The sequence below is a fragment of the Rhodococcus sp. LW-XY12 genome, assembly GCF_019317345.1.
Taxonomy (GTDB): Bacteria; Actinomycetota; Actinomycetes; order Mycobacteriales; family Mycobacteriaceae; genus Rhodococcus; species Rhodococcus pyridinivorans.
Window position 1 is genome coordinate 2,411,830 of the sequence record NZ_CP079225.1, and the last position, 57,671, is coordinate 2,469,500.

Consider the following 57,671-nt stretch of genomic DNA (forward strand, 5'->3'; position numbering starts at 1 on the left):
GAGCTCGACCGGCTCCCTGCCCGGCCTGCGCTCGACGCACACCTCGACCGTGCCGGACTCGGCCTCACCTGGGACGGCACCGCCTACCGCTACGAGCAGGCCGCACCGCCGAGCGAAACCTCCCTGCACACCCGCACCGCCACGCACACCGGCCCGCCCGCCGGACCCGTCGTGTCCACTGCGACCGGTGAGGGTGGCACGGCGCGGAACTCACTGGTGGCGCGCTCCGTGGCCGAGAACGGCTTCCTGGTGTTCGGAGTGCCCGTGCATCGGCCCGGCGACCACCGGGTCGTCGCCCGGGAACTCGTCGAGACGCACCAGGGTGAGGTCCTCGACGTCACCGGAGCGATCATCGACGCGATGCGGACCTTCTCGTCCGAGCGGGGTGTGCCGTGGGATCTCGTGCGCAGCGCGGATGCTGCGGCGGCGGGAAGCAAGGATGCGCGGGGTCTGCGCGCGGTGCTCGAGCAGGTGATGCCGGGCGTCTGCGCCGGCCTCGAGGAGCGAGTGTTCGGCGACGCCGCGCAGCCGAGGTCGCTGGTGCTCACCGAGGTGTCGCCGCTGGCCCGCTACGGCTACCTCGATGTCTTGGCCCGGCTGGCCGACCTGTCGGCACCACGTCGCCGCCCGGTATGGGTGGTGTTGCCGCAGATGCGCGGGCAGCGAGGCGCGTTGGTGGATGGTCAGCCGATCCAGTTGGGTTCACCCGGTGGACAGTTCGTTGTGTATCCGGTTTGGAAGACCGGGATCGTGGAGAGCGAGAAGGTGTGATGACGGACTTTTCCGCGACCGAATTGGTGAAGGCGCTGCGCAAGCAGGTCACCGTCCTCGAGGACGATCTGCGTGCGCGCGTCGACGGTGCGGATGTTGACACCCGCCAGCCCGGGGTGGAGCAGCGGTGGCGAGCCGAGTACACCGCCGCGCTGCAGGCCCAGCGGACGGCCGCGTCGTGGCAGGCGTGGCGCGACGAACGGGTGACGCAGGCTGCGGTTGCGTGGGTGCTGTTGACGGTGTTCGCGCGCTACTGCGAAGACCACGCACTGGTGTCGAAGGCGTGGATCGGCGGGCCGGACGCGGATGCGCGCCAGCAGGCCCTCGACGCGCGGCGCGCGTATTTCACCGAGTTCCCGGAGCACACCGACCGCGAGTGGCTCGAAACGATCGTCGCGCATTTCGCGAAGATGGAAGCCACCCGCGGGCTGGTCGACAGCTACTCGCCGATGCACCAGGTGGCCCCCTCGGGTGACGCGGCGCGCAGTCTTCTCGAATTCTGGTGGGACAAGGACGCATCCGGTGACCCGCTGTGGAGCTTCGCCGGTGTCGACACCCGCTTCCTGGGTGACGTCTATCAGGATCTGTCGGAGTTCGCGAAGAAGACCTATGCGCTGCTGCAGACCCCGGAGTTCGTGGAGGAGTTCATCCTCGATCAGACGATGACACCGGCGCTGAAGGAGCGCCCACTCGAAGGCTTTACGGTGATCGACCCGACCTGCGGGTCCGGCCACTTCCTGCTCGGTGCGTTCCATCGGTTGCTGGAACGGTGGGAGAACGAGGCGCCCGCACTCGGCCGTCGCGTGCTGGTACAGAAGGCGCTGGCGTCGGTGTTCGGCGTGGACATCAACCCGTTCGCGGTAGCGATTGCGCGGTTCCGGTTGATGGTCGCCGCATTAGGGGCGAGTGGGGACAAGTCGATCGAAAAGCTTATCGACATCGAACTCAACCTCGCGGCCGGTGACTCGTTGCTGTGGGGTGCGCGGCAGCAGGCCCTCACGGATGACCTGTGGTCGACCGGTGCTGAGCAGATGGCGTACGCGACGGAGAACGCGGTCGCGCTCAAAGCGATTCTCCAGCGAGAACACGATGTGGTGGTGGGTAATCCGCCGTACATCACGGTCAAGGACAAGGCGCTCAACCAGACGTACCGTGACCTCTACTCGACGTGTCATCGGAAGTACGCGTTGACGGTGCCATTCATGGAACTGTTCTTCGATCTCGCCAAGAGCGATTCGAACGGTAAACCGGGATGGGTCGGGCAGATCACCTCCAACTCCTTCATGAAGCGGGAGTTCGGTTCCAAACTGATCGAGGAATTCCTGAGCACCCGTGATCTTCGTAGGGTCATCGACACATCTGGTGCGTATATCCCCGGGCACGGCACGCCAACGGTGATCCTTGTAGGACGTAACCGGACACCGGTGGGGGAGACGGTGCGGGCAGTACTGGGGGTTCGCGGTGAGCCGGGGCGCCCGAACGATCCCGCCAAGGGAATCGTGTGGTCGGCGATTGTCCAGCACGTCGACGACCCCAGGTTCGATAATGGCTGGATCAGCGTCGCGGACCTTGATCGAGCCCTCCTGCGGGTACATCCGTGGAGTTTGTCCGGTGGCGGCGCTGTCGAACTTCTTGAAGCCGTTGCCAGCGCGACTTCACGTAGATTAGGCGACCTCGTGAAGCGCATTGGCTTTTTCGGTGTCATGGGTGCTGACGACGCGTTGACCCTCCCACGCGAGCTCGCTGCAAGCGATCGCTACGTCGACTCTGGCTACGCGCCACTAGTTCAGGGCGATGAGGTTCGCGACTTCGCCGTCGAACCAGGATTCGCCGCCTTCTTCCCGTACTCGAAGACACGTGAGTTGCAGCCACTTCTCGCGTACAGGCTGATGGGGCAGCGCCTGTGGCCGTACCGCACTGAAATGGGTAATCGTGCGACATTTGGTGGCGGCACCTATTTTAAGGACGGACGTCCCTGGTATGAGTGGCATCAGCTACCTGAGGACAAAGGCACGTCTGTTTCCTCCATCACCTTCGCAGAAGTCGCGACGCACAACCATTTCGTCCTGGACCGCGACGGGAAGGTGTTCAACAGGACCGCGCCGGTGATCAAGTTGCCGGAGGGGGCGAGCGAGGACGATCACCTGCGGTTACTCGGAGTGCTGAACAGCTCGGTGGCGTGCTTCTGGCTCAAACAGAACTGTTTCAATAAGGGCGGGGATCCTGTCGGCACTGAAGGGGCCCGAATCAGTACGACTGCGTGGTCGGACCGGTTCCAGTTCAACGGAACCACGCTGAAGGACTTCCCCCTCCCGAATTCTTACCCGTTGGAGCGCGCTCGGAGTCTTGACGCTTTGGCGCAGGAACTCGCCGCCCATACCCCGACCGCTGTCGCCGCGAACGGCGTACCTACCGCCGAAGTGTTAGAACGGGCGCGCACCGAGTCCGAGCGGATTCGCGCGCTGATGATCGCGCACCAGGAGGAACTCGATTGGGAGTGCTACCAGCTATATGGCCTCATCGACGAGGACCTCACCTACTCCGGTGAACTGCCCGGAATCGCGCTGGGGGAGCGCGGGTTCGAGATTGCTCTCGCGCGTGCCGTCGAATCCGGTGAGCACACCGCGTGGTTCGAACGGCACAGATCCACACCAATCACCGAAATCCCGTCGCACCTGCCCGCCGAATACCGCGACCTCGTGCAGCGACGCCTTGATGTGATCGCCTCGAATCCGAGCATCCGGCTATTGGAGAAGCCGGAGCACAAGCGACGATGGGCGATTGAGCCGTGGGACAAGCGCGTCACCGAAGCGCTGCGCGACTGGCTGCTGGATCGCGTCGAGAACCGCGACCTGTGGTTCGAAGGTGACCACCCAACACCGCGCAGCGTCGCACAACTCGCCGACCGACTCGACCGCGACGACGACTTCCGTCAGGTACTGCGGTTGTGGGCCGGCAGCAATGAGGTGTCCACCTCGTCGGCACTGGTCAAGCTCCTCGATGAAGAGGGTGTTCCCTATCTAGCGGCGCTGCGGTACAAGCCGTCCGGTCTCATCAAACGAGAAGCGTGGGAGCACACGTGGGACCTGCAGCGTCGTGAAGACGCAGGGGAGAAGCTCGACGGTCCGATCCCGGTGCCGCCGAAGTACAAGCCCGCCGATTTCCTGAAGACTTCGTACTGGTCGCGGCGCGGCAAACTCGATGTGCCCAAGGAACGGTTCATCTCCTACCCGAACGCGAACCGCGACACCGACCCGACGGTGCTGCTCGGCTGGGCGGGTTGGGATCATGCCGAGCAGGCCCTCGCACTCGCCGGCCTCGTAGATGAACGCATCGTTACCGACGGCTGGGACCAGGCGAGTCCCGAGAAGCTGACTCCGATGCTGGCCGGCATGGCCGAACTCCTGCCGTGGGTGCGGCAGTGGCACGGCGAGATCGACCCGGAGTACGGCGAGTCCGTCGCGGCCACTATTGAGGAGGCTTTGCGCGCTCACAGCGCCGACGTCGGTACCACTGCCGAGGATCTCGCTGTTTGGCGGCCCGCAGCACCAACCCGTGGTCGTCGCACCATTAAGACGGCGTAGTAGGTTTATCAGCAGGCGTGAACACCGGCACCCAGCTTCCTATGCGTCCTCACCAATGCCCAACAGCGGCAGATGATGCCTAAACCTGACTGTCCGGTTTCCAACTCGCGACTGCGTCATACACGTCATTATCGGACAGCTTGCGTACAAGGTACTTCACCCATGCGGGCGTATAAACGTGCTTCCCTACCAGCTCATTCATGTAGCAAAATTGCGACTTCGTCTTGTAAGGGTCTTCGCCGTTTGGAAGCCGAACCCCGAAGTATCGCCACGCCTGTGTGTGCATGTGCAGCGTGAAAGGTCTGTCAATCTGAGCGTCAACCTGCTCAACGACCTGTCCGGGTAGATACTCGTCCGCCCCACTGACAGGAACCTTTCTGTCTCGGATGACGGTCTGAACCCTTTCGACTACCGCGCGCTCGTCGTCGGTAAGCTCGTCGTACCGGACGAAGGTCATGGCAGCATCGGCTTCTGTCTTCGTTCCAGTATGGGGAATGAGGTAGACCTTGAAGTCGTACCGCTGGTCTTCGGCGATCCCCGCCTCAATGGCTGTATCGAAATCCTGAACCCACTCGACTACACCCCTCGGCACGCGCTCACGCACCTTCTTGATGGAGGCGACGGCGTCACCGGTGATCGACGAGAGAAACAGCGGAAACCGGAGCTCGTCGGCGAGACCTTCATCCTCACCGAATAATTCGACCACCGTCTGCTCGTAGTTCAGAAGGTACGCTTGTGTGCGGCCAGCGATGAGAGCTGCAATGTCGCGCTCGTATCGATGCTCGATTTGGTTTCGTAGCCCAGTAAAGAACTCCAGATTCGCCTTTCGCGGGTCGTTGGGGTCAAAGAACTCATTGCTAAGGTCACGCAGACTGCGATGTTTGAATCCGCCGTCATCATGCCGCACACGGTGCCCGCGATTGTTTCGGATGTAGATATCCTTGGCGGCTTGCTCGAAGTGTGCCTGGAGGAGCTTGAGCCATCCCATCGACATGTGCACGATGAACGCTTCTAGCTGTCGTTCTACGCCGGATCGGTTATAGAGGTCAACCGCCAAACGGACTTCATTCTTCGAGTCTTGGAGGACATGCCACCATCTCGGCTTTCGTGCCATGCGCGCGAGTATTTCACATGGTTCCGGCAATCAATCAAAACCTCTGCAGGAGGCACTCATCTCGGCGGCAGCGATAGGGTTCCGAGACGGGAGGAGTGATCCGGCGCGGTTATGGGGGGACCGCTAGTACGGCGGCGGATCAGTTCGCCAACAATGCCAAGCGGACGCACACCGCGAGATCGCAACGGCTTGTCGGGCCGGATACTGGCTTTACGACGGTGTGCAACGTGTGGGGCGTACGTGATCGATACAAGCTCGCTTTGGGTGGACGACCGGGTCGGGTCTTGCCTGCGGGCTCTCGTTGTTGTCGAGAGGTGAATGTATATGGACGCCCTGCAGGCGGCTGCGCCCAACCGATCGGAGACCCTACGGGTCCCTGTATTGCCTTCGGCCCCTTCCCCAACGCTGCCCGGTCACCATGCCCCGATAGACCATCTCGGCCAGCACTTCTGGCCCCACGTCGGAAGTGACGTGCGGCTTGTGCTGGACCCGGTCGTTCGTGTCGACCCTCACGATCGGGTGCTCCACCGCCAGAATGGAGACGAAGGATACTGGCGCCCAGTCGGTTTCACGCAGGGGAATGGCACCCCTGCGCGCAGCGTCGAAGCGCTGACGTCGGACCTCGGGAGATGAGCGACGAGTGCCCGACATGCCGCGGCTACCGGAACGGCCCGCGCACACGTCGCAGCGAAACACCTCGAGCCCCTCGACCGGAAAGGTCGAGAGGCTCGCTAGGTCAGGACGTCAGTGAGAACCCAGGCGGGGTGAGAATGAGGAGGTCGGCGTCGAATGCCGAACCATGAGAATTGCGCCCTGGGGGCGTGTGGATAGACTCCACCCTACGGTGCATGACAGTCCTATCTGTCGTGTGCCCAGACCCCGGTTCGGTGTTCCCGCACCAGCCGGGGTCGACCTGTATTTAGGCCGGTGCTGGGATGGTCCCACGTGTGGTGGGGAGCGTCAACCTCGAACGCATGTTCGTGTCGCGCGAACTGGGGAGCCGCCGGATCCGGGTCCGCCGCGCGCCCACTGTCGAGGATGTGGCGGCGTCACCGATCCGCCGCGCGCGTGGGTGGTGCCCGGTAACGTCGCCGTTCTTTGGCAGGATGAACTTCACAGCGATCTCCACCACGGCCGCTGTCTCGAGAATCATGAAGGAGGGGCGGAGTAAGCGTGAGCATTCTGCTGCGGGACGTCATCGACATTCCTGAACGGGTTGGCGCCGACGACTACGTGCTGCGCTTGACCGACAGCACCGACAACGACGCACACATCCGCGCCACCGTCGACTCCTACGTGCTCACCGACTCGCTCAAAGACAACTTCGCGGCCGCGATCTCTCTCATCTCCGACGCGATCACCAAGAACACCTCCCGCGGCGCCTACCTCGCCGGGGCGTTCGGCTCCGGTAAATCGCACTTCATGGCGCTGCTCTACGCCCTCCTCTGCAATCACCCAGCCCTGCGCACCGAACGATTCCGCGATCTCACCGACCGCTACGACGCCAACATCGCCGGCAAGAAGATCCTCAGCCTCACCTACCACTTCCTCGGCACCAAGTCGATGGAAGAAGCGATCTTCCGCGGCTACGTCGACCAGATCCGCCGCCTCCACCCCGAAGCGCCGCTGCCCGCTCTGCACGTGTCCGACACCCTCCTCGCCGACGCCGAGCACCTGCGCGAAAAGATGGGTGATGAGCGGTTCCTCTCCGGACTCGGCGGCGACAGCGCGGACGGCGACGACGCGTGGGGCGGACTGGTGTCCGACAGTTGGACCCTCGAGCGGTACCGGGCCGGACTCGTCGCCCCCGCGGAGAGCGAGGAGCGCAAGGAACTCGTCTCCGCACTGGTGCGCAACTACTTCACGTCGTTCCTCGAGCAAGCCGAATACGTCGACCTCGACCGCGGCCTGAGCGTCATCTCCGAGCACGCCAGAGAACTCGGCTACGACGCCGTGGTGCTATTCCTCGACGAACTGATCCTCTGGCTGATCTTCTACGTGCGCAACAACGAGATCTTCAGCCGCGAATCGCAGAAGATCACTAAACTCGTCGAAGGTTCCGGTAACCCACGCCCCATCCCGCTGGTCTCCTTCATCTCCCGGCAGATGGACCTGCGCAAGTGGCTGGCCGACGCGGGTGCCTCCGGCGCCGAGCAGGACGCCACCGACCGCGCCCTGCAATACCAGCAGGGCCGATTCCGCACCATCGAACTCGGCAACGACAACCTCGCCGAAGTCGCCAACATCCGTCTGCTGCAACCGAAGAACGCCGAGGCCAAGCAAACCCTCGACGATGCGTTCCGCTCCGTCACCCGCAGCCCCGACGTATGGGACGTGCTGCGCGATTCGATGAACACCACCGAGGAGCATCGCGGCGCCTCCGAACAGGAATTCCGGCTCACCTACCCGTTCTCCCCGGCGCTGGTGGCCACGCTGCGCGAACTCGCCTCGGTGATGCAACGCGACCGCACCGCGCTGAAGGTGATGCAGCGCATGCTCGTCGAACGCCGCGACACTCTCACCACCGCCGACCTCATCCCCGTCGGCGACGCCTTCGGTCCCATCGTCGACGGCGATGAACCCATCGACGGTGTCGCGTCCACCCTGTTCAAGGCGGCCGACTCCCTCTACCACGACAAGCTGCTGCCGCTGCTGCTCACCCGCCATCAGGTGACCCAGGAGCAGCTCGACACCGACCCCGATTCGGTGCCCGCCGGGTTCCGCGCCCACGACCGTATCGCCAAGACCCTGCTGCTGTCTGCGATCGCCCCGAAGGTCCCTGCGCTGCGCGACATCACCGCGTCCCGGCTCGCCGCGCTCAACCACGGCTCCATCAAGACCCGCATGAAGGGCGGCGAAGCCCGCGTCGTCCTCGGCGTGGTGCGCGAATGGTCCAAAGACGTCCCCGAGATCACCGTCTCCGAGGGCACCAACCCGATCATCCGGGTGCAGCTGTCCAACGTCGACTACAACTCCGTCCTCGAACGCATCCGCGGCGAAGACAACACCGGCAAGCGCAAGGTGCTCATCCGCACCCTCGTCCACCAGGCGCTCGGTGTCGACACCAAACAGGACGACCTCGCCGGCGGCGCCACCCGCACCGTCATCTGGCGCGGTTCCCGCCGCGAAGTGGATGTGGTGTTCGGCAACGTCCGCGACGCCTCGTCGGTGCCCGAACAGAACTTCGACAACCGGCCCGGCACGTGGCGGCTCGTCGTCGACTACCCCTTCGACGAGGGAGAGTTCTCCGCGGCCGACGACATCGCCCGCATCGACCGACTCCTCGCGGGCGGCGACCGGCACACCATCGTGTGGCTGCCGAAGTTCTTCTCCGACGAAGCCAGACAAGACCTCGCGCTGCTCGTCAAGCTCGACTGGCTGTTCGGCGGCACCGGAGACCGCTGGCAGGAGAACACCGATCACCTGTCGCCCGCCGACCGGGCGCAGGCCCGAGGCATCCTCGAAAACCTCTACCGGGGAACGCTCAACGCCTTCCAACGACTCCTCGAGCAGGCTTACGGTATCGAAGCGCCCGACCCGAAATACTTCGTCGACGACCCCGGCCACACCGAGATCCTCGTCTCGCTCAGCAAGGACTTCAGCCCGAAACTGCCCACTGCGCTGAACCTGCGGGACGCCTTCGACAAGGTCGTCGACCAGGCATTCGGGGCGCTATACCCGAATCATCCGCAGTACCCGAGCCCGGATGACGAGGTCACCACTCGCCACTACGAGATCGTGCGTGGTTTCGTCGAGGAGGCGGTCGCGGATCGTCAGGGTCGGGTACCTACCGCCGGCGCCGAACGCAAGGTTGCGCAGCGCATCGCCGCGCCGCTGAAGGTGGGCAAGGCCACCGAAGACCACTTCCTGTTCGGGGAAGACACCTTCGCCTACTGGGCCGGTGAACTCGACCGCGCGGCCGCCGAAGCGGACCGCGTCACCGTCGGCGCACTCCAACATCGCATCGACGCCGTCAGCCCCGCATGGGGTCTGCGTCCCGAAGCCCGCGACCTGATCGTCGCTGCATGGGCGTTGCTGCGGAAACGCGCCTGGTTCGAGGCGGGCGCGCCCGTTCCGGCACCGCCCCTCGGCCGGATGCGAGAAAGCATCGAACTGCGCGCCGAGGAACTACCCGAGCAGGCAGCATGGGACGCCGCCCGTACCACCGCCACTTACCTGCTCGGCTACACCATCCCGCGTACCTTCCTCACCGGCGCGAACGTCGCCGACTTCGCACAACAGGTGCGAGCCAGGGCGGGGGAGAAGACCTCAGACCTGCGGCAGCTCGTCGACCGGCTCGCCGACGCCCACCGCGCCCTGAAGCTGGACGTCACCGACACCGACCGCATCAGTGTCGCGCGGTCGCTCGTCGCTTACCTCGACGCACTCGCCGCTACCGGCGGCAACGTCGCGCTCATCGACCTGCTCGCCACCACGCCTGTGCCGGGCTCCGCGGAATCCGCCGGGCGGATGCGGACCGAAGCCGCGCATGACGCCGCAGCACTGCGGGGCTTCCAGTGGAGACTGATCGGAGCATTGCTTGCCGGTGCCGAAACCGGCGGTGAGCGCGGAGAATCTGCGCGGGTGATCGTGAAGAAGCTCGAGGAGCTGATCACCACCCCCGGCGTCTCCCTGGCCGACGAACTCAACCGCACCGAGACCCGCGTGGTCGAGTGGGTGGTGAGCGAACGCGTCGACGACGATCCCGTTGACGACGCTGGCGACGAAGTCGACGACGACACCTCTGATGACGAGGTCGTTACGGACCCCGACGAGGTGACCCTCGACGACATCGCCGACATCGAGTCCGTCACCAAACGACTGCGCGCCGCCCATAAGAAGCACGGCAGACGCCTGCATGTGAGCTGGTGGGTGGAGTGAACACCCTCGCCGTCACCCGCCCGATCATCACCGCCAAGCTCGCGAAGGCCGTCGAAAAGCGTTACAAGGGCGGTGTTCTCGGGATACGCGCCGCGCCCGCTTGGGACGGCGGCACCTTTCACCACGACGGAACACCGGTGACTGTCGTGCCGTGCCCGTCCACCCTGGCGGTGTGGGAAGCCCTCGAATCCCGCGCCGACGATCAGTGGCTCGTCATCCTCACCCCCGTGGACGACAAGGACCTCGGTGACGGGGTGCTGGCCCACCTCATCGACGGCCGGCTCCTCAGCCCCGACCCGTGGGACGCGCTGCGCTCGACATTCGCCGCCACCACCATCGAACCCGCCCTCTACCGCGTACCCAACGACCGGGCATTGGCGCTCGGATTGCTCGCGGCGATCCCCACCGCCGCGATCACCCCCGCGCCGGGTGGTGTGCTCACCCGCACGCACGTGATGTCCACCCTCGCGCGCGGTGTTCTCGCGATCACCGACGATCCCGCCACCGAGATCGACACCCTGGCGATCCTCGAATGGAGCCGTCGTTCCGACCTGACCGACAACCTCGCTCGCCTCCGCGTAGACGGTGGCCCGGAGGTGATGAAGGCCGTCGCGGAGTGGCTCGCCGAACGAGCGGGAAGACTCGGCAAGCCTGTGGCGGCGCTGCTGCAATCCCAGCGGATCACCGAGTTGGTGCCACTCGGACTTCTCGCCGGGCTGGTCGCCGACCCCGCCAGCACCCTCGAGCGGGGACTGTTCCTCGGCGAGTACGGGCTCCGTCGCCTCGACATCGAGGACCTCGAAGCCTGGCACGACGACACCGCCGGGCTCGTCGTCGGCACTCTCGTCGAACGGGAACGGCGGGCGGTCCTCGAATCCGCAGCCGTGCACGTGCGTGAGTTGAACATCGAACATCTCGCCGCGCGGTCCGAACTTCTTCCCCAGGGACTCACCGCTCGCCTCGACGAGCTGGCGACGGCCATCGAGGTATCCCTGCCCGCCGACGCTTCCCACGGACCGAAGCAGGGCGGCATCGACGGCGTTGAACTGGCATGGCAGCAGGTCCTGCAGCACATGTCGGCGCGCACCTCCACGTCCTGCCGAGCTGCCGAAGCGGCCGTGCGGTTACTACGGTGGCTCACCGTCGACACCCCCACCGCAGGTGGGCTCGACACGCTCACCCGCCGGTACATCGATGTCGACGGCTGGGTTGACGCCGCCCTCGTGACCGCGCACCGTGGTTCGGATCATCGGCCTCTCGCTGAAGCGATTACCCAGGTCATCGCTTTGGTTATCGCGCGCCGTCGCGACTGCGATCGTCGGTTTGCAGCCGCCCTCGCCGACACGCCGCACCCCACCGGCGTACTCGTCGAGCAGTTGCTGCCCACCGTGGTGCTGCCCCTGTCCAAGTCGACACCCACGCTGCTGATCGTGGTCGACGCGCTGTCGGTCGCGGCCGCAACGGAACTTGCCGCGGCCGCCGCAGAAACCGGCTGGATGGAGGCAGGTGTCCTCGGCTCCTCCCGGCGAACGGGCGCACTTGCCGTCCTGCCCACCCTCACGCAACGGAGCCGCTGTTCACTGTTGTCCGGCGACCTGCGGGAAGGAAACGACGCCGCCGAACGCACCGGATTCCTCGAGCTCCTGCGGGGCGCGAAGTTGGAAGCGGCACCGGGGCGCATCGACCCGATCTTCCACAAGAAGGCACTCGACACCGTGCCCGCCGGCGCGGATCTGGCCACCGACGTCGCCAATGCCATCGCCGACACCACCGGCCGCCCGCTGGTGGCTACGGTGCTGAACTTCGTCGACGACACCCTCCACCACACCGACCCCGGTGGAACCGACTGGGGCATCGACACCGTCACCCACCTGCGCCCACTGCTGCAGGCCGCCCAGCGAGCAGGTCGCGCGGTGATCATCACCTCCGACCACGGGCACATCATCGAGCGCCGCACCTCCGTCAAACGCAACCGCGTCACCGTGTACGGGCAGCGCGCACACGGTGACCTCGACCGAGTGGAGGACGGCGAAATCGTGGTGCGGGGGCCGCGGGTGCTCACCGACAGCGGCGCGGTCGTGCTCGCGGTCGACGACACCATCCGTTACGGACCCGTCAACGCCGGCTACCACGGCGGAGCCAGCCCTGCGGAGGTCGTGGTGCCGGTGCTCGCCCTGCACACCGGAGTGCGTCCCGACCCGCTCACCGCACTCGGCCCTGTCGAGCCACACTGGTGGCACAGCCCCGTCCAGGTCGATGCCCCCCAGGTGCGCCCCGCGCCGGCAGCGAAGCAGGCGGCACCCACCCTCTTCGACAGCGAAGAACCCCTCGTTGCCGACGCCGGTGGGGATGCGGCCGATCAGGTGCTCGCCACCACGGTCTTTGCCGATCAGATCCGGCTGGCGGGCCGGATCGTGGTGCGTCCCGACCAGATCCGCGCGCTGCTGGCGGCACTGCTTGCGGCACCCGCGCGGGAACTGACCACCGCCCATGCCGCGGCTCTCCTCGGACTGGCCCCGAGCCGAGTCGGAGGCGCGTTGCTGCAGATCAAGCGGGTTCTGGACGTCGAAGGCTACGAGGTATTGCTGCTCGACAGTGGTGTCGTCGGACTCGACGAAGCAGCGTTGCGCGAACAGTTCGGGATCGCATCGTGAGCGCGGCGGTGTCGCCGCGGCGGCGACGGGAAATCCTCGACGCGCTGCGCCGCGGCACCGTCCCCGCGAACGGTCTCGACCAGCTCGCCGTCGGACTCGGTCGGTTCGAATCCGAACTCGACGCCGAGCTCGAGGTGGTCGCCGGCGGGGGAGCGATGTTCAAGGCCGTGCGCGGCGACTACGGCTCCGGCAAGACGTTCTTCGCCCGCTGGCTCGCCGATCGCGCCACCAAACGCGGTTTCGCCGTCGCGGAAGTGCAGATCAACGAGATCGACACGCCACTGCACAAGCTCGAAACCGTGTACCGGCGCAGCATCGAATCCCTGCGCACTGCCTCGATTCCGCCGTCCGCGCTGCGTCCGATCCTCGATGCGTGGCTGTTCACCATCGAAGACGACGCCACCCAGCAGGGTGTGAGCGTCGACGATCTCCTCGAACGTCGCCTCGCGGACGTCGCCGCGCGAGCACCGGTGTTTCCCATGGCGATTCGGGCCTACCGCCGGATGGTGGCAGAAGGGGACAACGACGGCGCCGACGGGCTGGTCGCCTGGCTCGGCGGCCAACCGCATGTCGCAGCATCGGTCAAGCGCCGCGCCGGCATCAAAGGCGACCTCGACCATTTCCTCGCGCTCGGCTTCCTCCGCGGCCTGCTCGCAGTGTTGGCCGACGCCGGCAACGCCGGTCTGCTCCTAGTGCTCGACGAGGTGGAAACGCTGCAGCGGGTGCGCTCGGACGCCCGCGCGAAAGCGCTCAATGCGCTGCGTCAGTTGATCGACGAGATCCACGATGGACACTTTCCGGGTCTGTACCTGCTGATCACCGGCACACCGGCGTTCTTCGAAGGTCGGCAAGGCATCCAGCTGCTCCCGCCTCTGGCGGATCGGCTGCACACCGACTTCTCCCGGGATCCGCGCTTCGACAATCCGCGCGCCCCACAGTTGCGCCTGACAGGCTTCGACCTCGACCGACTCGTCGAGCTCGGTGGTCGTGTGCGCGAGTTATTCTGCTCCGGCATCGACGCGGGGGAGCGGGTGCGGTCGACCGCGGACGACGAGTTCCTTCGCCGGTTTGCTGGTGCGGTCGCGGGGAGTCTCGGTGGTCGTGTCGGGATTGCGCCCAGGCTGTTCCTGCGCAAACTCGTCGACGTGCTCGACGTGATCGAACTGCACCCGGAATTCGACCCGTACACCGATTACGAGATCAAGATCGGGGCATCCGAGTTGTCGGAGGCCGAACGTGAGGTCGTATCGGCGGACGATATCGACCTGCAGTTGTAGAGGGGGAATGATGGGGAATGTTGTGCAGCACCTGTCCGTCCGCGTGCCGTGGCACGATTCCGGATGGAACGGGGCCGTTTGTAGCGATCCGGCACGCAACACCAGTTGCGTCCTACTCAACAACATCGGCGAGAACCGCAACGACAAGCTCGAACAGTCCGCTGCCGGTCTGCCGTTCCACGAGGTCGTCGGAACCCTTCCGCCCTGTGTCGAAGAGCGCGTCACCTTCCTGAGTCCCCACACCGTGCACATCCCCAAGAAGCACCCCTACGGATGGACCACAGCGCTCGCGGGTGTCTCCGAAGCGGCGCTGACGTTGCCTGCCTGGTCGGTGCACGCGACTCCCTACTACTGGATGGCGCGGGTCAATACCGGCGGACTGCTTGCCGAGGAGCGCATCGACGGCTACAGCGACGAATCCGAACAACAGGCATTCGAAGCGATCGGGTTCAAGAACCCGGACAGGATGACCTGGGTTCTGCACGGCGACAACCAGAAGGCACTCATCGAGACATTCTTCCGTCATGTCACTCCGAATCAGTCGCTGGTCTTCTTCTATTTGCGGCACTCACCGTTCGAAGACACCGGGCGTCTCTTGGTCGGCGCTGCTCTCGTCGATGACGTGCGGTTACCCGACCGGTGGCCCACTACCGGGCCCACCGCATTCCCGAACCACATGTGGGAGACAACCCTTCGCCATACCCTGCGTCCTGACGGATCCGGTGGCATTCTCCTGCCGATGCAGGAACTCGCGCATCTGTCCGCGCAGGGCGTGGATGTTTCCGTTGCGCTGGCTCCGGCCCCGGAGACCGATCGCGAGTTCTCGTATGTCACCGAGCACGTCTCGCCGGACAGCGCCGTCGCGGCGCTGATGACGCTGCGCACGGCAGCGGAGGCTGCACGTGAACTCGGTTGTGCGGTACCCGCTACGTCGTTCGATTGGCTCGACGCCCAGATGAACGCAGCATGGCACCGCCGGGGAGTCGCACCCGGCCTGCCCGCAGTTCTCGGACGCCTCGGGTTCGAGCATCCCACCTACAGTGCGAGGCTGATCGCAGCGGCCACGCCGGACGGTGAGGACCCGTGGACGACGTTGTGTGCGGGTCTCGACGGCAAGCGCCTACAGGGGGCGGTGAACGCACTGTTCACCGACACCCGCCGCAAGATCTGGCGGAAGACTGAGCAACTCGATCGCGACGCGCTTCGGTTGCTGGTCCGCTTCGACCTGACGCACGACCAGGTCGCAGCGGTACTCGACAAGCAGACGTCCGTAGAGCTCACACGGGACGAGTTGCTCGAGAATCCCTACTATCTGGTCACATGCAGCCTGGACGACGATCAGCCCATCGATTTCGACACCGTCGACCGGGGCTGTTTCGGATCACCGGAACTTCTGTCCCGGCATCCTCTTCCTGTCACCGACGTGCTTGATGACCCTATCGACGGACGTCGCGTGGAGGCTTTGCTCGCGTCGGAACTTGCTACCGCCGCCGCGGAGGGGGACACCGTGGTGTCGCTGCCCGACATGCTCGATCGAATCGAGCGACGCGCGCTCGTTCGGCCCCTACCGCTGACCCGCCAGGTGCTCGAGGGCCACGATCTCGAACCCGAGAATTTCGATGACGATCCCAACGAAGTCTGGCCGGTGATCGCCGGAACGCGCCTTGCAGACGGCAGCGCCGCCTACAAGTTGCGCACCCTCGTGTTGGTGCGCGAGACGATCCGAGAAATGTCCGACATGCTGCGCGCCCAGCCACGCCACGTGGTGCCGAGCGGTCTCGACACGGCACTCGACGCCATGCTGGGCCCATTGGACAAGCACGACCCGGGCGATATCGAACTCGAACGACGTGCCCGAACCGAGAAGACGGCGGCCCTACGGGAGATGTACGCCGAGCGCTTTACCGTACTCAATGGGCCCGCCGGCACAGGCAAAACGACGCTCGTCAAGGCCCTGATCCATCATCCGACGGTTGCAAACCGAGGCGTGCTGCTCGTTGCACCCACCGGCAAAGCCCGCGTGCAACTAGCGAAGAAGGCCGACCACGATGCTGTCACCGTGGCTCAGTTCCTCGCCCGCACCGATAGGTATGACGGGAACACCGGACGGTACCGCGTGACGGGTGATCCGGGTAACCGCGCTAAGTACGGCCTGGTCGTGGTGGATGAGGCGTCGATGCTCACCGAGACGATGCTTGCGGCGCTGATGGATGCTCTCGTGCCGCCGGACCGTCTTATCCTGGTGGGCGATCCGCGTCAGCTTCCTCCGATCGGTGAAGGAAGACCATTCGTCGATCTCGAACGCGCGGCGCGTGGCGGACACGACGGACGCTGGCCGGCGGTCGCGCCTGGATGGGCGGAGTTGACTGTGCTGCGCCGCCAGCAGGGGCACGTTCGCGACGATCTGATGTTGGCCAAGTGGTTCGCCGGTGACGAAATTCCGGAGGGTTTCGACGACGTCTGGGAACGAATCCGCCGCGGTGACAAGATGCCATCTCTACGTGCGGTCGCGTGGGAGGGGCGGTCCCCGGAGCAGGTGATCGATGATGTCCTCGCCGACGAGCTCGGTGTGCGCACGGACGATGACGGCCGTTCGTTTGCAGCGTCGTACGGGGCTACTGTCGAGCCGTATGTGAACTACTTCGATGCTGCCGCCCACATCGAGAGTTGGCAGATTCTCTCGCCGTTCCGAAACTACACCTACGGCACTGTCCGGCTGAACCGGCATTTGAAGGAGACGCACCGCGGCTTCGAACTCCACAAGGCGCAAATGTGGGGAAAGAGTCGAAGCGTACCCGAGCCGCTTGGACCGGAACGAATCGTGTTGGGCGACAAGGTTGTCAACACTCGCAACAGGTCGCGGGCGTGGTTCTGGTCCAAGACCGAGGGCGAATCGAAGGGGTATCTCGCGAACGGCGAGATCGGCGTCGTCATCGGGCAGATCAAGACCAAAGCAATGAAGAATCCGCCGTGGAAGACACAGGTTGAGTACTCCAGTCAGCTCGGCCGGCGATTCACTACGACGATGGGCTCCTCCGAGACGGACGCACCGGTCGAACTTGCATGGGCGCTCACCGTTCACAAGGCGCAGGGCTCCGAGTTCGGTCTGGTTGTGGTAATGCTCCCCGCGGGGGCTCGTCGAGTATCCCGCGAGTTGCTGTATACGGCGTTGACCCGCCAGACCGACCGGGTGGTGCTCTGCCATGAGGGACCAATCGACGAACTTCTCGACTTGACCCGCGCAAGCGGTTCCGACACCGGCCGTCGGATGACGGACCTCACCCTTCCACCCGACCCGGTGAGCGTGCGCACCTCGAGCGGACCTGATCTGGGCCGATTGGACGCAGGTCTCGTGCACGTCAGTAAGACCGGTGTCCTGGTGCGCAGCAAGAACGAACTGATCATCGCCGGAATCCTCGAAGACATCGCGCCGGGATCATGGGTATATGAGCAACCCCTCGTAGGCGGCGACGGTCGCACTCGCGTCCCGGACTTCACCATCACGACCGCCGACGGCCGCACCGTGTACTGGGAGCACTTGGGCATGCTCGACAACCCCGCGTACGCGGCTGCTTGGGAAAAGAAGCGGGCGTGGTACGCAGCGCAGGGGATTTCCGAAGCGGGTGGTTCCAACGGTGTCCTGTTCACCACAGACGACCGTGATGGGGTGGACGAGCCCCGCTGGCGCGACCAAGCGGAGAGGGTCATCGGCAAGGCGCGGGTGGGCGCTCCGCGACGCGCGACCAAGCGTGTGGTGCCGAAGAAGAAGACCTGATGCCGACCGAGTCGTTCGAGCTCCTCCATCCAGGTGTCCAATACCACCTCGCGAACACCCTGCGTTGGAACGGCCTTCGCCCGACCCAGGCAGCAGCAGTCGAACCTATCCTTGCCGGTGACGACGCACTCGTACTCGCCCCCACCGCAGGTGGCAAGACCGAAGCCGCAGCTTTTCCGTTGCTCTCGGCGATGGCCGAACACGATTGGCAGGGCACCTCGGTGCTGTACGTGTGCCCGCTGCGGGCGCTGCTCAACAACCTCCAACCACGTCTTCACAGCTACGCCCAGTGGCTGGGGCGCACTGCCGCCGTGTGGCACGGGGACGTCGGTCAGTCCGCGCGCCAGAGGATCGTGCGCGAACGCCCCGACATTCTGCTCACCACACCGGAATCCCTCGAGGCGATGCTGGTGTCCACCAAGGTCGACCCGCGCGTGCTGTTCGCCGGATTACGGGCCGTCGTCGTCGACGAGGTGCACGCGTTCGCCGGCGACGACCGGGGCTGGCACCTCCTCGCCGTGCTCGAACGACTCGCACGTATCGCCGCCCGCCCGCTGCAGCGCATCGGCCTGTCCGCAACGGTCGGCAACCCCGACGAACTGCTGCAGTGGTTGCAGGGAGGGACACCCGGCCGTCCTCGCCGAGTCGTCGACCCCGCGGTGGGCGCTGCGGCTTCCTCACCCGAGATCACCGTCGACTACGTCGGGTCCATCGACAATGCCGCCAGAGTCATCGCCGCCCTGCATCAGGGTGAAAAGCGCTTGGTGTTCGTCGACTCGAGGCGCCGCGCCGAAGAACTCGGCGCGGCCCTGCGGGAACGGGGGACCACGACCTTCCTGTCGCACTCGTCGCTCTCAGCGGCCGAACGGCGTCGATCCGAAGCGGCCTTCGCCGATGCTCGGGACACGGTGATCGTCGCGACCTCCACCCTCGAATTAGGTATCGACGTCGGTGACCTCGACCGCGTCATCCAGATCGGTTCACCTCGTACCGTCGCGTCGTTCCTGCAACGTCTCGGCCGCACAGGACGCCGCCCGGGTACTGTCCGCAACTGTTTGTTCCTTGGCATCGACGACGGGCAGGTGCTGCTCACCTTGGGCATGCTCGAATGCTGGTCGCGCGGCTGGGTTGAGCCGATCGTTGCGCCACCGTCCCCTCGGCACATCGCCGCCCAGCAGATGTTGGCGCTGTGCCTGCAGGAACGCCGGCTCGGGGCGAAAAGTTGGCGGGACTGGTGGGGGTCCCTGCCCATCTTCGACGAGCACGCCGACGAGATCATGGCGTTTCTCTGCTCGGAGGGGTTCTTCGAGCGGGACGAGAGCTTCCTGCACATCGGTCCCGAGGCTGAGCGCCGGTTCGGACGTCGGTACTTTTCCGACCTGACCGCCGTCTTCAGCGCGCCGCCCGAGTTCACGGTGCTGGCCGGCCGCAATGAGGTCGGCACCGTGGGTACCGACCTGCTCGTCGAAAAGGTCGACGGACCCCGCGTGTTGTTGCTCGGTGGTCGCTCATGGCTGGTGACCCACGTCGATTGGCAACGACGACGGTGCTTCGTCGAACCTGTAGACGGCGGCGGCAAGGCGAAGTGGTCCGGCACCGGTAGCGGAGTGAGTTTCGACGTCACGCAGGGGATGCGTGCAGTGCTCCTCGGCGTCACGCCTACAGGCGTGACCCTCACCCGACGCGCAGACCAGGTGCTCGCGGAACTGCGTCAGGGTTACGCGGACACCATCGACGCGGAAGCGTCTGTGCTGATGATGCCGTCGGAAGGGTCCGGCCGCTGGTGGACCTGGGCAGGAACGGCCGCGAACCGCACGCTACAGGCGTCCCTTCCGACACTGGTGGATCCCCGCCAGCGAGTCGATGAGAAGTCGCTGCGATTGCTCCCGGGTATCACGCCGGCCGACGTGCGCGCGGCCCTGACCGATCCTGTGTGGACGGTCCCGCATGTCGCGCCGAATGCTGTGGCCGGATTGAAGTTCTCTGCAGCACTTCCACCCGGGCTGGCAGAGAAGACCCTCGCGGTGCGACTCGGGGACGAGCCGCATGCCCGAGACATCGTCGCGAGGCATCGGCGGATCCATCGAACGGATAGCGGCGAATAGATAAGCAGAAGCAGGGCTATGGCCACAGCCGAAGTAACGAGCCGCTGACCGATCTCGAGAGAAGTGTACGAAGTCAAGGTCACCCACCGGGTCCTGGCGAACCGGCGACTCGCATGCGAGGTCTACCCGGAGGTGTTCGTGGTCGACAATGGGGCAGTCATTTCCACTTACGCCGGACCTGCCAACGGCTACTGTCCGTGCGAGCCGGTGGAGCCGGAAATCGACGAAGTGTTCGAGATGAGCGAGCAGCAACTGAGGGACGCCATTCGATGGGCGACGTCGATCTACCGTCCGTGGAGATGATGTTGTACGGCACGCGTTTGCGCTGACTCCACCAGGCGTGCAGGGTGGATCAGCTCGGCGTCGCGAAGAATTCGAGCGCGATGTTGTCGGGATCGCGGAACGACAACCCGGAACCGTACGAGGCGTTCTTGATGTCTCCATGCGGAATTCCGAGGGTGTCGAGCCGATCGCGCCACTTCTCGAGATCGCTCGCCGTGCAACCGAATGCGATGTGGTCGAGCCCGGTGTTCCGTTCGTCGAAAGTCGCCTGCGCCGGCGTACCGGGGTGGGTGTGCAGGCCGAACAACGTGCCACCGTCGAGTGCGAAGACCGCGTGGTGGAAGGTGCCCGATTCGTCGTCCTCGTCGAGGACCGGTGTGGCGTCGAAGAGGTTCGAGTACCAGGCCGTGCTTGCAGCCAGATCCGAGACGGTGACGGCGACGTGGGTGAGTGCGGGAAAAACCATGACAGTCTCCTCCGTTCGAGGCCCCTCCTCATCGTAGACCTCGATGCGGTGCTGCCGACCCCTGTCGGCGTATCCCCAAATGTTTCCGAGTGTTCTTCCTACGTTCGGTAACGTAGTCCGTGCGAAGGAGATTCGGCCACTACCTTCCGTGGCCATGCCTTTGTCACGTAGATCGTTCCTTTCGGCCGGACTCGGAATCACTGTCGTCACCGCAGCCACCTCCGTCGGTGTCACCGGATACGCGCGCGCCGACGCGCCGGGAGTGAAGGGCGACCCCTTCCTGCTGGGTGTTGCCTCGGGCGACCCGGTGCCGGACGGATTCGTGATCTGGACCCGCCTCGCGCTCGACCCGCTCGCCGAGGACGGACTCGGCGGCATGCCGAACCGTCCCGTCACCGTGCAGTGGGAGGTCGCGGAGGACGAGAAGATGACCCGTGTCGTCGCACGCGGTGAGGAACGAGCCGTCCCCGACAGCGCCCACTCCGTGCACGTCGAACTGTTCGGGCCGCGTCCGGGCCGGGAGTACTTCTACCGGTTCCGTACCGGCGACCACATGAGTGCGGTGGGGCGGGCGCTGACGACACCGTCGGCCACCGAGACCGCGGCGGCTCTGACGATGGCGTTCGCGAGCTGCGCGCAGTACGAACACGGCTGGTTCACCGCCTACCGGCGCATGACGGAGGACAACCCTGATCTCGTTCTGCACCTAGGGGATTACCTGTACGAGTACACCAGCGGCGGTTACACCAGCGACACCGGTCTCGTCCGCTCGCTCGACGGACCCGAGACGGTCACCCTGGCGAACTACCGGCAACGTCACGCCCAGTACAAGGCCGACGCCGATCTGCAGGCCGCGCACGCGATCGCACCGTGGCTGGTGGTGTGGGACGACCACGAGGTCGACAACAACTGGGCCGGAACGATTCCGGAGAACACCGACGCCGCTCAGAGCAACGAGACCACCGAGAACTTCCTCGCCCGCCGCGCCGCCGCCTTCCAGGCCTACTACGAGAACATGCCGCTGCGACCCTCGTCGACACCGCGGGGGCACGACATGAAGATCTTCCGGCGGATCCAGTGGGGGAATCTCGCCAACTTCCACATGCTCGACACCCGTCAGTACCGCGACGACCAGGCCGCCGGCGACGGGTGGAAGAAGAACGTCGCCGAACGTCACGACGAGGCACGAACACTCACCGGAACCGAACAGGAACAGTGGCTGCTCGACGGTTTCCGCACCTCCACCGCGCAGTGGGACTTCCTCGGTCAGCAGGTGTTCTTCGCCGAACAGGACAAGGACCCGAGCCCTGAGGGCGACGAGGTGAGTATGGACGGCTGGGACGGGTACGCGGCGTCACGTCGTCGGATCACGCAGGGCTGGGTGGATTCGCCGGTACGCAACGCCGTCGTGCTCACCGGTGACGTGCACCGGCACTGGGCCAACGACATCAAGGTCGACTTCACCGATCCCGACGCGCCGGTAGTGGGTTCGGAACTGGTGTGCACGTCGATCACGTCGAACGGCAACGGAACCGGCGCGACGCAGGTCGACCACATGCCGGCGAACCCGCACCTGAAGTTCCACAACGACCGGCGCGGTTACGTGCGTACCACGATCACCCCGGACGCCGTGCACGCCGACTTCCGGGTGCTCGACACGGTCACCGAACCGGACGCGCCGGTGTCGACGGCGGCGTCGTTCACGATCCTGTCCGGGCAACCCGGCCTGCAGGCCTAGGAACCCGGCAGTCCTCAGCAGCGGGGCACGCGCGAGGTGGACCTCCGGTGCGTGCGGTGCAATGCGCGCCGCAGTTCGTCCCGGTCGTCGAACACCTGCACCGTGTCCCCGGAGACCAGGCGTGGCTCGCATCCGCGTCCGGCCACGACGACGACGTCTCCGGGACCGGTGTGGGCGACGGCGATGTCGAACGCGCGACGTCGGTCGGCCTCGACGACGACGCGGGCACTGCACGCCGCGAAGGCACCTTTGGCGACCGCATCCCTGAGCACACGCGGGTCCTCCGAGAGGGGACTGTCGTCGGTCACGACCACCACGTCGGCGTAAGTCGCGGCGGTGTGCCCGAGCGGAAATCGCTTGCCGGGGTCACGTTCTCCGGTCGCGCTGATCACGAGGACCAGTCGCCGCTCGGGGGCGAGCGACCGGAGGAAGGGCAACAGTTCGCGTTGCCCGGACGTGTTGTGCATGTAGTCCACGAGCGCGAGAACACCCTCACCGGCGTCGACGCGTTCGAGCCGGCCGGGCACACCCGCGAGGGTCTCCAGACCCGCCGCGGCCTGCAGGACGTCGCCGTCGACGGCGGCCACCGAGGTGAGCGCCGTCAGCGCATTGGCCACCTGGTGCGGCCCGAGCAGCGACAGTCGCACCGGCGCACTCCCGGCCGGCGTGTGCACGGTGAAGCAGGTGCCGTGGAGATCGCACCGGATCGAGTCCGCGTACACGTCGGCGCGGGCATCGCAGGTCGAGTGCGTCCACAGCGGCACGTCGACGGAGGCCGCCAGACGTCGCCCGTACTCGTCGTCGATGTTCACCACGGCCGTCTGCGTGCGGTCGGCGGTGAACAGTGCCGCCTTGGCGGCGAAGTACTGCTCCATCGTGTGGTGGAAGTCGAGGTGGTCGGGCCCGAGATTGGTGAAGGCGACGGTACGGAACCGCACGCCGTCGACGCGGCCCTGACTGATGCCGTGCGAGGACACCTCGAGCGTCACCGCCTGCACGCCCTGGTCACGGAACTCGGCAAGCGTGCGGTGCACGACCGCGGCCTCGGGGGTGGTGCGGGTCGCGGGTCGTGTGCCGGCCGGACCGCGCACGACGACCCCGCCGATCATGCCGGTCACCACGCCGGTGGCCGCGAGTGCGGTGTCGAGGAGATAGGTCGCGCTCGTCTTGCCGTTGGTGCCGGTGATGCCGTGGACCTGCAAGTCGTGAGAGGGGTGCCCGAGGATCCACGACGCCAACGGGCCGACCACGTCGCGCGGTCGATCGACCACGAAGGCGGGCAGCAGGCGCGACGGCCGGTCGCTGAGCACCGCGACCGCACCGTGGGTAGCGGCTTCGGCCTCGAAGTCCAGGCCGTGGGCGTGGTGTCCGGGTAGCGCTACGTACAGATCGCCGGGGCGCACCGTCCGGGAATCGTCGCTGATGCCGGTGATCACATGGTCGTGCCGGTCCGCTGGTCCGGATCGCAGGACATCGCGGAGGTGCTCGGCGACGTCGCGGACCTGGATCCGCCGGATGGGACGGCGAGGATCGTCCGGGTCGGTGTGCACGGGGGCGGATACCCGGTCCGGGACGGAATGATGCGCCGCCGGTGACCGGGCCCCACCGGCGTTTCCCTCGCCCGCAGCGTGCGTCGGTCTCACACGGTTACCCTCGAAGGATGACTGCGATTCCGGATTTCCCCGTCGGCACGAACACCACGATATCCGGTCTCGGCAGTTCCTTCGCCGACGAATTGAGCGGATTATCGGTGCCGTGGCAGGGCGCCGAGGCCCCCGACCCGGAACTGCTCGCGCTCAACGAGAACCTCGCGGTGTCGCTGGGACTGGACGTGGCGTCGCTGCGCAGCGCCGACGGCGTCGCCGTCCTGGCCGGCGCGGAGGTGCCGGCGGGTGCCAAGCCGGTCGCGATGGCCTATGCCGGACATCAATTCGGCGGATACGCTCCGCTGCTCGGCGACGGTCGGGCGTTGTTGCTCGGTGAACTCGTCGACGCGGACGGTGACCGCGTCGATCTCCATCTCAAGGGTTCGGGGCCCACTCCGTTCTCCCGGGGTGGGGACGGCTTCGCGGTCGTCGGGCCGATGCTGCGCGAGTATCTGGTGAGCGAGGCCATGCACGCCCTCGGCATTCCGACCACCCGTTCCTTGTCGGTCGTGGCGACCGGTCGGCCGGTCCACCGCGAGGGCGCCGAGCCCGGCGCGGTGCTGGCCCGTGTCGCGGCCAGCCACCTGCGGGTGGGGACCTTCGAGTTCGCGGCGCGGCAGGGCGAGGTCGTGCGCGCGCTCGCCGACCACGCGATCGCCAGGCACTATCCGGATCTGCTCGACCTGCCGGAGACCGGTGAGAACAACCGCTACCTCGGCCTGTTCACCGCCGTGGTCGAGGCACAGGCGTCGCTGGTGGCGCAGTGGATGCTCGTCGGTTTCGTCCACGGGGTGATGAACACCGATAACACCACCATCTCGGGGCAGACCATCGACTACGGTCCGTGCGCCTTCGTCGACGCCTTCGATCCGGCGGCGGTGTTCAGTTCCATCGACCACAGCGGGCGCTATGCGTTCGGCAACCAGCCCGCCGTCCTGAAATGGAATCTGGCGCGTTTCGCCGAAACCCTGCTCAGACTCGTCGATTCGACTCCGGATGCGGCGATCGCCGCGGTCACCGCTGTTCTGGACAGTTTCGACACCCGCTACGAGCGTCACTACCGGTCCGGTCTGGCCGCCAAACTCGGTCTCCCGGAGGACTCTCTCGATCAGGAACTGGTCGACGATCTGTTGACGCTGCTGGAAGAGCACCGCGCCGACTGGACGGTGACCTTCCGTGCCCTCGCCGACGAACTGCGCGGCAATCCGGCACCCCTCGACGGACTCGTGCCGCGTGAGCGCTCGGCGCCGTGGCTCGAACGCTGGCACGCCGCGGCCGAGCGGGACGACCGGGCAGCAGGGGAGAGGGCGGAGGCGATGGACCGCGTCAACCCGCTGTACATCCCGCGCAATCATCAGGTCGACGCCGCGCTGAAGGCAGCGACCGGCGGCGACCTCGAGCCGTTCGCGAGGCTGCTCGAGGTTGTCACACATCCCTTCGAGGCGCGTGCCGAGTGGAACGAATATGTCTCGCCCGCACCGCGTTCGTTCGCCGAGTCCTTCCGGACCTTCTGCGGCACCTGACCGCCCGATACTGACGAATCGAGACCGGTGTTGTTCGCGAGTTCCCAACGGATTTCGCGAACAACACCGGTCTCGGTCGATTCTGGACCAGTCGGGTGCGGGTCGGATCGCGCGGCCGGTTACGCACGGACTCGACTCCGGTCGGGTACTTGCAGGTGGCGAGTTCGCGTCGGAGGCGGCCGCGGGATCGGCGAGCTGGACGACCGCTTTCACCGCCTCGCGGCGAGACTTCCGGCATCTGCACCGCCCGGCCGCAGTGCTCGGCGGCGGTGTGCAGATGTACGGGATGGAGACGGTCAACGGGCGCGACGCCGTTTCTTGCGCTTCTTCTTGTTCTTCGCGCGCCGGCGAGCAGCCGGCGGCTGCCGCCGGCCCGTCGACGCGGCGGCCTCGAGCGAACGTTGCATCTCCCGGCGCAGGCTGTCCATTAGTTCGGGGGAGCGGAGCAGGAAGGTTGCTTCCTGCAGCGCCGCATAGCGGTCCTTGGAGATCAGGACGCCCGTGCCGCGTTTGCCGACGATCTCGACGGCGACGGTCTCGTCGTTGACCTCCCGGACCAGCTCACCGAGCCGCTTGCGTGCGGCTTTCACGGACACGGACGTTGATGGCACTCGCGGCGACTCCGATCTGTTCCTTCGACGCGGGCATCCTTTCATCACCGATGTCGGATTCGGGGGCGGACACGACGGAAAGCCCCTTCGATGTCACAACGGACAGCCCGTTCGATGTCACAGAAATGCGCGCACGGAGCGTGGCAACGCGGTCGAGGACCCGGTGATCGGTGACGGGATCGGATCGTCGGCGACGGTCCGCAACGGCACCACTCCCGCCCACACGGAGTGGTCTTCACCGTCCCCGGCGTCCTCTCCCGGTCCGGCCGCCCGGACCTTTACGCTCACCTCGGTGAGCGGCACTTCCAGGACCGTGGTGGCGGCCAGTTCCTTCGGTGTCGGCGACCGGACCTCGTCCCACCGACCGGGAATCAGATGCTCCGTCACCACCTTCAATGCGTGTTCCTTCTCGCCCGGCGCGACCGGTGTGGCCACACCGAACAACACCGCACTGCGGTAGTTCATGCTGTGGTCGAAGGCCGACCGGGCGAAGACGAGCCCGTCGAGATGCGTCACCGCGACCGACACCTCGATCCCGGACCGCGCGTCGAGAAACATGCCGGCGCCGGTCGAGCCGTGCAGCAGTAACCGGTCCCCGTCGCGGCCCATCGCCATCGGCAGCACCACAGGCGATCCTTCGCGGACGAAACCCACGTGCGCGATGCGGGCCTCGTCGAGAAGCCGGTGCAGCACCGCCGGATCGTCGGTGCCGCGTTCGGGTTTGCGGGTCAGGCGCGTGCGGTCGCTCATGGCACCGATCGAAGCAGTGCCGCCGCGGCCGGTCAACCGGATTCCGAATCGAGTAGTGCGCTACTCGCGACCCTCGGCGATCGCCACCACAGACTTCGTGTACAGGCACGGAGTGCGACAGTCGACCGGACGACGGAGATGACGAGATGGACAAGATCGGGGACCATGCAATCGTTCTGGGCGCGAGCGTCGGTGGTCTGCTCGCGGCCCGTGCGCCGGCAGAGTCTACGACGCGGTGACGGTCGTCGACCGCGACGTCCTCCCGTCCGGTGCAGAGAACCGTCGCTTCCGCGACCGTCGAGCCACCTACGTGCCGAGTCGGCCGCTGCTCGAACACCATGTCCGGCGACGCGTCCGCGCCATCCCGAACATCACCCTCCTCGACGGACACAACGTCGGCGACCTGACGACGACACCCGACCGCCGCCGGGGCACCGGGGTGCAGATGGGCAGCGGCGACGGTGTTCGGATCATGACGGCGGATCTGGTGGTCGACGCGATGGGACGGGGCGCCCGCACCCCGGCGGGTCTAGAGAAACTCGGCTACCGACGACCGGTCGAAGAGCACGTCGTCGTCCACGTCGTGTACCGCAGCCGGCTGCTACGACTCGCGCCGGGCACACCGATGGAGAAGATGGTGTTGATCGGTGTTGTGCCGGGACGTCCGGCGGGCATGGCGCTGTTCGGCTACAAGAACGATATGTGGCTGTTCACGGTCGCTGCGATGGCCGGTCGCGAACCGCCACCGAGCCTGGGCGGCATGATCTTCGCCGTGGAGGCGTACGCACCCGACCACGTGGTGGCCGCGCTCCGGACCGCCGAACCCCTCGACGAGGACGACCTGTCCCGCAGGTTCTTCCGGGCCGCGAAGAAACCGATCGGTGTTGCGTGGCAGCTCGCGATCGGCTCCGACCTCGCGCTACCCGAAGTCGAAGGACCCCGCAGCGTGCAGACGCGACTCGGCAACGCGTACGTGGCGCGGGTCCTGGCCGCGGCCGAGAACGATCCCGTGGTCGTCGACCGTTTCCTTCGGGTCAGCAGCCTGATGGATCCGCCCGGACATCTGATGCATCCCGCGCTCGTGGGCCGGGTGTGCGTGGGCAACCTGCGGCGACACCGGAGAATCGCCGGCATGCCTGCTGGGGCCGCCGATCGTCGGACGACATTCGTGCCCGCACACCGATGTCGCGGACGACGACCTCGACGATCACATGGCCGACGTCCTCGCCGGCATCGACGGCATGTTCTTCGGCCGTGTGGCCTACGAACTGCTCGCCCAGCACTGGCCCGCCGCGGAACACTCGATCAGAGCGGTCGAGGCACGGCAGGCACGGCTGATGAACGCATTGCCGAACTACGTGCGCTCCCGATCCGCGACGGCGACCGATTGGGGACCGGCGCGGCGGATCGGTGACGACCTGCCCCACGAGGTTGCACAGGGGTTCTCCGACGGGTAGAAGTGTCGGATGCCCAGCACGCTCATCGAGGTTCGCACCCGCCACGACCACGAGGTCGAGACCGGCATGATCGACGCCGTCCACGACGCGCTCGTCGCCGCCTTCCGGATTCCGGAGGCCGACAAGCACATCCGGCTCGTGGTTCACGAACCCGAACGCTTCGCGGTGCCGCCGACCCTGACATCGCCCGAGCTCTACACCCTCGTGATCGTCGACTGCTTCGCCGGGCGCAGCGTCGACGCCAAGCGGCGCCTCTACCGCGAGATCACCGAGCGGCTCGGCGCGTTCGCGATTCCTGCCGACCACGTGACCGTGATCGTGCGCGACATCCCGACCGAGAGCTGGGGGATCCGCGCCGGGCAGGCCGCGTGCGATGTGGATCTCGGATTCACCGTCGATGTGTGAGGACTGCTCTTACGGAGAGAACTGCGCGTTCGGGAGAGTGGAGGGTTCGACGGATCCGAGGTCCTCGACCACATCCCACAACGGGTCGTCGAATCCGATGTCGTAGGTACAGTCGGCTTCCCTCGGGTCGGGCACGAACGCCCACAGCAGTGCACCTGCGGTGCCGGCGGCGCGTTGGCCCTCGATCTTTGTGGTGATGTGGTCGGCGCGGTCACCGAGCGACCCGCAGGACCCGGCGAGCTCACCGATCTCCGCCACGAGCAACGGCTTTCCGACGGCTGCGGCTTGCGCGACCCGCCGGGCGAGACCGTTCCACTGATCGCCGGGCAACGGCAGGCCGTCGGCGCCGTAGTCGTGGTACTGCACGGCATCGACAAAGGGGGAGGCGCTGACGAACTGGTACTCGTCACCTTGGGTGCCGCACTGACCGCCCCCGGTGTAACCCGCGGTGATCAGGGTGCGTGGGTCGACGGCGCGCAGTTCGGCTCCGGCCGTGTCGAAGAAGTCGCGCAGCACCTGCGCGGCGCCGGGCTCGCACGACCGGGTCCACCAGTGGCACGCGGGGTCGGTGCATGAACTCGTCTCCGGTTCGCCGACCAGTTCCCATGCTGCGAGGGATGGTGAGTTCCGGTAGCGGGCGACGGCGGTGTGCATCCAGTCCCGGTAGCTCATCACCACCTGTTCGTGTCCCGGGGTGAATTCGGTCCACCCGTCGACGTACCATTGCCGTCCCTTGAAGACCTCGTCCTCGCATGCGCCGTCTTGTGGTGCCAGGACCGGCAGCAGCATCTGATCATGCGCTTCGGCCGCGGCGAAGACCGCGTCCATCGGTCCGAAGTCGAGTTGCCCGGTGAACCGGTTGACGGCGAGCGCCTGGAAGAGATTGAAGCGGGTGAGCGAATTCGGGGGCAGTGCGCCGAAATAGGCGTCGAGGTCGACCATCGCTCCGCATCCCCAGTTCACCGACCAGTCGGTGGCGAGCTGGTAGGCGTTGAACCCGGTGGGCCACCAGGCCCGACCGTCGAGCGCGAAACCGTCCGGCGACGCGGTCACCCGCGCGCCCGGTGCCGGTGCCGGTGCCGGTGCCGCTGCCGCGGGGCTCGTGCCCAGCAGCAGCCCGACCGCGGTCGCGGCGCCGACGATGAGTCTGGATACCCGAAGCCTCGTCATCTTCCGGATCGTAGGTCCGCGGCGCAGGTGAGAGCCTCGATCGAGGAGGAACACGCCGTAGTGACCGTCGTCATGATCATGCGAACTCGAGGGCTCCTTCCACCGGGCGTGTGATCCGTCGGGTGCGCGGGGATCCGAGCGCGCTCTCCAGATCCGACCCGTCGTGCTCGGCGAGCAGTTCGCCACCGGACCACACCAGCAGCGTGGTGGCGACGGTGTGCTCGGCCACCGAATGCGACAGGTCGTAGTGCGCACAGCCAGGCACACCGGCATAAGTGATCCACAGGTCGAAACCGGTCATGAACAGGTCGAGGTCGAATTGCACGGACAGGCCGAGCAATTCGCTGCGGCCGGTGTCATCCACACCGGCGAAGGCCTCGTCGAGGGCGAGCAGGCGCGGCGCATGCGGGTCGGCGGAATCGAGCATCACGTGCGCCGCGGCGAACAACGGCAGGTGCAGGGAGACGGACTGTTCGCCACCGGACAACGCCGAGTGCCGGGCCGGGGTGAGGCGGTCCTCGCTGCCGTCCGCGCCGACGAGGCTGAACGAGAACACCCGCCACCGGCGGTAATCCAGCGTCGCGGCGAGGATCTCCGGGTACGACCGTTCCGGATGCGCGGCCCGCTCCGCGCGGATCCGCGCGGCGAAATGCGCGCGGATCCCCGCCAGATCCTCCGGAGCCAGCATCGACGCGTCACGGTCGAGGAGCTTGCACACTGCCCGGGCCGGTTCGTCGAGATGGTCGGCGAGCACCCAGTGCACCCCGATGGTGTTGCCCGAGGACATGTGCCGTTGCCGCATCTCGGTGCCCATCCGGGCGATGAGGTCGCGGGCGTCGACGGTGCGTTCGTGGATCTGCTGCGCGAGACCGGTGAGCAGCGCGTCCTCGAGGATGCGCCGTTCGGAGTCGGTGAGCAGGGTTTCCTGTTCCTGCCGCGCCCGCGCGATGCGCTGCGCGAACGCCGCGACGGACGTGTACCCCTGTTCGTCCTGTACCTGCACGACGGTGATGCCGTCGGCAGCGTCCCAATGCAGGCGGTAGTCGCGACCCCGGGCGAGTTCGGCGTCGAACTCCTGCAGCGCGGAGGTCAGTGCAGAGGCGGTGGACTTGCGGGTCGACTCGGAGGCCGTGACCGAGTCGGTGGCGGCGTCGAGTGCCCGGAACAACGCGACAACCTCGGTGGGCAGCACGTCGACGGTGTCGTCGGGGGACTGCCGGATCCGATAGGTCAGCTGATCGGCGTCGAGCCACGCGGCGGCGCTGGACGGCCACATGTGCTCGCTCTCCACGCCTAGCAGGGTCAGCAGGTCGCGGCGGGCGAAGGGAGCCAGAGCATCGGCGTCGGCGCGGGCCTCGGTGAGCGCCGACCGCAGTGTCTGCTCGCCGCCCGTGTGGGCGGCCTCGGCCTTGCCGATCCGCTCGAGCGCCGACTCGTGGGCCTTACGTGCGGTCCGCTCGGCGGTCTTCGCCGCCTCGATTCGGCGCCGGGCCTCGTCGAGCTGGGCATCGATTCGGTCGGCGCTCGCCCCGATCGACTCGCGTAGCGTCTCGAGCTTCTGCTGCTCGTTGGCCAGCGTCTCGGCGTTCTCCGCCGCGAGTTCGGCCGCATTCTCGGCGGAGACCCGCGCCTCGTCGAGGCGAACGTCGTTGTCGCGGAGGCGATCACCGCAGGTGACCTGCTCGCGCAGCGCGCGCTGCAAGGCCTGGCCCTGCGAACGGAAGTGCCGCACGGCCGCATCGAGACTGTCGAGTTCCGTCGCGGTGAGCGGTGCCCGGTGCCGGCCGGCCGTCGACCGCAGGTGCTGTTCTTTGGTGGCGACCGCGGCGATCGCTTGGTCCAGATCGCGGTCGGCGGCGGATGCGGATTCGGATGCGGTCCGCAGCGCGCCGGCGCATTCGGTGACCTTACGTAGCGCGGCGAGCACGGATCCGGTGCGCGGCAACGACTTCACGGCCTCGTCGAGTGCGGTGAGCCGGTCGCCGATCTCGCGATCCTGCTCGCGCAGCGACGCCACGTCGGCTCGGCACTCGGCGATGGTGGTCTCGAGTTCGACGATGCGACGCTGCCGCCGCCGGGCGCGGGCGGTGGCTCCGATGAACTCGGCCTGCTCCTTGACGTGGCGACCGAGCTGCACTCCCTGCCGGAACCTACCGTGCGCATCGACCGACACCCGCGCGTCCGGGCCGGGATCGGTGGCCCATGCGATCGACGACAGCACCGCGGCGACCCGTTCCTCGGGGACGGCCGTGTCGGTTTCGGGAACGAGTACATCGGCGAGCGTGGGACCGCTCGGCCGGTGCCCGGGTGCCAGCGGCACCAACAATTGCTCCGACTCGATGTCCGGCAGGTCGCCGACGCCGTCGGTGATCCACCCGTCGAGCAGGTTCGCGCCCTGCAGGGCCGCTTCGATACCGGCGGCGTCCTGCGCCGAGGCGTCGTCGCGGAAGCGGACGAGCTGCCACAGCGGCGCGCCGACGAGATCGTCGCGGTTGCCGGTGCGGGCCGGGAAGGTCGGGGGAGCGTCGTCACTTTCGGCTGCGACGGCGGTGCGTTCGGCCTCGAGTTCGGCGATCCGGGTGCCGAGCGATTCGATCTCCGCGCCGCACACGCGACGCCGGAACCGCAGGTCGTCGAGCACGGGCCCGGTGTGCTCGGCGAACACCGCCGCCGGGGACGGGGCATCGTCCTGACCGACGGTGCCGAAGGCGGTGTCGAGCGCCTCGAAGACCGGGGTGGACAGGCCCACAGCCGCGAAGGTCTCGGCGCGATCGGACCACCACCGGCCCAGCTCGGCGGCGACCTCGCTGCGGGACAGCTCGACCATGGTCTCGCCGGCCTCCACCGCCGCCGACGCGGTGTCGCGTTGCGCGCGAGCACGCACCGCGGCAGCCTCGGCCCGCGACCGCGCAGCGGCGGCACCGTCGAGCTGGGACAGTGCGCTGCGCACCACGCGCACGTCGGCGTCGCGTTCCTCGGCGAGCGCGTCGATCGCCGCGCTGAGCTGCTCGGTCCGTTCGATGCCGTCGAGACCGGTCCATGTGATGCCGGCGTCCTCGGCCGCCGCACTCAGCCCGTCCTCGGCGCGACGACGTGCCGCCGTCGCCGTCTCGAGCGCGTCGCGGGCACTGTCGTGGTCGCGGAGCCGGTCGGCCACGACGGCCTGGGCGCGGTTCGCCTGCTCGGCCTGCGCGGCGGTGGTGCGCTCGAGGTTCTTCACCGCCGAGGCGAGGTCGTCGAGTTGCTGTTTGCCCTCGTAGGCGCTGGAGCGGTGCAGTGCCTCGAGGGTGGTGCGTGCCTGTTCGTGGTCACGTTCGGCCACCAGGAGCTGTTCCTCCGAGGCCGTGCGTGCGGTGGCGGCCTCGGTGCGGGCCTCGGCCGCCTCACGCAGCGACCGCACCGCGGTGTCCACCACCCCGAGACGGGTGGCGGCCTTGTCGACGGCGGTACGGGCCTGCTGTCGGATGTACTTCGAATACACCTTGACGAACTGCTGCGCCGCATCGTCGGCGGCCGCGAGGGATTCGAGGGTGCGTTCGACCTCCTCGATCGCGGAGAACGAGCGGGCGGCCTCGACGATGAGATCGTCGTCGAGGGGACGAAGACCGTCGGTCAGCGCCTGCGACAGGCCCTTCGGGTCGAGGTTCTTGGCGAGCTGGGGGCGGCGCAGCGTGAGGATCAGGTTGATCAGCTGGTCGTAGCGTTGTGCGCCCAGACCGAACATGCGCGCGTCGATCGCCGCCCGGTAGTCGACGGGACGATCGGCGATCGCGTCGGCCCCGATCTGATCGACCAGTTGTTTGCGGGTGAGCGGTCGGTCCTCGTCGTCGAGCAGCGAGAAGTCGACTCCCACACGGCCGTCGACGACGAAATGCCACCGGGTGACCTTGTCGTTGCCGCGGGTGGCGCGCATCCCGATGCCGACGGTGACGGCCTCCGGGTCGTCGGCGCGGCCACGGCAGAACTCCATCCACACGTACGAGTGGGCGCTGTCCTGCCCCCGGTACAGCAGGTTCGAGCGCATGGTGCGCTCCTCGCCGGCGAACGGGTTCAGACGTCGCGGTTCGATCCGGCCGTCGAGCACGAACGGGAACAGCACCTCGAGCGCCTTCGTCTTGCCCGACCCGTTCGGTCCGCGCAGCACCAGTCGTCCGTCGGCGAACGAGAACTCCTGGTCGCGGTAGTCCCACAGGTTGATGATCCCGGCACGCGTGGGGCGGAATCGGGCGCTGCTCATGAGATCTCCGTCGGGTTCGTATCGGGTGCGGGGACTGTCGGCGGGGTGGTCTCGGGGAACAGGTCGATCTCCGGATCACGTTCGCGCACACTGACCGTCACGCCGCGGAAGCGCGCGATCGCGGGCAGGACGAGCACCCCGCCGGGTGCCCGGGCCACCAGCCGCAGCCGATCGAGCATGTCCACCGCGGCCTCGGCCAGTCCCGCGGGGTCGGCCTGCCACTGCGCGGCGAAGGTCCGGCCGTAGATGTCGACGAGACGCCCGACCGTGCCCGCCAGCCACGAATCCTCGAGCAAGGGATGCTCGAGCGGGGCACGAGCGGCGTCGTCCTGCTCCAGCTCGTCGGGGATCGGGGTGTCGGACGCCGCGAGCGGGGTGAACACCGTCGACCTCGGGATCGCGGAATCGACGGCCGCGAGGAGAGCGTCCTGTGTCTGTGCAGGTACGGGTATCCGGGGTGGGGCAGGGGCGTCGGGATCGAGGACGCGATCGCACATCTCCCCGGCCAGCAACAGCGCGACCTGCGCGACCGTCCCCGTGTTCGGGAACCGTACATCTGACAGTCGTCCCGAGGTATCCACCAGCGCAACGCCTTCGGCGCGACGCTCACACACCAGGCCGGTGAGCAACTCTACTGCGTCGGTGGTGCGCGGCAACGCCAACTGCAGCGCTTCGTCGTCGTCGAGATCGTCGGCGTACACCACGGGACGCTGCACCAGTGCGCGTCGCACCCGCCTCCGTACCTCCGCCGTATCCGATTGCGGGGCACCGGCATTGCCGAGCAGACCGCGCACCGATTCGAGGTGCTGCAACGCCCGCGGTGGCCGGAACAGGGCATGCACGACCGCGCGGTCGACGTCGTAGAGCGCCTCACCACTGTCGGGATCGCTCGCCCACCTGCCCGCATCACCGTCGGCGAGGGTGATCGCCCCGCGCACGCCGAGCCAGGTCACGGCATCGACGAAGGCATCGCGATCGGCGGCTCGTTCGGTGTCGAGCTCGACACCGTCCACCCGGCTCGCCTCGGACGCGACGTGCTCGGCGAGTTCGGACAGCGTGATCTGCCCCGCGCCGCGACCGAGCGCTGCGATCGCCAACGCGAGATAGGCATAGCGGCGCCGGTCGAACGGCCGGCCGGTGTGCGTCGACGTGCCCGCCCCCGCGTCGAGGCGATCGGCGACGGTGAACAGCCGCGCGGTGGTCTCGGTGACCTCGAGCCGGTATCCGAAGGTGGCGAGCAGATCCTCCCGCAGCTCGGTGGCCCAGCGGCGCACCGTCGCCAGCGCCGACCGGTCGGGAAAGGTCGCGGTGACGAGGTGGTGGGTGAGCACCAGCCGCGCGGCGCGCTGATACGAATCCAGCTCGACGGACGGAATCGAACGCGCCCTCATCGCACCTCCACCGACAGACCGTCGAGATACAGGCGCCCGCGCGCGGTGTGCACCACCGTCGACTCGCCGCTCGGTCGGAGGGTGAGCTTGACGCCGTTCTGCGTACCAGAGGACGCATCGTCGCTGCGCACCCGCCCGCTCACGGGCACGCGGGCCGACAGTGCGGCGTCGAGCAGGCTCAACAGCACCTCTGCTTCCGGTTCGCTGAGCTTCCGTTCGTGCACCCTGCCGGCGGCGAGGGAACGCGCCGCTTCGGCCCGGCGACGCTGCTTCTCGAGTTGCGCCTCGCGCAGCCGCCGTACTCCGGCGTCGTTGCGCTGGATCCGCCCCGGCGCTCCCGCTGCGGGGCGCCGGCCGGTCTCGGCGAGGGTGCGGGCGATCTCCACGGGAGGCGCTTCCCACCACGACCGGGTGACCGGCACGATGTCGGCATCGGGATGGGCGACGGAGAAGTGTCGGGGCCGGCCCAGGTCGAACACCGCATCGAACAGTGCGTGCGCGGCCTCCTCGGACGGCGCGGCAGCGAACCAGCCCGCGAGATGCCGCAGCTGCGACTCGCGGCTGACACCCCCGCGACGCTGCTCGGTGAGCCGGCGCAGCAGCCCGAGCACCGCGGAGATCGCGTTGATGGTCGCGCCGCGCAGGCGTTCGGATTCGCTCGGTTCGGAGCCCACACCGACGAACCAGTGTTCGACGCCCCACCAGCGCTGCGCCCAGTCCGCTTCGCGTTCCTCGAACGAGAGCAGCACCCGCTCGTCGTGCCGGGCCGCGGCCGCGGTGAGCTTCTGAACCCCGGTGGCCTGTACCCGGTCGAGCGCCGTGGAAAGCTTCGGGGCGTAGCGGGCCAGGTCGGTGCTGAACTCGCGCATATGGGTGAGCAGCGCGTCCTTGTGCGCGAGGAAGGTCTCCGGGGTGACCTCGGTGGTGCGCACCAGCTCGCCGAGGACGAGATAGAAACGGGCGGCGCGCTCGGCCATGTCCGACAACGTCGCGTCGAGGCGGCTCAACTTCCGGTAGACCAGCTCGCCGTCGCCGGCCGCGTTCGCGTCGGCGAGATCGTTGAGATCGGCAAGCAGATCGGGAAGGGCCAGACGTGACAGCGAGACGTCCTCCCCGCGGGAGGACAACACGTCCTCCACGGCGCGGAACACCCGGTAGCCCGCCTGCCCGAACTGGTAGACGTAGTGCCGGTTGCGGTACTCGGCGAGCGTCGCTGCCCGGGATCCGTCGTAGCTGCGTTCGAGCACACCCCACGCGTGCAGCTGCTCGAGCAGCGCTGGGATCTCGGAGGAATCGGGCACGTCGTCGCCGCTCGCGCCGGGCAGCCGGGTGAGGACGTTCTCGACGTCGCCGGCGTGCAACAGCACCGAGTAGTTGCCGCGCGCGTGATCGAATGCGCGCAGAACCCACAGGTAGTGCCCCCTTTTCTCGGCCGTCGCGAACGAGAACAGGCGCAGGCGGTCGTCCCGCACCAAGGCGTCCTCCATCGCGCCGAACCGCGCTCGGCCTGATTCACTCACCGTGACAGGTTAGGCGGCGCAACCGACGGGTCCGGACAATACCCGGCGTGAGTGTCGGCATGATCGTTGCCCGAGGGACGCCCCGATCCGCGGTGGCGGCCCGTCCCGAGCCGTTACGGTCGAGGCGGTGCGCTCGGCAAGGCAGTGCACTCGGACAGACGCCGTAGCCTCCGGAATCGGACACGATGAATCCTCACGAGATCGGACAGGACACCCACAGCGTGGGCGATCCCGGACCTGCCACGCGTGCCTTGATCGAGGCGGTCGCCGACCTGTCGACGACGCGGCACGCCGAGATCACGCAGTACATGACCGAGCGGATCTCGGCCGAGATCGAGGCGATGTCCACCGACCGCCACACCCGCCGCTCCCTCGCCCAGGCCGCGGAGGAAGGCGTCGCAGCCATGACCCGGTTCCTGCGGGACGACCTCGAGGAGATCGAGATCCCGGCGGCGTCCTACTCGCTGGTGCGCATGCTGGCCCGACAGGGATTCCCCGTCTCGGTGGTCGACCGCAGCAACCGGCTCGCGCAGGACAGCATCATGCGCTGGTGCCTCGAGGTGCTGGCCGGACTCAGCGACGACGCCGCGGCAGTGATGCAGGCGGGCGTGGAGATCCTGATGAAACTCTCCGCCGGGATCGACGGGGTGTCGCAGAAGCTGCTCGGGGTCTACGAGACCGAGCGCGACACCTGGCTGCTCAACCGCAACGCTTCCCGGACCGCCCGCATCCAGGACATCCTGGCCGGACGACCGATCGAGGTGGGGGACGTCGAGCGCACCCTCGGCTACCGGCTCGGCCAGCGCCACCTCGGGGTGATCGTCTGGACGGACGATATCGAGGTGGTCGGTGGGGACCGGTCCGGCACCGAATGGAACGGTCTCGAGCAGGCGGTGACGACTCTGGCCGAACATCTCGGGCGGGGAGGTCGGGTGCTGTTCGAGCAGTTCGACGAGTACACCGCCTGGGCATGGATCCCGCTCGGCACGGTCGATCGCATCGACCCGAGGGGACTGTCCGGGATCGTCGCGGCATGGCAGCGACCTGTCGGTGTCGCCGTCGGCGCACCGCAGGAGGGGATCGACGGTTTCGTCCGCACCCATCGGCAGGCGGCGCAGGCGCGGGAGGTGGCTCTGACATCGGCGCTGCCGGGTCCGCGTCTCGTCTCGATCGACCAGGTCGGCGCGGTCGCGTTGATGTGCACGAATCTCGAGTGGGCCCGCGGCTGGGTGGGGGATGTGCTCGGTCGCCTCGCCGCCGACGATCCCGCTGCTGCGCAACTGCGGCACACGCTGCGGGAGTTCCTTTCCAGCGGAGGGAGTTTCGTCGCCACAGCGGAAAGGCTGCATCTGCACCGAAATTCGGTCGCCTACCGGATCAGCAAGGCGGAGGGGCAGATCGGGCACAGTGTCCGCGAGTGTCGGCTCGACCTCGAGAACGCGCTGGCGCTGTGCCACTGGCTCGGCCCCGCCGTGCTCGCACCCAATTCGGAGATTCCGCCCGCGTCCGGCTGACTGCGCGTCAGCGGGAGCCGGGCACGGTGCTGCGAACGAACCGTCCGATCTCGCCGATCTGCAGATCGCACGCCATACCGGCGTCGGCGAGACGGTCGGCCATCGACTCCGCGTCCACAAGAACAATTCGTGCGAGCCGACCTGGATGAGCGTGGGCGGCATGCCCGACATATCCGCGTCGGCGGGCCGATCGCCCCGACTCCTGGCGACGTCCTGCAAGGCCGGCCAGCGCTTCGAGTGCGTTGCCGGGCAACAGCGCGCAGTGTGCGGCGTTGGAGTGACCGAGCTTGCGGGCGAGTCGACCCGGCGAATCGGGTGCCGCTGTCTTCCACGTGAAGGACGAACGTCCCTCGGTTCACCGGTGCGGCTGCACACTGTTTCGGTAGTGGTTCGGGCTGCGCGCACAGTGTCCGCGCGTGGCACTGGGTGCCGGTGCGAGCTGGAACACGCCGAAGTAGGGAAGATCTGCAGGTAGGGAGGTTTTTTCGGCGCTTGTCCAAGTGACATCCGGTGGCCCGAACGACCCGAAAGCCCCTGTCGACCGACCCGGCATTGTGCGCTGCGACCAGCGAACCCCCACGATCTGTGTGCTCGCGTACCGATGGAAAAGGTCCCGAGTCGACCTACCTTCGAATAGGGGGCCGATGATCGGAGCTACGTCATCGGCCCGTCGGGGTCCCGCCCCCCTCTACGACGGACCGCTTCGTGGCTCGGACATTTTCCGTTGACGGAAGGACTGCGATGGCGCCCCACGCGACGCAGAACTGCATGACGATCCTGCGCTGCGGAAGCTGCACGACGCTTCACGCTCCGGAGACAGCGTGCTGCTCCTCCTGCGGCGGCGCGAACCTCGAGTCCGCCCGCTGCTCCGGCACCGGCTCGATCGTGTCCTGGAAGGTCGTCGAACCGCTCGACGACGGCGCGCAGGACGACAGCGTGGTCACCCTCGCGATCGTCGAACTCGACGACGGGCCATGGCTCTACTCGAAGATCGAAGGATCGTTCCCCGACTGCGCCGAGGCCCGGGTGCGGGTCGCGTTCCGGTCCACTGCGGGTGACGACGGATTCCCCGTCTTCGGGATCTGCGCGGCCTGATCTACGACGCTCATCCCTCGAGAACCGCGGTGGCTTCGATCTCCACGAGCACGACAGGTTCGTAGAGCGCCGCGACACCGATCAGCGATGCCGGCGGCATCGGATCGGGCAGATCGATCTCCTGCGCGACGGCCTGCACACCGGCCATGAACTGTCCGATCTTCTCGGGATGCCAGTCTGTGACGTAGAACGTCAGGCGCACGACATCGCGGAAGGTCGCGCCGGCTCCGTCCAGGCCTCGTGCGACGTTGCGCAGCGCTTGGGCCACCTGACCGGCCAGCTCGGTAGGAATCGGTGAGCCGTCCGGCATGTATGCGACCTGTCCGGCGAGATGGACCTGTCGCGTGCCGGTGGAGACTGCGACGTGGTGGTAAGGAGCGTTCGGCAGCGTGCCTTCGGGGCTGAACAGGGTGACGGACACGGAGTTCTCCTGGGGTCGGAACCAAATGGTATCTGATTTATACTTGGTATCCGGAAGTCACTTCAACGAAACCAGGTTTCATGTCGGATACCGCTGACCACGATCTGCTCGCCGTCGCCGCCCACCGGGAACTGTTGGGGCAGATCCTCGACAAGTGGTCCCTGAGCGTGCTCACCGAATTGTGCGAGGCTCCGCGCCGCTTCAACGAGCTGCGGCGCGCCGTTCCCGAGGTCACGCAGAAATCGCTGACGACCACGCTGCGCAGACTCGAACGCAACGGAATCGTCGAACGCCGGGTGGTGAACACCCGTCCCGTCGCGGTCGAATACCGCATCACGCCACTGGGGAAGACGGTGCGGGAACCGATCGACGCTCTGCTGATGTGGGCGTCGACGAATCTTCCTCGCATCGAGGAAGCGCGACGCAGATTCGACGAGGATCTCGGCGAATGAGGATGTCAGCGCTCGGGCCACGGTTCGACGACCAATCGAGGCCATTCCACCTGCCATCGTCGGGCTTTCGCTTCGTACACGTTGCGAGGTGCCAGCACCGGATTCGGGCGGAGTGGGCGGACCGGGAGTGTCCGATAAACGGTGGATCCGGCCTGGCATCGGTTAGTTGATGCGTCCTTCGAAAGTGATCGCGAAGGCATTGAGGGCAGGCTTCCACCTCATCGCCCATCGTGCCCTACCCCGACCGGTGGGGTCCAGAGCCCGCGTCGCGAGATAGAGACACTTCAGCGCGGCCTGCTCGGTCGGGAAATGCCCACGGGCGCGGATCGCCCGCCGGTAGCGGGCATTGATCGACTCGATCGCGTTCGTCGAGCAGATCACCCGCCGGATCTCGATGTCGTAGTCGAGGAACGGCACGAACTCGCTCCAAGCGTTCTCCCACAACCGCACGATCGCCGGATACTTCGGCCCCCATTTGGTGGCGAACTCGACGAACCGTTCCTTGGCCGCGGCCTCGGTCGGAGCGGTGTAAATCGGCTTGAGATCGCGGGAGATCTCGTCCCAATGCTGACGTGGTGCGAACCGAAAAGTGTTGCGGATCAGGTGAATGATGCAGGTCTGCACCACCGCCAACTCCCACACCGTATTGATCGCATCCGGCAGACCCTTGAGCCCGTCGCAGACCACGATGCACACATCGGCCACTCCACGGTTCTTGATCTCGGTGAGCACCGCCAGCCAGAACTTCGCACCCTCACCGCCGTCGCCGGCCCACAACCCCAAGATGTCGCGTTCGCCATTGACGGTCACCCCGATCGCGACGTAGATCGGCCGGTTGGTGACCTGACCGTCGCGGATCTTGACGTGGATGGCGTCGATGAACACCACCGGATACACCCGATCGAGGGGCCGGTTCTGCCATTCGGTCATTTCCTCGAGCACCTTGTCGGTGATCCGGAAGATGGTGTCCTTCGACACCGACGCTCCGTAGATATCCTGAAAGTGCGCCGAGATCTCGCCGGTGGTAAGCCCTTTCGCGCTGAGGGAAAGCACGATCTCGTCGATGCCGGTCAGCCGCCGTTGCCGTTTGCGCACGATCTTCGGTTCGAAGCTCGACTCGGTGTCCCTCGGGACGTCGATCTCGACCGGGCCGATCTCGGTCAGCACCGTCTTCGATCGGGTGCCGTTGCGGGAATTGCCGCTACCGCGTCCGGCCGGGTCGTTCTTCTCGTAACCGAGGTGCTCGGTCATCTCCGCGTCGAGTGCGGTTTCGAGCACGTTCTTCGTCAATTGCCCGAGCAGTCCGTTCGGGCCCATCAGTTCGACGCCTTGTTCCTTGGCCTGGGCCAGTAGCTGCTGCGCCAACTCCAGCTGGTTCACCTCGTCCGCCATGGGCTCCAGTGTTTCCGTCATAGTCGATCCTTCCCGCCAAGCTCGCTGCTCGGCGTGTCAGGCCAACCCGGATCCACCGTTATTCAGACAGTCCCGGCGGACCCCAAGAACTGATCCAGATTGGATGAGAGTTCATCGATGGGTGCAGGCAGCAGCGTAGACCGCTGGCGCCTGGTAGCCGAGGGAGCTGTGCCGTCGGCGATGGTTGTAGTCCTCCTTCCAATCGCTGATGACGACTCTGGCCTGGGCCAGGGACCAGAAGATGTTGATGTTGAGGCACTCGTCACGGATGCGGCTGTTGAAGGACTCGACGTAGCCGTTGCGCCACGGCTCGCCGGGTGGGATGAACGCCAGCCCGACGCGTTCCCGGGCCCACTCGGCCATCGCGTCGCAGGCCAGCTCGGGGCCGTTGTCGCAGCGTAGGACGCCGGGGTAGCCGCGAGTCAGGGCGATGCGGTCGAGCTCGTCGATCAGGTCGTCGCCGGTGATGCTGCGCTCCACGAGCCCACCCAGGCATTCACGGGTGTGTTCGTCGACGATGGTGGCGATCTTGACCGGCCGACCGTCGGTGGTGGAGTCGAACTGGAAGTCCACCGCCCACACGGCGTCGGGCTTGTCGGCGGGCGGGATGATCGGCACCGTCGAAGTCCCGGTCCGCTTGCGGCGTCGGCGTTGCGGGATGCGGAGGCCTTCCTCTCGCCACAGCCGCTGGAGCTTCTTGTGGTTCACTAGCCAGCCCTCGGCGCGGGCGTCGTGGTAGGCAGGCCGGAACCCGCGGCGGGGGTGGGTCTTGGCCCAGCCCCTCAGCCAGATCCTCAAGCCCGCGTCGGGATCGGCCGGCGTAGCCGCGGCGGGTGGGCGGCGCTGGGTGGTCCGGTTCTGCCCGGTGACCCGGCAGGCGAACCGCTCGGACACACCCATCACACGGATGAGGTGCTCCACGGCTGCCCGCCGGCGTTCCGGGCTCAGAAGTTTCCCCGGGCGATCTCCTTCAACGCGGCCTTCTCCAGCTCCGCGTCGGCAAGGAGCCGCTTCAGCGTGGCGTTCTCCTTCTCGAGGTCCTTGAGCCGTTTCGCGTCGTCGGCCTTGAGCCCTCCGAACTGGTTACGCCACCGGTAGTAGGACGCCTCGGTGACCTGGAGCTCGCGGCAGACGTCCGCGACGTCCTTACCCTCGGCCATGAGCCGGTCAGCAGTGGCCAGCTTCCTGACGATCTGCTCCGGCGTGTGCCGTTTCCTCGTTGCCATGGGTTGAGCCTTCCTGCCCACAAGCGTGGGCCACGAGACTCTCACTCAACCCGGAGCGCTCAGACGGGGTCAGCCCAGATGTACCAGGACACGTCCTACGGCTTCGTCGGCAACGGCCCCGACCAGACGCTGGGCAACTTCGACATGGACCGCATCGACAAGCTTATCGACGTCATGCGTCCAATCCTCGGCAAAAGGGGAACCAACCTCCCCGCAAACCTGAGCGCCGAGGATCTCGCCACCAACAAATTCATCGATCCCGCCATCGGGCTGCAGTAGCTCGGGGTAAGACCCCATACCCAGAAAGAGGTTATTCTAATGCCACGCAACGTACCCATCATCGACCTGAAGTCGTTCATCGACGGCACTGACAAGGAGTCCGTAGTCGCCGCCGTCGACGATGCGTGCCGCAACACGGGCTTCCTTGTGGTCACCGGACACGGCCTCGCCCCAGAAATCATGCAGGGTGCGCTCGACGCTATCCGATCGTTCTACGAGCAGCCAGAGTCGACGAAGGCCGCTCATGACAATTCGGTTCGTGGCACCGGTTGGAAACAGCTCGCATCGATGTCCCTCGGCGATCTCGAGGGCGATGGAACGGTGCCGCCGGATCTTCGTGAGGAGTTTCGCGTGCGGCGCCTCGACATCATCGACTGGGTCTCGCCGATCTGGGGAGACCCCCTCATCAACGAGGCGTTCCGCGACGCACTTGTGCGGTACTACACGACCCTCGACAGACTCGCCGACGTCATCGGCCAGATCTTTGCCCTCGCCGTCGGCAAGCAACAGAACTACTTTGAGCAGTTCACCGATCACCACGACAGCTATCTCTGATGGCGCTCATTGATCTTGCTCAGTCCCGCTCACCGAAAGTGCTCACCCGTGTGGCTCCGCCGATGAGGGCGGGTCTCCTTCGATGCTGGTGGTCTCTGACCACGCACCAGCACCCCGAAGGAGACCCGTTTTCTCATGTTGACATGGGAGGAAGACGTGGAGATCCACGCACTGCACAAACGAGGCTGGACGATCTCGGCGATCGCCCGGCACACCGGCCGAAACCGGCGCACGATCCGCAACTATCTGAACGGCACTACCACACCCGGAGTCCGCAAATCCGCTGGTGAAGACCCATTCGAGCCGTTCATCGACTACGTCTCGGCCCGTCTGACCGAGGATCCGCACCTGTGGTGGGCGAGGACCTTGTGCGACGAACTCGAGGACCTCGGCTACACCGCCTCGTATCAGACGCTGACCCGCCAGATCCGGCAACGAAAACTCCGGCCCGTCTGCCAGGCCTGCGCGTGCGCAACCGACCGTCCCAACGCGGTCATCGAACATCCACCCGGTGAGGAAACCCAATGGGACTGGGTCGAACTACCGAACCCACCCGAATCGTGGGGGTGGGGCAAGACCGCCTACCTGCTGGTCGGTTCGCTCGCGCATTCCGGCCGGTGGCGTGGGGTGCTCGCCCCGGCGATGACCCAGCCGCATCTGATCGACGGCCTCGACCGGATCTGCCGCAAACTCGGCGGCCTGACCCGCACCTGGCGGTTCGATCGGATGGCCACGGTCTGTCACCCGGACAGCGGGAAAGTCACCGCCTCCTTCGCCGGTGTCGCCAAGTACTACGGTGTCGTGCCGGCGATCTGCCCACCGCGAGCCGGGAACCGCAAAGGCGTTGTCGAGAAGGCCAATCACACTGCAGCACATAGATGGTGGCGGTCCGTGGCCGATGAGTTGACCGTCGAGCAGGCACAGGCGAGCGTGGACAAGTTCTGCACCCTGCGCGCCGATGCCCGGATGCGCGCCACCGCCGACGGCAAGGCTTCGGTGCTGACCGTCGCCGCCCGCGAACCCCTGACGCCGATGCCAGCCGATCCGTATCCGGTGCTCATCAGCGAACCGCGGACCGTCTCCCGGCAAGCATTGGTGGCCTACCGCGGCAACCGCTACTCGGTGCCCCCGGAACTGGCCGCGGCACAGGTGCAGGTCACCCGGCGGCTCGGCGACGAGGTGATCGACATCGTCACCGCCTCGCAGATCACCATCGCCCGGCACCGGCTCGCTCCGGACGGGGCCGGGGTCATCGTGCGCGATCACGGCCACGTCCACGCCCTCGAGCAGGCCGCGATGGCCGGGGCCGCGGCCGGAGGCCGGCCGCACCGCCGCAAGGAACGCATCCCACCCGGTGCGGACGCACGTGCTGCAGCAGAAGCACTGCGCACCAACACCACTGACCATCACTCGCCGTCGACGACACCGCGGTCGACGGTTGTCGACCTGGCCGCCTACGAGCGCGCTGCCCGCGGAAGGAACACCCTCGCATGACCATCACCCCCGACACCACCACCTCGACGAGTCTCTATCAGCGTCTGCGTGGGCACCTGGCCACCCTCAAGTTGCACGACGCCGCCGAAGCGCTGCCGTCGGTGCTCGACCGGGCCCAAAAGGACGGACTGTCGATGACCGCAGCCCTCGAACAGCTACTGTCGATCGAGGTCGACGCCACCGAAGCGAGGAGATTGGCCGGACGGTTACGGTTCGCGTGCCTGCCCACCCCGGCCTCACTCGACGACTTCGACTACGACGCCGCCCCCGGACTCGATCGGGCACTGATCACCGAACTGGGCACCTGCCGATTCCTCGAAACTGCGACGAACGTCCTGCTCATCGGCCCTCCGGGGGTCGGAAAGACCCACCTGTCGGTGGGTTTGGCGCGGGCGGCAGCGCATGCCGGCTATCGCACCTATTTCACCACCGCCGCCGATCTGGCGGCCCGCTGTCACCGCGCTGCGATCGAAGGCCGATGGGCGACAACGATGCGGTTCTACGCCGGGCCGACGCTGTTGGTGATCGACGAGCTCGGTTATCTTCCGTTACCGGGTGAGGCCGCATCCGCCTTGTTTCAGGTTGTCGCGCAACGCTATCTGAAGACTTCGATCATCATCACCACCAACCGCGGTGTCGGTGAGTGGGGTGAGGTCCTCGGCGATACGACCGTCGCCGCTGCGATGCTCGATCGACTTCTGCACCGATCGGTCGTGCTCAACCTCGATGGTAATTCCTACCGCCTGCGCGATCACCACGCCCGAGCCGAGAAGCTCCGTCGGGCCACCACCGGAACACGGCAACCGCTACAGTGAAACAGCCAGCGAGTGGGCACTTTCGTTGAGCACAAGCGAGCACATTCGCTGAGCCTCATCATCTCGGCCTCTATTACTACCCTGCCCTGGAGAAGGCCCCCGAACCGGGACAACTTCGCGGGGGCGCGCACACCGACTTCGGCAGCCTCACGATCCTCTACGGCTACCCCTCGGTCCAAGGCCTGCAGGTCTGGAACGACGAGGAATGGGAGGACGTCCCGCTGGTGCCAGACTCCTTCGTGATCAACATCGGTGATCTCATGCAGCGCTGGACCAACGACGTCTGGAGCTCGACCAGACACCGCGTCGTCAATCCGTCCGACGGGCAGTGGGATCAAGCCCGATTCAGCATGGCCTTCTTCCATCAGCCGAATTACGACGCTTTGATCGAGAGTCTCGACGACACGGAACCCGCGAAGGGGCCTTCGCCCCGGAGTGTGGACACGGGATTTGTGGTTAGGCGGCCAGCGTAGTGCTGGTCGTGGTGGATGGGGCGGTGGCGTGCTCGTAGGCGGTTGGTGAGAGGTAGCCGCAGGCAGAGTGCCGGCGTCGGTTGTTGTAGCGCAGGATCCACTTGAACGGGGATAGCCCCTGGGTGGTGGACACGCTGAGACTGGCCCATACTGGGCCGGAGAATGCAGGACATCATCATGACGAAGAAGAAGTACTCGGATGAGTTCAAAGCCGATGCTGTCCGGCTTTACGAGACTCGTCCGGATGCGTCGTACTCGACGTTGGCCGCGGATCTGGGAGTCGCTCGGGGGTCGTTGAAGACATGGGTGCACCAGGCGCGTAAGAAGGCCGCGTCGGCGCAGTCCGAGGCCACGCCAGAGCGCGGGGCCTCCGAGACGCCGCAGGATCAACTCGCGCGAATGCAAGCCGAGATTGAGCAGGTCCGGGCCCGCAACCAGGCTCTGGTCGCGGAAAACGACAGGCTCAGCGAGGAGCGAGACATCCTGCGCAAGGCCACGAAGTATTTCGCGGCAGAGACGAACTGGTGATCCGCTTCTGGTTCGTTGATGACCACCGAGACGCCCATGAGGTGAAGCGGATGTGCACGGTGCTCGGCATCCACCGGTCGAGCTACTACAAGTGGCGAGCCGGAAAGGCGGCACGCCAGGCCCGGCAGGAGGCCGATGCGGCGCTGGTGGACCGAATACGTGCCCATCACCAGGAATGGGACCACACGCTGGGCTACCGGCGGATGACCGCCGAACTGGCCGATGATGACCAGGTGCCGGGCACGGTGAACCACAAGCGGGTGGCGCGGTTGATGCGATGCAACAACATTGTCGGCGTGCACCTGCGTAAACCGAAGAACACGACGATCAAAGATCCTGGGGCGCAGGTCTTCGGAGACCTGGTCAAGCGCGATTTCACCGCTGCCGAGCCCGGGAGCGTTTTCGTCGGCGATATCACCTACCTTCCACACAGGGGCACCGGTAAGTTCCTCTACCTGGCGACCGTGATCGACGTGTGTTCCAGGCGCCTCGTCGGCTGGTCGATCGCAGATCACATGCGTACCGAACTCGTCGAGAACGCGCTCGACAACGCGGCCGCGGCACGAGGATCGCTGGAAGGAGCAATTTTCCACTCGGATCACGGACGTCAATTCACGTCCTCGGACTACCAGGCGACATGCCGCCGGCACGGCGTGCGGCAATCGATGGGCCGAATCGGGTCGAGCGCCGACAACGCGATGGCCGAGTCCTTCAACGCGTCCTTGAAACGGGAGACGCTTCAGGGGGCGAAACGCTGGCTCGACGAAGCACAATGCCGCACCGAGGTTTTCCGCTGGATCACCCGCTACAACACCCGTAGAAAGCACTCGGCATTGCAGAACCGATCACCAATTGACTACGAGACCGACCGCATGTCTACCCTGGATCAGGCCGCCTAACGAACACACCCAAGTGTCCACTCTTCAGGGGCCACGCCCAACACTTCGCGCCGGCAGGTGGTTGTGTCGGGCCACGTGTGCTCGCCTGCGAGGGTCTCGCGCTTCAGGGTGGCGTTGAACGACTCCGCGAGCGCGTTGTCGGCCGATGTGCCGACCCGGCCCATCGACCTGGACACGCCCAGCTCGGCGCACAGGCGGGCGTAGTCGGCCGAGCAGTAGACCGACCCGTGGTCGCTGTGAAACACCGAGCCCGCGAGTGAGCCTCGTTTGTGGGCGGCTGCGTTGAGGGCGTCTTCGACGAGGCTGGTGCGCATGTGGTCGGCGATGGACCAGCCCACCAGCCGTCGGGAGTAGAGGTCGATCACGGTGGCGAGGTAGAGGAACCTCGTGCCCCCGGCGCCGTCGCCGCAGGGCAGGTAGGTGATGTCCCCGACGTAGCGGGTGTTGATCTGCTTGGCGGTGAAGTCACGGTTGAGTTGGTCGGGCACGACGGCGTCGTCGGGTGCGGGGATCGTGGTGCGGACCTTCCTGCGTAGCCGGAGTCCGGCCAGGTGGTGTTCGCGCATCACCCGCGCCACGCGTTTGTGGTTGACCCGCTCTTCGGGTGGGACCCCGGCGTTGAGCTCGTGCGTGACCCGCGGCGCGCCGTAGGCCCGGTCGCCACCTGTCTTGGGGTCCTGGATCGTTCGGACCTTCGCCGCCAGTGCCGCATCGCTGGCGGCCCGCTTGGCGCGTGCCGGGGTGCCGGCCTTCCAGGCGTAGTAGGAGGACCGCTTGATCTCGACGGCCGTGCAGAGTCGCTTCACCTCGAAGATGGCGGAGTTGTCGGCGACGAACTGGAAGCGACTCACCAGCGCGTCTCCCCGGCGAAATACTTCGCGGCCCGACGGAGGATGTCACGCTCGGTGGACAGCAGGTCCTTGGCAGCCTTCAGGTCCGCGACCTCACGCCGCAGCCGGGCCAGTTCCTGCGCCGGCGACTCCGGCCCGCAGCTGCCCTCGGGAGGGTCCTTCGGGGTCCGGCCCCGGACCGCGACTCCCGCCGCCTTCAGCCAGGTCGAGAGGGTCGCGTCGGTGATGCCGAGGTCGGAGGCGATCTGCTTCACCGTCGCCCCGTCGGTGGTGGCGTAGAGGTCGACCGCGTCGCGGCAGAACTCCTCGCTGTAGGTCTTGCGTGCCATACGTGGATCGTCTCGCTTCCCCCGGCATCAAACCGGGATTGGCGTGTCCACACTCCGGGGTCAAGTCACCAGTACGAAGCGATCACCTCAGGTGCCTACTTCGACTATCAGCAGAAGTCGATGGTGGTTACGACCTAGTGGGCTCGGGTGTCGGGGTGGTTGAACCCGGTAAAGGCGGGATCCCGGCAGCGGCCTATCTGCCGTCGATGTCGGAGTACGCGATCTGGCGCAGGCCGTGCCAGGCCGATGTCGTAGTGCTTCATGTGGACGCCGGGATAAGCGTTGCAATCAGTGGCCAGAAGCCGTGGTCACCGGCGAGTAGGCGTTCTCCCGCAAGACCGCCAGCTCGCCAGCACGTGGCGTGTCTGAGCCGGCCGCCGCCGGCGGCGAAGAAGCCCGGGACGAGCGGATAACGTGCAGGGCTGCGCACGGTGGGCAACAGACGGGCTGCGAGCCTCGGTGCCGCCGGTTACTCCAGCGTCCGACCGGCGCCGTCCGTCAACCGAGCACCGACCCTAGGTCAGGCCTGGCGTGGCCGGGTCACGATGTGGAGGACGCGGACGGTCTCGTCGCCCACGGCTTCCCACTTGGAGCGGATGCGGGCGGGGTAGAAAATCGTGTCTCGCGGCTTCAGGCGATGGATGGTGTCGCCCTCGATGATGACGTTGAGCTGTCCCTCGATGAGGTAGGTGGCCGCTGGTGAGGGGTAGTCGAACCACTCATTGTTGTTCTGGTCCTTGGTGAACTCCATCTCGGAGATCTCGAAGGAGTGCTGTTCGGAGCCGCCGACCAATCGAACCGGGACACTGGACTGCTCAGTGCCGGCGACGATGCGGCCCTCCTCGGCTCGGATGACGGTCGCGCCAGGCTGCGGGGCGACGGCTGGGAGGAGGTCGCCGGGGGTGATGTTCAGGGCGGTGGCGATCCGGTAGAGGCTCAGCATGGAGGGTGAGGCGTTGCCGCTCTCGATCTTGCTGAGGAAGGGCTGCTTCATGCCGGCGGCGTCGGCGAGCTCGCGCATCAGGAGACCGCGCTCGGTTCGCCAGTACTTCACGCGCTCGCCGACGGCCTGAGCAACGGCGTCGGATACGGCTTCCTCGGATTCCATGAGAACGAACTCCCGGGCTCGGGCGGGGACGACGGGCGACGGTGCCTGCAACATCGACTTCTCTCTACGGACTGCGGTGCCCAGCGGGCGTCGGAAGTCTACCGACCTGTCTCACTGCCACGGTGCGCGCGAGGGCTCTGGCGTCGTTGACAGAGGCCTCGCCCGCACCGTGGGCTGACTCAGGCGGACTTGTTGATCCGGAAGACGTTCTTCTCGGGGTCGAGCAGCACCGCCTGCCAGGCGTCGTAGTAGGTCCGGAAAGGTTCCTTGCGGTAGGTCGCGCCCGCTGCGACGGCGGCTGCGGCGAGGGTGTCGACGGCCTCCTCGGAGTCGACCTCGAAGGTCCAGAACGACGGCGCGGAGGCCGACAGGTCGCTCTCGGGCAGGTTGAGCAGCTCGTAGGCGACGGGGGTGTTGAAGCCGAGGATGGTTCCTCCGAGCTGGAGGGCTCGGAAGTAGTCGCCCTCGAGGTAGGTGACGTGGTCCAGGCCGAAGAGCTCGGCGTAGAAGTTGGAGACCTCGTCGACGTCTTGGCAGACCAGGGTCACGAACGAGAGCGCGACACCGGCCTTGGTGTCGGGGTTGGCGTCGGGGACTGTCTCGGTGTTCACGTCGGTGCTCACTTCACGGTCGCCTGGATGGCGCGCTGACGCAGGTACTCCCCGGCCAGGACGGCGTCGTAAGTGGTGCCGCTGCCGATCGGGGCGGGCATCGTCTCAACGATGGCGTCGACGTTGGCGTCGCAGAACTGGATCAAGGAGATCAGCTCCTCGGCCGGCGCAGACTCCTGCGGTGGCAGGACGCGGTGGCGGGTGGAGCGCCACCGGCCGCCGGTCCAGCGGGCGAGGAGGTCGCCGATGTTGACCAGCAGGGTTCCCTCGACGAAGGGCGCGTCGAGCCACTCGCCGTCGTCGCTGAGCTGGACCTGGAAGCCGCCGTAGCCGGGCTGGCGGTCCAGGAGGGTGAAGATGCTCCAGTCGGTGTGCGCGCCGACGCGGAACTGGCCGGGCTTGGGGACGCCGGTCTCCTCCAGGGAGGGGTAGCGGTTGATGTTGAGGGTCCGGGTGCCGTTGGCGCAGCGCTCGATGAACCACTCGCGGCCGAGCCCGAGGGCCTCGCCGCACATGCGAAGCAGCTCGTCGTAGAGCCCGTACATGGCCTCCATGTAGGTGGTGGCGAGGAGCTCGAGCTCGGGCACCTCGTCGGGCCACACGTTCGGGGCGAAGGCGGTGCTGTCGAGAGTGGGGTTGCCCGTGGCGTACGGGCGGCCCATCGTCAGGCTCTCCTTCATGTCGGGGGTGGCCTTGTCAGCCTCCTCGCCGGCGAAGGAGTTCGCCTCCTTCCCGCTGGGCAGCCAGCCGCGGCCACCGACGGTGGTCTCATAGCGAGCCTTGGTCTCTCGCGGCAGGGAGAAGAAGGCCTTGGCGGCGCTGCGGAGGTCGGCCGCGAGCTGCGGGTCGACGTCGTGGTTGGCGAGCATGAGGAAGCCGGAGTCACGCAGGGCCTGGTCGACCTTCGCGGCGGCGGCGGCCTGGACGCCGGCGTCGCCGGTGCGCCAGTCGGCGAGGTCGATCAGGGGGATGACGTCGGTCAGTGTGTTCGACATGGGCTGGGTCTCTTTCCGGGTGGGCGTGGGCTGGGTTCAGGCGTTCTGGGCGGCGAGGACGCGGGAGGCCTCGCGGACGGCGGCGGTGTTGGCCTTGCCGTACTGGGAGCCGTTGAGCTTGGCGGCGATGTGGTCCTTGACCAGGATGGGCTCGTAGGCCAGTCCGCCGTCGGCGTCGAGACGGCTGGGCAGGGTGGAGATGGTGGCGTCGATGTTGCCGTCGTGGAAGAAGGCCACCGACCGGCGGCGCTGGATGGTGCCGTCGATGACCGGGGGCTTCACGCGGTGCAGGGTGGAGAGCCACTGGTCGTTGGTGAGGCGGGCGGTGAGGTCGCCGAGGTTGACCAGGAGCGCTCCCTCGATGGGCTGGACGTCGTGCCAGGTGCCGTCCTTGGCGAGGACCTGGAGGCCGGCGACCTGGTCGGCCCACAGCACAGTGACGATTCCGAAGTCGGTGTGCTCGCCCATCCCGGTCAGGTCGCCGTCCAGGGAGACGTCGGTGCCCTCGGGGAGGGCGTAGTTGTTCATCCGGAGCACGTCGACGGAGTGGTCGGTGAGGTAGTCGAAGAAGCCGGAGTCCTCGCCCAGGGCGTCGGCGAAGATGGTGGTGAGCGTGCGCGCGACGCGTGCGGCGTGGTCGTAGTAGGCCTCGACCTTGGTGCGGAACCCGTCGACGTTGGGCCAGGTGTTGACGCCGTAGTCGTCGTCGGAAAGGTCGAGGCGGTCGAACCAGCCGGCCTCGGCGCCGACGTTGAAGGCCTCGAAGAAGTCGTTCATGCGGGTCGCGGACTCGACTCCCAGGCTGAGGCTGAGCGACTCGCTCTTGGGCGGGCTGTAGCCACGGTTGCCCGGCACGACGTAGTCCTTCTTCTCCTCCAGGGGGAGGACGAAGAAGTCGTCGACCGCCTCCTTGAGGCCGGTGACGACGGAGTCGGGGACCTGGTGGCCGAGGATCTGGATGAATCCCACGGCGGCGCAGGCCTTGTCCATGGCGCGGGCGACGGCGGCACGCTCTTCGGCGGTGCCGGCGCTGGTGTAGGCCGAGATGTCCACGACGGGGACCTCGAAGGCGGGGGTGTTCATGTGCTCCTCCATTTCAGTTCGGTAGTCGCAAGTCTTGTCGGAATGTGTATTCATCAAAGGAATGTAGAGTGACGTTTCTGTTACACCGGACGTCGTCTCTTCGGCGCGTGTCTGGCTCAACTGGCTGCGTAGGTGCGACGCAGCATTTCGGCGAGGTGGTCGCCGGTCGTGATGCCCGGGCCGGGCTGCTCGTTCTCGTCGAGGACCGTAGGGACTGCGGTGACGACGTAGTCGTAGTCGAGGTCGAAGAACGTCGGCACCGAGTACCGGCGGACACCGGTGGTGTTGAGCACGCGGTGGGTGTTGGACAGGTAGAGCCCGTTGGTGAGCTTCGGGACGAGGTCACCGAGGTTGACCACGAAGGTGCCGGGGATGTGTGGGGCCCGGACCCACTCGCCATCGGCGTTGAGGACCTCCGGTCCGCCGACCTCGTCCTGGTACAACATGGTGATCAGGCCCCAGTCGGTGTGAGCGCCGGCGCCGAGCTCGTTCCCCTCGCCGACGCCGTCCTGCGGGGGGTAGTGCAGCAGGCGGGTGGTGATGACGTGGTCCTGGAAGCCTTCGTCGAAGTAGTCCTCGTCGAGCTCGAGGGACAGCGCAACCAAACGGACCAGGTGCTGCCCGAGGACCGCCATGCGGTCGCGGTAGGGGAGTCGAACTGGAAGTCCACCGCCCACACGGCGTCGGGCTTGTCGGCGGGCGGGATGATCGGCACCGTCGAAGTCCCGGTCCGCTTGCGGCGTCGGCGTTGCGGGATGCGGAGGCCTTCCTCTCGCCACAGCCGCTGGAGCTTCTTGTGGTTCACTAGCCAGCCCTCGGCGCGGGCGTCGTGGTAGGCAGGCCGGAACCCGCGGCGGGGGTGGGTCTTGGCCCAGCCCCTCAGCCAGATCCTCAAGCCCGCGTCGGGATCGGCCGGCGTAGCCGCGGCGGGTGGGCGGCGCTGGGTGGTCCGGTTCTGCCCGGTGACCCGGCAGGCGAACCGCTCGGACACACCCATCACACGGATGAGGTGCTCCACGGCTGCCCGCCGGCGTTCCGGGCTCAGAAGTTTCCCCGGGCGATCTCCTTCAACGCGGCCTTCTCCAGCTCCGCGTCGGCAAGGAGCCGCTTCAGCGTGGCGTTCTCCTTCTCGAGGTCCTTGAGCCGTTTCGCGTCGTCGGCCTTGAGCCCTCCGAACTGGTTACGCCACCGGTAGTAGGACGCCTCGGTGACCTGGAGCTCGCGGCAGACGTCCGCGACGTCCTTACCCTCGGCCATGAGCCGGTCAGCAGTGGCCAGCTTCCTGACGATCTGCTCCGGCGTGTGCCGTTTCCTCGTTGCCATGGGTTCAGCCTTCCTGCCCACAAGCGTGGGCCACGAGACTCTCACTCAACCCGGAGCGCTCAGACGGGGTCAGCCCAGGAGCACCATCCCGAACAGGTCGTCGAAACCGTGCGGAGCGTAGACCCGTAGTCCCGGATGCCGGCCTGCCGGTCGCGGCCGTCGAGAAAGTTCCAGACCGACTGGAAGACTCCGCCCGCGGTGAGATACCAGTCTCCGATGCCGAGTTCACCCGCCCGGTCCAGGACGACCCGGCACACCGGATTTCCGGGAACGATGTCGAGCAGTCGCTGCTCGGTTGCGGGGCGTGAGGTCACTCGGGCATCGTCTCTCGTCGCGGGATACCGATAACGCTAGGCCTGACGCGACCGGGACTTCCATGCCGACCAGGCAGCGGTCACGATGATCGCGCCGGCGAGGGGGCCGATGATCCCGCTGGGGCGTAATTCGAGTCCGTCACCTGCGAGAAGGCTGATGAGCAGACCGCCGATGAACGAACCCCCGACGCCCGCGACCAACGCGAGAGTCCAGTCGATCCCGGTCCCGGACCTGCCCACGACGAGCTGTGCCACCGCGCCGACGAGCAGCCCGAACAGAATAATCCCGATGATCAACATTGCGCGAGTACAAGTGGACATCCTCACGCGGACAACGCTTTACGTCTCGAGAGTGCAATTCGAGATCCGGTCTTCCCACGGGTCGAACTGTTGTTACATGCGAGCCTGCCCTTCGAGTTCAGCAAGGTTGCGGTTGCGCAATGACTCGGTAGTGGGTCTGGTGTGACCGTCCGAGGCGGACCACACTCGGAGAATGGCCAGGACAAGCGCACAGGCCCAGGATTTTCCGATTGCGCCCGACGTGCCGATGCATTTGATCGACCGCATCCGGGCACTCCGACATCTCGATACCGGTCCCGAGAAATTCCGTGATGCAGGCGGGCCGGTCACCCTCGTACATATCGGTCCTGCCCGGTGGGCGCCGACCTTCGCTATCGTCACCTCACCGCAGGGCGCCCACGATGTTCTCGGCGGTTCCGACGGTTCCTTCGACAAGGAAATGACCGTCCACGTCGAGGGACGGGTGTGGGTCGGCGACAATCTCTTCAATCTTCCTCACGATTCGTGGGTGCCGCACCGTCGTGCGTTGCAGCCTTTGTTCACCAAGAAACACGTAGCGGTCTACGCCGACCGGATCGCCGAGGTCGCCGACACGATGGCGGCAGAGTGGAGCGAGGGCGGGTCGATCGATCTCGACACCGAAACCCGGCGACTCACCCTGCGTGTCCTTGGCCGGTCACTCTTCGGAACGGATCTCAGCGAGAGATCCGAAGCTGTCGGAGTTCCACTCGGACAGGTGGTGCAATTCGTGGGACGACGTGCCCTGCAACCGATACGAACCCCGACATGGCTGCCGACACGTGCCCGTCATCGTTTCCGTGTTTCGTTGGCTGTTGTCACCGAAACGCTCGACGAGGCGATGGACGCCGCGCGGAGCGGTGCTGGCAATGGCGCCGAATTGATCAAGCTGTTCTTCGAGCTCACCGATCCGGTCACTGGCAGAGCGTTCAGCGACGAGAAGATCCGTGACGAGTTGCTCGCGTTTCTCTTCGCGGGTCACGACACCACCGCGACCACTCTCGCCTACAGCTTGTGGCAGCTCGGCCGCAATCGCGAGATGCAGGAGCGGGTGGCGCGGGAGGCTGCAGCCATCGGAGACCGCCTGTTGCGCGCGAGCGATATCGGGGATCTGCCCTACACCGTCCAGATAGTCCATGAGTCACTGAGGATGTGTCCGCCCGCAGCGACGGCCGCGCGAATGGCAATGCGCGACGTGGAGGTCGACGGTTACCGTATCCCTGCCGGGACGAATACGATCGTCGGCACCTACGCGCTCCACCATGATCCGTCGCTCTGGGACGAGCCCGAGAAATTCGACCCGGATCGGTTCGCCCCCGGGCAATCGGTAGCGAGGTCGCGGTGGCAGTATCTGCCGTTCGGTGGTGGCCCACGCACCTGCATCGGAGATCATTTCGCCATGCTCGAAGCAATCCTGGGCCTCGCCAGTGTGGTGCGAAAACTCGAGGTGGAATCCCTTCACGACGATTTTCCGGTAAAGACGCCGTTCACCTTGGTCGCGGCCGGACCCGTGCCCGCGCGTGTGGGGACCAGAGCCGTCACTGCGTAGTCGTCGGCAAGGGCAGGCGGGCAGGCAGGTGCGTCGCGCCGCACTGATCGGGACAGGGCAGGATGGTGGCCATGCAGACCACACCCCTGACCTTCGAGTCCTCCGTCGTCGTTTCCGCCACCCCCGACGAGGTGTACGCCCTCGTCTCCGACGTCACCCGCACGGGTGAATGGTCGCCCGTCTGCGCGGAGTGCTGGTGGGACGAAGGGCAGGGCCCCGAGGTCGGTTCCTTCTTCACCGGCCGGAACGTCACCCCCGAACGCACCTGGGAGGCCCGGTCGAAGGTCGTCGTCGCCTCCCCGGGCCGCGAATTCGCATGGTCGGTCGGCCCGGGCCTCGTGCGCTGGAGCTACGTCATCAAGCCCGCGGACGCCGGCACGGAACTCACGGAGACCTGGGAGTTCACCGAAGCCGGGCAGAAATTCTTCCACGAGAAGTTGGGGGCGGAGGCACCTGCCCGGATCGCCGCGCGGGAGCAGGCCGCCCGCAGCGGAATTCCGGCGACCCTGGACGCGATCAAGCGCATCATCGAGGGCTGACCCGGGACGCTCGTCGATCATCGAGGGATCGCCGGGCGCTTCCTTGCCGAGGGGCGAACGGTGAACACCGCGACCTTCGGGTGCACCAGGCTCGGTACGTGGTGGGCGCAGTGTCGTGCGCTGTCGTGCG

Annotated in this window: 43 protein-coding genes and 3 pseudogenes (2 of these 46 only partly in view); 24 read left to right on the forward strand and 22 right to left on the reverse strand. The window is 66.7% G+C overall.

The window, feature by feature from the left end; all coding sequences use genetic code 11:
* Positions 1 to 771, forward strand: partial view of a BREX system serine/threonine kinase PglW gene (gene pglW, locus KXC42_RS11365; protein WP_219130347.1) — the 3' portion only. Its footprint begins 3,462 nt before the window's first position; only the last 771 of its 4,233 coding nucleotides appear in the window; its start codon lies beyond the left edge, outside the window; its stop codon occupies positions 769 to 771.
* Complete coding sequence (pglX, locus tag KXC42_RS11370; protein WP_219130348.1) at positions 771 to 4,355, forward strand: BREX-2 system adenine-specific DNA-methyltransferase PglX; 3,585 nt, start codon at positions 771 to 773, stop codon at positions 4,353 to 4,355. The genes pglW and pglX overlap by 1 nt, the downstream gene beginning before the upstream one ends.
* Before the next feature lie 79 nt (positions 4,356 to 4,434).
* Here pglX and KXC42_RS11375 read toward each other — a convergent pair whose 3' ends face one another.
* Positions 4,435 to 5,469: a DUF3644 domain-containing protein gene (locus KXC42_RS11375; protein ID WP_081005261.1), complete on the reverse strand. Its 1,035-nt coding sequence runs from the start codon at positions 5,467 to 5,469 to the stop codon at positions 4,435 to 4,437.
* A 1,173-nt stretch (positions 5,470 to 6,642) separates the two neighbouring features.
* Here KXC42_RS11375 and KXC42_RS11380 point away from each other — a divergent pair.
* The 6 genes from KXC42_RS11380 (at position 6,643) to KXC42_RS11405 (ending at position 20,464) form a co-directional block, all read left to right on the forward strand.
* Positions 6,643 to 10,350 (forward strand): DUF6079 family protein, encoded by a 3,708-nt coding sequence (locus KXC42_RS11380; RefSeq protein ID WP_219130349.1) that lies wholly within the window; start codon positions 6,643 to 6,645, stop codon positions 10,348 to 10,350.
* A complete protein-coding gene (gene pglZ, locus KXC42_RS11385) occupies positions 10,347 to 13,004 on the forward strand; it encodes a BREX-2 system phosphatase PglZ (RefSeq protein ID WP_219130350.1) in 2,658 nt (885 codons plus the stop codon). The genes KXC42_RS11380 and pglZ overlap by 4 nt, the downstream gene beginning before the upstream one ends.
* The gene (brxD, locus tag KXC42_RS11390; protein ID WP_197483208.1) at positions 13,001 to 14,281 is read left to right on the forward strand and encodes a BREX system ATP-binding protein BrxD; all 1,281 of its coding nucleotides are present in this window, start codon (positions 13,001 to 13,003) and stop codon (positions 14,279 to 14,281) included. Before pglZ ends, brxD begins: the two co-directional genes overlap by 4 nt.
* Positions 14,282 to 14,303: 22 nt before the next feature.
* Positions 14,304 to 18,056 (forward strand): AAA family ATPase, encoded by a 3,753-nt coding sequence (locus KXC42_RS11395; RefSeq protein WP_219130351.1) that lies wholly within the window; start codon positions 14,304 to 14,306, stop codon positions 18,054 to 18,056.
* Complete coding sequence (locus KXC42_RS11400) at positions 18,056 to 20,161, forward strand: DEAD/DEAH box helicase (RefSeq protein WP_219130352.1); 2,106 nt, start codon at positions 18,056 to 18,058, stop codon at positions 20,159 to 20,161. Before KXC42_RS11395 ends, KXC42_RS11400 begins: the two co-directional genes overlap by 1 nt.
* Before the next feature lie 63 nt (positions 20,162 to 20,224).
* On the forward strand, positions 20,225 to 20,464 hold the full coding sequence (locus KXC42_RS11405) for a hypothetical protein (protein WP_219130353.1): 240 nt from the start codon (positions 20,225 to 20,227) through the stop codon (positions 20,462 to 20,464).
* A 49-nt stretch (positions 20,465 to 20,513) separates the two neighbouring features.
* On the opposite strand, the gene KXC42_RS11410 is transcribed toward KXC42_RS11405, so the two are convergent.
* On the reverse strand, positions 20,514 to 20,909 hold the full coding sequence (locus KXC42_RS11410) for a VOC family protein (RefSeq protein WP_219130354.1): 396 nt from the start codon (positions 20,907 to 20,909) through the stop codon (positions 20,514 to 20,516).
* A 154-nt stretch (positions 20,910 to 21,063) separates the two neighbouring features.
* On the opposite strand from KXC42_RS11410, the gene KXC42_RS11415 reads away from it, so the two are divergent.
* The gene (locus KXC42_RS11415; RefSeq protein WP_219130355.1) at positions 21,064 to 22,647 is read left to right on the forward strand and encodes an alkaline phosphatase; all 1,584 of its coding nucleotides are present in this window, start codon (positions 21,064 to 21,066) and stop codon (positions 22,645 to 22,647) included.
* 14 nt (positions 22,648 to 22,661) lie between these two features.
* Here KXC42_RS11415 and KXC42_RS11420 read toward each other — a convergent pair whose 3' ends face one another.
* The gene (locus KXC42_RS11420) at positions 22,662 to 24,290 is read right to left on the reverse strand and encodes a Mur ligase family protein (protein ID WP_257606127.1); all 1,629 of its coding nucleotides are present in this window, start codon (positions 24,288 to 24,290) and stop codon (positions 22,662 to 22,664) included.
* Positions 24,291 to 24,307: 17 nt separating this feature from the next.
* On the opposite strand from KXC42_RS11420, the gene KXC42_RS11425 reads away from it, so the two are divergent.
* Positions 24,308 to 25,816 carry a YdiU family protein gene (locus KXC42_RS11425; RefSeq protein ID WP_219130356.1) on the forward strand — a complete coding sequence of 503 codons (1,509 nt, stop codon included), beginning with the start codon at positions 24,308 to 24,310 and terminating at the stop codon, positions 25,814 to 25,816.
* Between the two features lie 296 nt (positions 25,817 to 26,112).
* On the opposite strand, the gene KXC42_RS11430 is transcribed toward KXC42_RS11425, so the two are convergent.
* Positions 26,113 to 26,406, reverse strand: a complete 294-nt coding sequence (locus tag KXC42_RS11430; protein WP_006551987.1) for a type II toxin-antitoxin system Phd/YefM family antitoxin — start codon at positions 26,404 to 26,406, stop codon at positions 26,113 to 26,115.
* 138 nt (positions 26,407 to 26,544) lie between these two features.
* Positions 26,545 to 27,177 (reverse strand): pyridoxamine 5'-phosphate oxidase family protein, encoded by a 633-nt coding sequence (locus tag KXC42_RS11435; RefSeq protein WP_006551988.1) that lies wholly within the window; start codon positions 27,175 to 27,177, stop codon positions 26,545 to 26,547.
* 235 nt (positions 27,178 to 27,412) lie between these two features.
* On the opposite strand from KXC42_RS11435, the gene KXC42_RS11440 reads away from it, so the two are divergent.
* Entirely contained in the window at positions 27,413 to 28,591 is a 1,179-nt protein-coding gene (locus tag KXC42_RS11440; RefSeq protein WP_257606128.1) for a hypothetical protein, read from the forward strand.
* A gap of 52 nt (positions 28,592 to 28,643) precedes the next feature.
* Positions 28,644 to 29,039 carry a tautomerase family protein gene (locus tag KXC42_RS11445; RefSeq protein ID WP_200360097.1) on the forward strand — a complete coding sequence of 132 codons (396 nt, stop codon included), beginning with the start codon at positions 28,644 to 28,646 and terminating at the stop codon, positions 29,037 to 29,039.
* A gap of 9 nt (positions 29,040 to 29,048) precedes the next feature.
* On the opposite strand, the gene KXC42_RS11450 is transcribed toward KXC42_RS11445, so the two are convergent.
* From KXC42_RS11450 to KXC42_RS11465, 4 genes are all read right to left on the reverse strand, one after another.
* Positions 29,049 to 30,209 (reverse strand): beta-mannosidase, encoded by a 1,161-nt coding sequence (locus KXC42_RS11450; protein ID WP_219130357.1) that lies wholly within the window; start codon positions 30,207 to 30,209, stop codon positions 29,049 to 29,051.
* 76 nt (positions 30,210 to 30,285) lie between these two features.
* Positions 30,286 to 34,446 carry a TIGR02680 family protein gene (locus tag KXC42_RS11455; RefSeq protein ID WP_219130358.1) on the reverse strand — a complete coding sequence of 1,387 codons (4,161 nt, stop codon included), beginning with the start codon at positions 34,444 to 34,446 and terminating at the stop codon, positions 30,286 to 30,288.
* The gene (locus KXC42_RS11460; protein WP_219130359.1) at positions 34,443 to 35,837 is read right to left on the reverse strand and encodes a TIGR02678 family protein; all 1,395 of its coding nucleotides are present in this window, start codon (positions 35,835 to 35,837) and stop codon (positions 34,443 to 34,445) included. Before KXC42_RS11460 ends, KXC42_RS11455 begins: the two co-directional genes overlap by 4 nt.
* Positions 35,834 to 37,324, reverse strand: a complete 1,491-nt coding sequence (locus KXC42_RS11465) for a TIGR02677 family protein (protein ID WP_219130470.1) — start codon at positions 37,322 to 37,324, stop codon at positions 35,834 to 35,836. Before KXC42_RS11465 ends, KXC42_RS11460 begins: the two co-directional genes overlap by 4 nt.
* A gap of 218 nt (positions 37,325 to 37,542) precedes the next feature.
* Between KXC42_RS11465 and KXC42_RS11470 the strand changes: the two genes are divergently transcribed.
* Positions 37,543 to 38,871, forward strand: a complete 1,329-nt coding sequence (locus KXC42_RS11470; protein ID WP_219130360.1) for a CdaR family transcriptional regulator — start codon at positions 37,543 to 37,545, stop codon at positions 38,869 to 38,871.
* Between the two features lie 7 nt (positions 38,872 to 38,878).
* On the opposite strand, the gene KXC42_RS11475 is transcribed toward KXC42_RS11470, so the two are convergent.
* Positions 38,879 to 39,124: a hypothetical protein gene (locus tag KXC42_RS11475; protein ID WP_219130361.1), complete on the reverse strand. Its 246-nt coding sequence runs from the start codon at positions 39,122 to 39,124 to the stop codon at positions 38,879 to 38,881.
* Positions 39,125 to 39,612: 488 nt separating this feature from the next.
* Here KXC42_RS11475 and KXC42_RS11480 point away from each other — a divergent pair, with 488 nt between their 5' ends.
* Positions 39,613 to 39,966 carry a Zn-ribbon domain-containing OB-fold protein gene (locus KXC42_RS11480; protein WP_071934941.1) on the forward strand — a complete coding sequence of 118 codons (354 nt, stop codon included), beginning with the start codon at positions 39,613 to 39,615 and terminating at the stop codon, positions 39,964 to 39,966.
* Between the two features lie 10 nt (positions 39,967 to 39,976).
* Here the strand turns inward: KXC42_RS11480 and KXC42_RS11485 are convergent, their stop codons facing one another.
* Positions 39,977 to 40,387, reverse strand: a complete 411-nt coding sequence (locus KXC42_RS11485; RefSeq protein WP_024100879.1) for a RidA family protein — start codon at positions 40,385 to 40,387, stop codon at positions 39,977 to 39,979.
* Between the two features lie 80 nt (positions 40,388 to 40,467).
* On the opposite strand from KXC42_RS11485, the gene KXC42_RS11490 reads away from it, so the two are divergent.
* Positions 40,468 to 40,839 (forward strand): helix-turn-helix domain-containing protein, encoded by a 372-nt coding sequence (locus KXC42_RS11490; RefSeq protein ID WP_006551996.1) that lies wholly within the window; start codon positions 40,468 to 40,470, stop codon positions 40,837 to 40,839.
* Positions 40,840 to 41,001: 162 nt separating this feature from the next.
* Here KXC42_RS11490 and KXC42_RS11495 read toward each other — a convergent pair whose 3' ends face one another.
* Positions 41,002 to 42,252, reverse strand: a complete 1,251-nt coding sequence (locus KXC42_RS11495; RefSeq protein WP_219130362.1) for an IS256 family transposase — start codon at positions 42,250 to 42,252, stop codon at positions 41,002 to 41,004.
* Between the two features lie 111 nt (positions 42,253 to 42,363).
* Positions 42,364 to 43,478, reverse strand: a protein-coding gene (locus tag KXC42_RS11500) for an IS3 family transposase (RefSeq protein WP_219130363.1) whose coding sequence is annotated in 2 segments (ribosomal slippage) — positions 42,364 to 43,211 and positions 43,211 to 43,478 — 1,116 coding nt in all. Because the reading frame shifts where the segments join, the coding sequence is not laid out codon by codon here.
* A gap of 78 nt (positions 43,479 to 43,556) precedes the next feature.
* On the opposite strand from KXC42_RS11500, the gene KXC42_RS11505 reads away from it, so the two are divergent.
* From KXC42_RS11505 to KXC42_RS11530, 6 genes and pseudogenes are all read left to right on the forward strand, one after another.
* On the forward strand, positions 43,557 to 43,757 hold the full coding sequence (locus tag KXC42_RS11505; protein ID WP_071934944.1) for a hypothetical protein: 201 nt from the start codon (positions 43,557 to 43,559) through the stop codon (positions 43,755 to 43,757).
* 39 nt (positions 43,758 to 43,796) lie between these two features.
* On the forward strand, positions 43,797 to 44,312 hold the full coding sequence (locus KXC42_RS11510) for a 2-oxoglutarate and iron-dependent oxygenase domain-containing protein (RefSeq protein WP_219130364.1): 516 nt from the start codon (positions 43,797 to 43,799) through the stop codon (positions 44,310 to 44,312).
* 135 nt (positions 44,313 to 44,447) lie between these two features.
* Entirely contained in the window at positions 44,448 to 45,806 is a 1,359-nt protein-coding gene (locus KXC42_RS11515) for a helix-turn-helix domain-containing protein (protein WP_219130365.1), read from the forward strand.
* Positions 45,803 to 46,621, forward strand: coding sequence for an IS21-like element helper ATPase IstB (gene istB / locus KXC42_RS11520; RefSeq protein WP_219130366.1), 819 nt, complete (start codon positions 45,803 to 45,805; stop codon positions 46,619 to 46,621). Before KXC42_RS11515 ends, istB begins: the two co-directional genes overlap by 4 nt.
* Positions 46,622 to 46,695: 74 nt before the next feature.
* Positions 46,696 to 47,094: pseudogene (locus KXC42_RS11525) on the forward strand (2OG-Fe(II) oxygenase family protein); the annotation flags it as partial.
* Positions 47,095 to 47,271: 177 nt separating this feature from the next.
* Positions 47,272 to 48,521 (forward strand): IS3 family transposase gene (locus KXC42_RS11530; RefSeq protein ID WP_219129554.1). Its coding sequence is split into 2 segments (ribosomal slippage): positions 47,272 to 47,602 and positions 47,602 to 48,521, totalling 1,251 coding nucleotides; the frame shifts between segments, so codons are not numbered across the junction.
* A gap of 41 nt (positions 48,522 to 48,562) precedes the next feature.
* Here KXC42_RS11530 and KXC42_RS11535 read toward each other — a convergent pair.
* From KXC42_RS11535 to KXC42_RS11580, 9 genes and pseudogenes are all read right to left on the reverse strand, one after another.
* Positions 48,563 to 49,701 (reverse strand): annotated as a pseudogene (locus tag KXC42_RS11535) (IS3 family transposase); the annotation flags it as partial.
* A 520-nt stretch (positions 49,702 to 50,221) separates the two neighbouring features.
* Positions 50,222 to 50,863 (reverse strand): helix-turn-helix domain-containing protein, encoded by a 642-nt coding sequence (locus KXC42_RS11545; RefSeq protein ID WP_071934950.1) that lies wholly within the window; start codon positions 50,861 to 50,863, stop codon positions 50,222 to 50,224.
* Positions 50,864 to 50,988: 125 nt separating this feature from the next.
* The gene (locus tag KXC42_RS11550) at positions 50,989 to 51,420 is read right to left on the reverse strand and encodes a VOC family protein (RefSeq protein ID WP_042329013.1); all 432 of its coding nucleotides are present in this window, start codon (positions 51,418 to 51,420) and stop codon (positions 50,989 to 50,991) included.
* A gap of 8 nt (positions 51,421 to 51,428) precedes the next feature.
* A complete protein-coding gene (locus KXC42_RS11555; RefSeq protein ID WP_219129985.1) occupies positions 51,429 to 52,415 on the reverse strand; it encodes an isopenicillin N synthase family oxygenase in 987 nt (328 codons plus the stop codon).
* Between the two features lie 36 nt (positions 52,416 to 52,451).
* On the reverse strand, positions 52,452 to 53,498 hold the full coding sequence (locus tag KXC42_RS11560) for an isopenicillin N synthase family oxygenase (RefSeq protein WP_219129984.1): 1,047 nt from the start codon (positions 53,496 to 53,498) through the stop codon (positions 52,452 to 52,454).
* Between the two features lie 116 nt (positions 53,499 to 53,614).
* Positions 53,615 to 54,133, reverse strand: a complete 519-nt coding sequence (locus KXC42_RS11565; protein ID WP_083543595.1) for an isopenicillin N synthase family oxygenase — start codon at positions 54,131 to 54,133, stop codon at positions 53,615 to 53,617.
* 14 nt (positions 54,134 to 54,147) lie between these two features.
* A pseudogene (locus KXC42_RS11570) lies at positions 54,148 to 54,821 on the reverse strand (transposase); the annotation flags it as partial.
* 59 nt (positions 54,822 to 54,880) lie between these two features.
* Positions 54,881 to 55,135, reverse strand: a complete 255-nt coding sequence (locus KXC42_RS11575; RefSeq protein WP_071934953.1) for a nucleotidyltransferase family protein — start codon at positions 55,133 to 55,135, stop codon at positions 54,881 to 54,883.
* 36 nt (positions 55,136 to 55,171) lie between these two features.
* Entirely contained in the window at positions 55,172 to 55,435 is a 264-nt protein-coding gene (locus KXC42_RS11580) for a GlsB/YeaQ/YmgE family stress response membrane protein (RefSeq protein ID WP_033096671.1), read from the reverse strand.
* 193 nt (positions 55,436 to 55,628) lie between these two features.
* Between KXC42_RS11580 and KXC42_RS11585 the strand changes: the two genes are divergently transcribed.
* The 3 genes from KXC42_RS11585 to KXC42_RS11595 all read left to right on the forward strand — a co-directional run.
* Complete coding sequence (locus tag KXC42_RS11585) at positions 55,629 to 57,002, forward strand: cytochrome P450 (protein WP_219130368.1); 1,374 nt, start codon at positions 55,629 to 55,631, stop codon at positions 57,000 to 57,002.
* A 62-nt stretch (positions 57,003 to 57,064) separates the two neighbouring features.
* Positions 57,065 to 57,541 (forward strand): SRPBCC family protein, encoded by a 477-nt coding sequence (locus tag KXC42_RS11590; protein ID WP_024100882.1) that lies wholly within the window; start codon positions 57,065 to 57,067, stop codon positions 57,539 to 57,541.
* Positions 57,542 to 57,639: 98 nt separating this feature from the next.
* A protein-coding gene (locus KXC42_RS11595) for a hypothetical protein (protein ID WP_156666045.1) crosses the window boundary here: on the forward strand, positions 57,640 to 57,671 show its 5' end (the start). The gene runs 136 nt beyond the window's last position; the window shows 32 of its 168 coding nt (coding positions 1–32); it begins with the start codon at positions 57,640 to 57,642; its stop codon lies beyond the right edge, outside the window.

Excerpts from the sequence above, each read along its gene's own strand:
- KXC42_RS11460 (WP_219130359.1), bottom strand. The coding sequence starts at position 35,837 with ATGAGGGCGCGTTCGATTCCGTCCGTCGAGCTGGATTCGTATCAGCGC.
- KXC42_RS11545 (WP_071934950.1), bottom strand. The coding sequence starts at position 50,863 with ATGTTGCAGGCACCGTCGCCCGTCGTCCCCGCCCGAGCCCGGGAGTTC.
- KXC42_RS11515 (WP_219130365.1), top strand. The coding sequence starts at position 44,448 with ATGTTGACATGGGAGGAAGACGTGGAGATCCACGCACTGCACAAACGA.
- KXC42_RS11580 (WP_033096671.1), bottom strand. The coding sequence starts at position 55,435 with ATGTTGATCATCGGGATTATTCTGTTCGGGCTGCTCGTCGGCGCGGTG.
- KXC42_RS11435 (WP_006551988.1), bottom strand. The coding sequence starts at position 27,177 with ATGAGCGACCGCACGCGCCTGACCCGCAAACCCGAACGCGGCACCGAC.
- KXC42_RS11480 (WP_071934941.1), top strand. The coding sequence starts at position 39,613 with ATGGCGCCCCACGCGACGCAGAACTGCATGACGATCCTGCGCTGCGGA.
- KXC42_RS11410 (WP_219130354.1), bottom strand. The coding sequence starts at position 20,909 with ATGGTTTTTCCCGCACTCACCCACGTCGCCGTCACCGTCTCGGATCTG.
- pglX (WP_219130348.1), top strand. The coding sequence starts at position 771 with ATGACGGACTTTTCCGCGACCGAATTGGTGAAGGCGCTGCGCAAGCAG.
- KXC42_RS11375 (WP_081005261.1), bottom strand. The coding sequence starts at position 5,469 with ATGGCACGAAAGCCGAGATGGTGGCATGTCCTCCAAGACTCGAAGAAT.
- KXC42_RS11490 (WP_006551996.1), top strand. The coding sequence starts at position 40,468 with ATGTCGGATACCGCTGACCACGATCTGCTCGCCGTCGCCGCCCACCGG.
- KXC42_RS11400 (WP_219130352.1), top strand. The coding sequence starts at position 18,056 with ATGCCGACCGAGTCGTTCGAGCTCCTCCATCCAGGTGTCCAATACCAC.
- KXC42_RS11590 (WP_024100882.1), top strand. The coding sequence starts at position 57,065 with ATGGTGGCCATGCAGACCACACCCCTGACCTTCGAGTCCTCCGTCGTC.
- KXC42_RS11565 (WP_083543595.1), bottom strand. The coding sequence starts at position 54,133 with ATGGCGGTCCTCGGGCAGCACCTGGTCCGTTTGGTTGCGCTGTCCCTC.
- KXC42_RS11510 (WP_219130364.1), top strand. The coding sequence starts at position 43,797 with ATGCCACGCAACGTACCCATCATCGACCTGAAGTCGTTCATCGACGGC.
- istB (WP_219130366.1), top strand. The coding sequence starts at position 45,803 with ATGACCATCACCCCCGACACCACCACCTCGACGAGTCTCTATCAGCGT.
- KXC42_RS11415 (WP_219130355.1), top strand. The coding sequence starts at position 21,064 with ATGCCTTTGTCACGTAGATCGTTCCTTTCGGCCGGACTCGGAATCACT.
- KXC42_RS11425 (WP_219130356.1), top strand. The coding sequence starts at position 24,308 with ATGACTGCGATTCCGGATTTCCCCGTCGGCACGAACACCACGATATCC.
- KXC42_RS11585 (WP_219130368.1), top strand. The coding sequence starts at position 55,629 with ATGGCCAGGACAAGCGCACAGGCCCAGGATTTTCCGATTGCGCCCGAC.
- KXC42_RS11465 (WP_219130470.1), bottom strand. The coding sequence starts at position 37,324 with ATGGAGGACGCCTTGGTGCGGGACGACCGCCTGCGCCTGTTCTCGTTC.
- KXC42_RS11445 (WP_200360097.1), top strand. The coding sequence starts at position 28,644 with ATGCCCAGCACGCTCATCGAGGTTCGCACCCGCCACGACCACGAGGTC.
- KXC42_RS11470 (WP_219130360.1), top strand. The coding sequence starts at position 37,543 with ATGAATCCTCACGAGATCGGACAGGACACCCACAGCGTGGGCGATCCC.
- KXC42_RS11450 (WP_219130357.1), bottom strand. The coding sequence starts at position 30,209 with ATGACGAGGCTTCGGGTATCCAGACTCATCGTCGGCGCCGCGACCGCG.
- KXC42_RS11455 (WP_219130358.1), bottom strand. The coding sequence starts at position 34,446 with ATGAGCAGCGCCCGATTCCGCCCCACGCGTGCCGGGATCATCAACCTG.
- KXC42_RS11495 (WP_219130362.1), bottom strand. The coding sequence starts at position 42,252 with ATGACGGAAACACTGGAGCCCATGGCGGACGAGGTGAACCAGCTGGAG.
- KXC42_RS11560 (WP_219129984.1), bottom strand. The coding sequence starts at position 53,498 with ATGAACACCCCCGCCTTCGAGGTCCCCGTCGTGGACATCTCGGCCTAC.
- KXC42_RS11505 (WP_071934944.1), top strand. The coding sequence starts at position 43,557 with ATGTACCAGGACACGTCCTACGGCTTCGTCGGCAACGGCCCCGACCAG.
- KXC42_RS11555 (WP_219129985.1), bottom strand. The coding sequence starts at position 52,415 with ATGTCGAACACACTGACCGACGTCATCCCCCTGATCGACCTCGCCGAC.